The following is a 57,671-nucleotide window of genomic DNA, read 5'->3' on the forward strand; positions in this document are numbered from 1 at the left end:
ATGGAGTGACGCAGAAGGATAGTGACGCGAGCTGATGGATGCTCGTCCAAGCAGTGAGGCTGATGTGTAGGCAAATCCGCACATCGTAAGGCTGGGCTGTGATGGGGAGGGAAATTTTAAGTACCGAAGGTCATGAGTTCACACTGCCAAGAAAAGCTTCTAGCCAGGCGAAGGTGCCCGTACCGCAAACCGACACAGGTGGGTGAGAAGAGAATTCTAAGGCGCGCGGAAGAACTCTCGTTAAGGAACTCGGCAAAATGACCCCGTAACTTCGGGAGAAGGGGTGCCTCGGTAGGGTGAATAGCCCGAGGGGGCCGCAGTGAAAAGGCCCAAGCGACTGTTTAGCAAAAACACAGGTCTGTGCGAAGCCGCAAGGCGAAGTATACGGGCTGACGCCTGCCCGGTGCTGGAAGGTTAAGAGGAGTGGTTAGGGGCAACCCGAAGCTATGAATTGAAGCCCCAGTAAACGGCGGCCGTAACTATAACGGTCCTAAGGTAGCGAAATTCCTTGTCAGGTAAATTCTGACCCGCACGAATGGCGTAACGACTTGGGCGCTGTCTCAACGAGAGATCCGGTGAAATTTTAATACCTGTGAAGATGCAGGTTACCCGCGACAAGACGGAAAGACCCCATGGAGCTTTACTGCAGCTTGATATTGGACTTTGGTACGATCTGTACAGGATAGGTGGGAGCCTTTGAAGCCTGAGCGCCAGCTTGGGTGGAGGCGACGTTGGGATACCACCCTGATCGTATCGGAGTTCTAACCTGGTACCGTGATCCGGTATGGGGACAGTGTCAGGTGGGCAGTTTGACTGGGGCGGTCGCCTCCTAAAATGTAACGGAGGCGTTTAAAGGTTCCCTCAGAATGGTTGGAAATCATTCGCAGAGTGCAAAGGCATAAGGGAGCTTGACTGCGAGACCTACAAGTCGAGCAGGGACGAAAGTCGGACTTAGTGATCCGGTGGTACCGAATGGAAGGGCCATCGCTCAACGGATAAAAGCTACCCTGGGGATAACAGGCTTATCTCCCCCAAGAGTCCACATCGACGGGGAGGTTTGGCACCTCGATGTCGGCTCATCGCATCCTGGGGCTGAAGTAGGTCCCAAGGGTTGGGCTGTTCGCCCATTAAAGCGGTACGCGAGCTGGGTTCAGAACGTCGTGAGACAGTTCGGTCCCTATCTGTCGCGGGCGTAGGAAATTTGAGAGGAGCTGTCCTTAGTACGAGAGGACCGGGATGGACGTACCGCTGGTGTACCAGTTGTCTCGCCAGAGGCATAGCTGGGTAGCTATGTACGGAGGGGATAAGCGCTGAAAGCATCTAAGCGCGAAGCCCCCCTCAAGATGAGATTTCCCAGTATGTAAGACCCCTTGTAGACGACGAGGTTGATAGGTTCGAGGTGGAAGCGCGGCAACGTGTGCAGCTGACGAATACTAATCGGTCGAGGGCTTAACCAAGAATGCTTTCCTAAGAAGCAGAGCGGCTGTGGTAACAAGCAGCAAGCGATTCACGCTTTACGTAAGTTTCGTATCTAGTTTTCAGGGAACAAAACCCCTACTGTGGCGGTCGTGGCGAAGGGGTTAACGCACTGGTTTGTGGATCCAGCATTCGCGGGTTCAAGTCCCGTCGTCCGCCCTTTTTGATTTTACAATGAGTTTAGTTAGATCCTCAGTATTTTATACGCGGTCGTGGTGGAACGGCAGACACACCATCTTGAGGGGGTGGCGCTCACAAGGCGTGGGGGTTCAAATCCCCCCGACCGCATCCCAGAGAGTAGTCCTGATTAATCAGGGCTTTTTTCTATTTTATTCGTAAATTCAGTATATTGGTGGCAGGTCGAGATTGATTTACCAAATCGAAAATAGCCCGATCTAACAGAGGTTAGATTGGGCTATTTATGTTGGATTACTATTTATTTGGCAGTCATTTATTCAATATCTTTGATACTTTGATAAATGATGTTAAAGAGCTCTTCGATGTTGCTTTCTTCAATGCAAGAGAAGGCAACTCGTAGATCCGTTTCTCCAAGCGCTATAGTGCCAACTTCGTATTTGTTTAAGAGGTGGACACGCAAGGTCTCAGCACTGACAGTTTTAAGCTTCAGGCACATGAAGTAGCCAGAGTTGAAAGGGTAATAGCCCCATACATCGTCGAATTTCCCACTATCTAGGACTGACTTTGTACGGTTCGCACGGCCTTTCATGATTTCGTACTTCTCCTGCTTTTGTGCGGCGAATTCAGGTGAATTCAATGCGTGCAGGACGAACGTTTGTGAAGGGTGTGGACCGCTGGAGATTGTCGCACGAATGATACCCATCGTTTTTTGTTCAAGTGCGCTTAATAAGGCATCGCTGTTACCTGCATAGGTAATGAAACCAACCCGAAAGCCCCAAACGTACTCTTCCTTGGTAGCACCGTCGATTTTGACAGCAAGCACTCGTGGATGTAGATCTGCCAATTGACCGAACAGGGACTCATGAAGCGAACCTTCAAAAAAGAGACCAAAGTAAGCGTCGTCAGTCAGTACAACCACATTGATGCCAGCTTCAGCAGCATCTTTAATTGCTGCGGCGATTTCACGGCCTTCTTGAGCGCCAGGCGTGTAGCCGGTAGGATTGTTCGGGAAGTTTAGGACGACAATCGCTTTACCTTTGGATTTCTGTGCGAAAAGTGCTTCACGAAGACCAACAGCGTTAAATGTTTGTTGCTCATTGTATAGTGGATAGTTTACGATTTTTGCACCACGTCGAATTTCGAACGTCAGTTCGTAATTCTCCCAGTTTTTATCGGGAATTATTACTGCATCGTCCACATCTGCGAACAGATCAGCAGCTATGCTGAGGCCATGTGTCAAGGCATTAGTCACGATCGGATTACCAATCAGCTTACCTTGAATATCTGGATTTTCTTCGAGCATTTTTTTACGCCATGCCGTCCGAAGCTCTGGCTTCCCAGCAGGTGGAGCATATTCATATATATCTTTTGGCGCGTAGGTGGAGAGAGTATCTTGGATGACCTTCAGATGCATGGGCTGTCCATTTTCGATAGCAATACCGATGGTCGCATTGTATTTTTTGGCTTTGGCTTTCGCTTCAGCTGATTGGCTGAGAATGCCTTCTTTTGGGAAGTAAATCGATTTGCCTAAAGCTGAAAGCATTTCATACACGTGAGGATTTTCACGTTCCAAGGTCTCGTTTAACTGTCGTGCCAGTGGATTCATAAGAGTGGGTCATTCCTTCCAATGAACTATTCATTTTTTGGTGTTATTATATCATTTTCCTATGAGTACGTCACTGCGTTAAATAAATTTTTTCTGCTGGAGTGTAAGCTCCAATTTGATTTAGAGGTAGCCCTCAAGCTTGCTTTTTACGTTAGGCCATTCTGAATCGAGAATGCTGAAAATAACGGTGTCGCGAATATAGCCGTCATGGAGGACGCGATGTTGTCTTAGAATGCCTTCTTTATGGGCGCCAATTCGTGCAATTGCTGTTTGAGAACGAATATTGCGCAGGTCTGTTTTAATTTGTACACGGAGCAGATCTAATGACTCAAAGCAATGACGCAGCAGCAAATATTTACATTCTGTGTTAACGCGGGTTCTCCAGACACTAGGGTTATACCAAGTCTGTCCAATTTCAAGATGTCGATGCTCCAGTGAAATGTCAAAGAAACGCGTGCTTCCAACGATTTTATCGAATTGTTTGTCATATACGGTATAGGGAATTCCATGTCCTGATTGGTGCTCGGCCAATGCTTGATGGACGAAATTTTCGACATCATTTATTTGAAGAAGGGGTGTCATATACGACCAGATAAGTGGATCGGCTGCAGCTTCAGCAAGTCCAGAGAGATGGGATTTTTCCATAGGCAATAGAGCGACACGAGTACCTTCTAAAATAACGGGTTCAATGTTCATTATAAATTTACTCCTTGTCAATGTGCCATTATTGTGAGATTTTAGATAGCATATCGAATTATTGGAATGATAAAAAGATCCAATAATCGTAAATTTATTAGAACCAATTTGGTTTGAAATAAAAATAGGAGATTATAATGGATGGACTTTCATATTCCTTACCTTACTTATCAAGTTAAATATCCAAGCAAATACAGTGCTTTGTATCATGCTTTGCATGATGGAATTCTGCAAAATAAGTTGAAACTGCAATCGCGGCTTCCTTCTAGTCGTGAGCTAGCTAAAATGTATGGTTTATCGCGGGGGACTGTTAATCAAGTTTATGAAATGCTCATCGCTGAAGGTTATTTGCAGGCAGATGTGGGGAAAGGAACTTTCGTTGTTTATACAGGTGGGAGGGAGAGTCGAGAGGGTTCAGGAGGGAAAGCAATAACGCTATCCAATTGGGGAAAACGTGTATGTGAACGGGAGCTGCCAATTTGGGGAACAGGTGCAGTGCATCAGGAGAAAGGGTACGGTGAGAGGCTAGGATTAGATAAGGCGCAAGGGCAGGAGCACTATCAAGAGGAAGTGCAAGAGCAGGGGATAGAGCAAGAGCAAGAATTAGAGCAGGAACAGGAACAGGAACAGGAACAGGAACAGGAACTAGAGCAAGAGCAAGAACAGGAACTAGAGCAAGAACAGGAGCAGGAGCAGGAGCAGGAGCAGGAATTAGAGCAGAAACTAGGGCAAGAGAAAGAGCAGGAACAAGAGCAGAGGCAGCGGCATGAAAGAGAGCGTTTTTTTGAGGGAGGGCAAAAGAAACAGTTTTCTTTTACTGTGGGACATCCGCATATGGATGGCTTTCCACGAGAGATATGGAATCGTTGTATGTATGAGCAGGTGCGGCGGATGACAGAGTCGCCGCAGGAGGAGGCTTACGTCGCCGAGGGGCATTACGCGCTTCGTGAGGCGATCGCACAGCACTTGAGGCGGATGCGAGGGATCGATGCGTCACCAGAACGCATCGTTATTGTCAATGGGTCGATGCAGGCAATTGCGCTGCTGACCCATGTGCTTGTGAATGATGGCGATCCAGTCATTCTGGAATGCCCTGGCTATCAAGGAGCTAGCCGCGCTGTTCGCGCGGCTGGTGGGGTACCCGTCCCCGGACTGGTGGACGGGGGCGGGCTTGTGCCTCAGCCGTGGGACGCGCGACTGCTGTTTGTGACGCCGAGCCGCCAGTTCCCTACGGGGGCGGTTCTGGGCCTAGAGCGCCGCCGCCAACTGCTGCACTGGGCGGCAGAGCAAGGAGCTGTCATCATCGAAGATGACTATGACAGCGAGTTCAGGCACCGAGGGCGACCGATTGAGCCGCTCAAGGTGCTGGATCAAGAGGGCCGAGTCGTTTATATCGGCACGTTCTCCAAGACGATGCTGCTGGATCTGCGCATCGGGTATGTTGTGCTGCCAGAGGCGCTGCACGACGCGTTCGTGGCTGCAAAGAGGCTGTTCGAGCCGCATCCTTCGGGACTGCTCGAGCAGCGCTCGCTAGCCGCGTTCATGGCGAGCGGTGGCTATGAGCGTCACCTGCGCCGCATGCGAAGGTTGTACGCGAGCAAGTTCTTCCTCCTGCAGGCGCTGCTGCAGGAGCAGCTGTCCACCCTTTTTGAATGGGTGGACAGCGATGCCGGGCTGCATCTGTTTGGCTGGTGGCGTGGCGCTCCTAAGGCCTATACAGATTATGCAGCCGCGTGTCGGCGAGTCGGCATCGTTTGGAGCGATGCCGGGTTCTATGGCCTGCCTGATCAGCGTGAGGGGGCATGCTTTGGATTTGCACATCTGACCGAAGAGGAGATGTGCAGTGGGGTGATGCTGATGCGCAAAGTGTGGGAGGAGAGTCAAGAAAGTTAGCAGTGAAGAGTACCGTGTTTCCTTATGGAATAGAGGTGTTTTTGGCAGCATTCATTTTCTATGCTATTATCAACATGTGGTTAATTAATTTCTTCTTTAGGAGTGATCCTTTTAATGGCAGGATTGAACGGTGGAGGCACAAGTGTAATTGTGCGTTTGGAAATGCATAAAGAGCAAGTAACATTCGGGAAAATCGCAACAGCGATTGGAGATGCTGGTGGCGATATTGTTGCGATCGACGTGACACGTGCGAGTAAAACGACAACGACACGCGATATTACGGTTAAAGTTAACGATCCAGAGCATACGGAATCGATTGTTGCGGCATTAAACGGGATTCCAGGCGTACGGTTGATTAATGTTTCTGACCAAACGTTCTTGATGCATTTGGGTGGTAAGATTGAAGTGACGCCAAAGATGCCGATTAAAAACCGGGACGACCTGTCTCGTGTATATACGCCGGGAGTTGCTCGCGTTTGCATGGCTATTCATGAAGATCCTTTGAAGGCACACTCGCTGACAATCAAGCGGAATACGGTTGCTGTCGTGTCGGACGGCACAGCTGTCCTAGGGTTAGGCAACATTGGCCCTGAAGCTGCAATGCCTGTCATGGAAGGGAAAGCGATGCTGTTCAAACAGATGGCAGGTGTAGATGCCTTCCCTATTTGTTTGAATACGCAGGATACGGAAGAAATCATTCGTACGGTGAAGGCCATTGCGCCTGCATTTGGGGGCATTAATCTGGAGGATATTTCGTCTCCGCGCTGCTTTGAAATCGAGGAACGCTTAATCGAAGAACTTGATATTCCTGTATTTCATGACGATCAGCATGGTACAGCAGTCGTTATTCTTGCGGGGCTGCTCAATGCGGTTAAGTTCATTGGCAAACCGTTGGAGTCATGCAAAGTGGTCATTACGGGGATCGGCGCAGCAGGTATCGCTTGTACCAAGATGCTGTTGGCTGCTGGCGTGACGAATGTAATTGGCGTGGATCGTCAAGGTGCGATTGTGCGTGGAGAAAGCTATACGAACTCGGCATGGGATTGGTATGCAGCCAACACGAATCCTTTCTTGCAAACAGGTAAGCTATCTGATGTGATTGCGGGAGCAGACATCTTCATTGGATTATCCGGTCCTGGCGTCTTGAAAGTGGAAGACGTAAAGAGTATGGCGTCTGATCCAATCGTGTTCGCGATGGCGAATCCGACTCCAGAGATTGCGCCAGAGGAAGCAGAGCCTTATGTCAGAATAATGGCAACTGGACGTTCCGATTATCCCAATCAAATTAATAACGTACTCTGTTTTCCAGGTATCTTCCGTGGTGTTCTAGATTGCAGAGCTTCACGGATTACTCAGGAAATGAAGCTAGCAGCGGCTAAAGCTATTGCATCTGTCGTAAATGATGATGAATTGAATGAATACTATATCATTCCGAGCGTATTTAATCAGTCCGTTGTGGAGAAGGTTCGCGAAGCCGTCATGGATGCCGCTTACGAATCTGGTGTAGCTAGACGTAGAAATCCTCGTGATCTGCAGGATGGCATCCACGACTAAGCCTGAAAATAATAGATAAACAATGGCAAGCAGCTTGGTTACTACCCTTAGATGAGGGAAAGACCCCTGCTTGCTTTTTTTCGGCATTTTGAACTCAAGGACCTCATCTTGCTTTTTTTTCGGCATTTTGCAGTTAGTTGGTTTTACGGTCATGATTTAAGGAGATTACGAAGGAACCGATTGTTGTGCAAGCATCAAAAAAACCTTGAACGACAAGCTGTTTGCCCAGCTTGCAGTTTAAGGTTTTTTTGATGTTTCGCTCATTTATTAAGCGCTGCTTTCCTCTGTCCATTGTTTCAATTTGCGATCTGAAGGGAGCAGGAAAGTCAGTAGTCCAAGCAGAGGCAGAAAAGCGCATAGTTCCATCACACGAGTTGTACCGATAACATCGCATAGGTTACCTAACACGACGCTCCCGATGCCTCCCATACCAAAGGCGAGCCCGGTAATGAGGCCTGATACAGTTCCGACTTTGCCAGGGAACAGCATTTGAGCATAGACGACGGTTACCGAGAAGCTGGATAATAGAATAACTCCAATGACGACGAGCAAGATGTACGCCCAAGTAAAGTTCACATGGGGTAAGAGTAAGGCGAATGGCGCAGACCCGAACATCGAGAAGAAGATTACGTTTCTACGGCCAAAACGGTCTGCAAGCGGACCACCGAAAAATGTGCCAATCGCACCAGCGGCTAAAAAGAGAAAGATAAAATCCTGCGCGCGGTCGATTGTTAATCCATATTTATCTTGTAAAAAGAAGGCGAAATAACCGCTCATCGCTGCTCCGTACCACGAGCGGACGAAGACGAGGAAGATGAGCATGCAGATAGCGAACATGACTTGTTTGCGCCGCTGAGGGCTTACTGCACGCTGTATAGTGGCTTTAGCTTTCACAGGTGTTGTCTGTAAGACAACTTTGTACCATCGGGCGATGTACAACTGTACGGCAATGGCTACCGCGGCTACGCCTGTAAACCAAATGGAGCCGAACAGCCCAAGCGGAATGAAGATCCATTTGGTCATAATGGGGGCAAGTGATTGCCCGGCATTACCGCCGACTTGAAAAATCGATTGCGCTAATCCTTTACGACCGCCTGCGGCCATATGGGAGACGCGTGATCCTTCGGGATGAAAGGCAGCGGAGCCTAGACCAACGAAGCAAACGGAGAGTAACACAACCCAGTAGGTAGGAGCAAAGGCGAGCAAAAGCATCCCAATTAAGGTGGAAAACATGCCAATTGGCAATATGTAAGGTGAAGGCTTACGGTCTGTGTACAACCCGACTACGGGCTGCATGATTGATGCCGTGAAGTTAATGGCAAACTGCACCCAGCCAACTTGCGTATAGCTTAAGCCCATTTCACTTTTCAATATAGGGAAGATGGCTGGAATGACAGATTGAATGGAATCATTAAGTAAGTGAACAAGACTAATTGCAAAAAGAATGCGATAAACGGTAGGTTTCACATCCCCGGCACCTTGCAGCCCGTGTGAGCCAGGTTTCGGAGACGTTGTAGTTGTTGAAGCCATGGAACTCTCCCTCTGGGAGCCCGGATTTTATTTCTCTATAAAGAAGCCGAGTTCTTCTCCCATTTTTACTTTGGATCCGAGTTGCAAATCGGTGCGAGGCTTAAACATGTCATCTTCGAAAAGCAAAACTACCGTCGAGCCGAACTCGAAGTAGGCCAACTCTTGTCCCCGTTCTAGATGATTAGGCAGCGGCTTCACGTATTGGATGCTGCTTACATTCAGGGCACCTACCTTTACGACCGCAACTTCCCCTGCTTCATGCTGCATGAACGTAATCAGCCTTTCGTTTCGGCTTAGCACTCTGCGCATATGACGAAGACCAAATTCGTTCACGGGATATACTTTTCCTGGCACGTGCTCTTTCTCCAACACGTCGCCCGTAATCGGAGAATGAATGCGATGGTAGTCCGTAGGGCTTAAGTACAGAACGAAATAGAAACCGTTCTTATAGTTAACGGTGCGAGGCGAACGGTTCAGCAATTCTTCAATCGTATAGTCTTGGCCTTTGACATTTAGAATAAGTCCGTCCTTGATGTCCCCAATACCAGTAATCGCCGCATCTACGGGGCTAACTACACGAGTTGTATCCTCATGAATAGGGCGTAAACCCGGCTTTAATCGTCGTGTGAAAAAGTCATTCAAAGAGGTATATTCCTTGATATGCTTCTCAGCGTCCTCGATACGAATACCATAGGTTTGGGCAAATCGCGTAATGAAAAGACGGCTTGCTTTGGATTTAGCAAAAGCTCCAGTCAATTGCGACACCCACTTGCGTGAAGACAGCTCAGTCAGCAATCGGAAAAACGGTTTGGACATAAGTGAATAACTCCTGTTCATTCTATCATGGTTAGGTTCTTGATAATCTTGCCACAGAAAGAAAAAAGAATCAATTGTCGATTGGGGGGAAAGAGGGTCGTGTGCCTAAGAAAAAAACAGCCTAGCGGCTGTTTTCGATGGATTCTTTGGATTCTTTTAATGTGGCTTATAGTCCCCGCAGGTATGGCACGTGGCCAGATTAACGGATATCGCTACTAGGGAACCGGCATATTTGATGCATTTAATTGGAGTTCTTGAGGCATGTTCAGAAATGCTTGTGCAGGATTTGCAGTGCGCAATTTGTTCTAGAGCGGCAACCAGGGGCAGCGAATTCTGCAGAACGACATCCTTTTTCATAGACGAACCTCTTTTCCTGTTCATGAATGGGGCCGAACCTAGCAAAAAAGCCGCCCTAAACAGGCGACGAGAATCGTCTGATTAGGGTAACCCGGCTATCGTAGCGCTGTTTCAAAATCCTGCGCCGTAGACCCGTGGCTTTGCGTACCCGACTTTCGTGCGGGGCTGCCTTTATTCCAAATGTAAACGCTTTATTCATGCAATTATCATAGCATAGTGAACTGATAAATGTCATTAAGTTTGAAAAGTATTTCCATTCAGGAAACCGTCAATGCTAAGCGTAGATTGTGGATACGAGCTTTAGAGATGAACAAATCGATAGAGGTGAGTTAAGAAATGGTTGTATTTCTTGTGCTGCTAGTCCTAATCGTACCTTTGGCGATGTTGGTAGGTGCTTGGCTATTTCGTTCTTGGCAAGTTATTTATTATGGAGTGGCCGTTGTGTGTGCTTATGTATTTGGTATGATTAGTGTGGTGGCGATTTACCGAATTATACACGATGAGACAGTGTTTATGACCAATATCCACGCTGTTTTTCAAAATAACCTATTTCTGCTCAGCGGAGCATACTTGGGCAGCTACGGTATTTATATGCTGCAATACTGGACTTTGAAGCAATTGAGAAGAGACTGAGAATTCTGCAACTAAGTCTCCAAGACTTACGTCTATTGAAAGAAGATTTCCAAATAATCACATGCAAGCAGGTGAAAATGATGCGTCGTTTGGATCGCTTATTCATGAAAGGCAGCTTGGGAGGGTGTGTTTGCTTGATATTCTTAGCGGGATGTTTAGATTTAGAAGGCGGTTCAACGGGACATGCTTCTCTTCCACCTTCTCCCGTCCCATCTCAAGCTGTGCATGCTGCCTCGCCTCCTACAGTCGATGCTTTTCAAGCTAAGCTCGAACAGATGACGGTTCATGAGAAGATCGGGCAGTTGATATTCGCTGGTATCGATGGTTATGAGATGAACCAACAAACGCGCGAGCTTATTGAAATGTATTATGTTGGTGGAATCATTTTGTATAAAACGAATGTGAAGAATACGGGCCAGCTTACGGAGTTGGTGAATGGGCTGAAGCAAAAAAATACGGCGAACAGACTACCTATTTGGTTAGGGGTAGATGAAGAGGGGGGGAGAGTAACGCGTCTTCCCGATGAAATCGTCAAAACCCCACCGAACAAAGTAATTGGCAATGCGAATAGTAAGGAGTTCGCTTATAGTGTCGGTAGTTTGATTGGGAAAGAGCTAAGCGCATACGGCTTGAATGTTGATTTCGCACCTGATCTTGATATTAATAGCAATCCGAAAAATCTAATTATCGGTGATCGATCTTTCGGAGAGAATGCTGCCATTGTGAGTACGATGGGGATTCAGACGATGAAAGGGCTGCAAGCACAGCGCGTACTTCCGGTTGTGAAGCACTTTCCTGGTCATGGTGACACATCGGTCGATTCCCATGTTGGGCTTCCCATTGTACAAAATGATCTGACCCGTCTAAGGAAGCTCGAATTCATTCCCTTCGCTGAAGCATTCAAGCAGCAGGCCGATGCTGTCATGGTCGCGCATATCTTGTTGCCCAAAGTAGACGATCAATATCCCGCCACCCTATCAAAGAAGATCATGACGGACTTATTACGGAAGGAGTTAGGTTTCGAAGGAGTCATTATGACGGATGATATGACAATGGGGGCAATCATTAAAAATTACGCGCTTGGCGAAGCGGCAGTGAAATCTGTATTGGCTGGCACCAACGTAGTTTTGGTCGGACACGACTACGATAAAGTCGTTACGGTTGTTGAAGCTTTGCGCAAAGCCGTTGAAGAGAAACGAATTCCGATGGACATAGTCGATCAAAGCGTTGTTCATATTATGAAGCTGAAACAGAGATACCAATTAACAGACGAGGTTGTTCGTCCGCCTGATATTGAGTCGCTCAATACGGCCGTTCGCCGTGTGCTGGATACGTATTTGCGCAAGTGAAAAACCTTTATTCCCTGAGCCATTCTGGCGCTTGGGGAATAAAGGTTTTTTGATTTAGTAGACAGGAATTCCTCCGTCTAATAAATATTTGGCATAGGCAATCGGGTTGTAGTAGGTACATTTCCATTCTTCCAATAGGTGAGCTTCACGGAAAGCGTAGCGCTGATCTTTGCCGTTGCATTCAATGAATAAGGGGAAACCATCATGTGTAATGCCGATATCAAGGCCAATATCAGCTAAGTGCGGCAGCTCCATGCTTAAATGTTTAGCTACTCGGAGAACGAAGTCTGTCATTTGTTGATACACGCTTTCTTGATCCAGCAGTGGGTATTGGGTAGTCAAAATATCGGAAAGCGTACGTATTTCTCCCCCTTGGGCGAAATTGGTTAAGAAGAGCTTAGGTGACGCGACCTTCGCTACGATCCCCGTAATTCCCCATTCTCCACTGGCACCGCGCTGCACAGAGACTCGGAGGTCGAATGGTCTGCCGTCATAAGTAGCCAGTGGTAAGCGCTGCTGGACAATATAAGCGCGGTTCTGAATTTTACGCTGCAGTGTTAAAGGAATTTGCTTGCGGAAGCGAATTTGTCGCCAAATGCGGTTGCTGATTTTGAACGTGGCCGGATAGATCAACTTCCATTTGCTAGCTATCCGATCCATTTTCATGACGCCTCGTCCAATACTAGAGTTGGTTGGCTTAATAATAAGTGAATCATATGTGTCCATCATCATTTTCATATTACTCATGGTGGCTAGATAAGTGCAAGGCAGATGTGGCCTTATGAAAGCATCTTTCATAAGGATATGGTGAATATGAAGCTTGCTATAACGATTCCAACGGTTAAATAAGACGATGCCGCACTGCGTCCAGGTTTCCAGCACATCGTAAGCGCTTTGATCTAAATATACGGCTCGGTTATGAATGATTTTGGGCAAATCGATCCATTGTCGAACATAGGTGTTGCCCAGTTGAACATAGGCATTCGCTCTTTTCGTCTCGATTAAAACATCTTGTATACGGAAATAACAGGGTGTTACCCCATATACCTTGCCTGCTTCACTGTAATAATGAATAGCTTCGTATTTTGTGTTCCCTAGGGGAATGCCTGCGTACAAGGAATCGTTGACTAAAATACCCACGTAGGGATGTACCATCTACTTCACTCCTTCAGCATTTTTCGATAGAAATCTTTGTACGTAATCCTTAGCTTTAAGGCTCAATGCTAGGAATCGGTTCGCATACAGCTTATGGAAAAGCTGACCGGCTTGTTTGTACGGATGCTGATACTTTCCTTGAGAAGCGGGACAGAGGCCCAAACCTTGCCCTTTAATCCGCATATGTATAGAAGAAAGGAGATGAACCGAAAGGGGGATGCACGATGAGTCAAAAACCTATGAGTGTTGCTATTGTTACGCCAGGTTCCTTTCCGATACCATCAGGAGTCAGCAGTTCCGTGGAACAAGTTGTAGAAAAAATGGCAAGTCAGCTGATCAAACGAATGCCGGTTTATGTGCTTGGCCGTAAACCTTCTTATCAACCTGTTCGTGAAATTCGCAATGGCGTTTCTTATATACGGGTCCGTTATCGCGGTCCAACCATTTATAGAGATGAGGTTCGGAAACACATCGCAAAGCTGAAGCCGACTATCATACAAGTAGAAAATAGACCGCGATATGTCCGTTTTTTACGCAGGTGTTATCCGAAGGTTCGATTAAGTCTAGTGCTTCATTCCACTTCATTTATTTCCAAGTCTTCTATATCCAATAAAGATTTAAGGGCTTGTTTGCGTGCAGCTGATGTGGTGATCGTCAATAGCGACTTTTTGAAAAATATCGTGCAGGCCAAGGCTCCCGCGTATGCGCATAAAGTCGTTACTCACTATTTGGGGGTGGATGTATCGCGTTTCAAATCAAGGTGGTCGGAAGAAGGAATCCAGTCTAGGAATCAGTTTTTGCAACAGCTAGGTTATGAAAATCGTAAAATTATTTTGTTCGTGGGACGGCTCATCCCTAAGAAAGGTATCGACCACTTATTGAACGCGATGAAGCTTATTATTACTAAGGAACCTACGGCTTTGTTGATCTTGATTGGCAGTGCTTTTTATGGCTCGCATCGATTAACGAATTATGTGAAGAATCTGCATCGGGTAGGAAATACAATGCCTAATCATGTGCGTTTCATACCTTATATTTCTCATTCTGAAGTACCCAAATGGTTTCAAATTGCAGATGTAGTCGCTGTTCCTTCGGACGAGGGAGAGGCGTTTGGGTTGGTTAATGTGGAGGCCATGGCTTCGGGTATTCCCGTGGTAGCGACAAGATCAGGCGGTATTCAGGAAGTGATTACTGATGGAACGGTTGGCTATTTGGTTCATCCAAGGAATATAAAGGAGGAATTTCCTCATTATTTGCTGCTGCTCCTTGCAGATGAGGAATTGCGGCGAAGGATGGGAAAGCAGGGAATACAGAGGGTTCAGCAGCATTTTACGTGGGAAAAGGCAGCCGAGACGAGGCATGACTTGTACAGCCGTATGAGGGGGAAACGATTATTTATCTAGGTGTGCGCACATTTTCTCGGGCTAACGTACATCTCTTCCAACGTTTGAATATGTTACAAATGACTAATTCCTATAGAAATGGAGAGGAGTCTATGAGTAGACGTAAGAGCAATAGCAACAGCAGCAGGGTGAAGCCTAGATTGCATAAAGTTAGCTCCGGTATCAATGAGCTGCTTTGGCTTGATGAAGGTGAAACGCTAGATGTTCCAACAAATCAGGATAGCGTGGAGAATCGTCATACAACGGTTAGCAGTGGCACACAAGTAGAACTGAAAAGCACAGAAAATATCCCTGCAATTGATACTTCCAAACCAACGAAACAATCACAGATCAATGTATCTAATGCCTCTTTACCCGCTCCTCCATTATTACTGCTCTCTGAACGAAAAACGGGAAAGTTTGTAAACCCTGTTATCTATACCGACGATATTGTCGAAGAAGCGGTTACTTGGGAGAAGCTTGCTAGTCGTGCGGTCGACGAGAGCAAAATTAAACCACTAAGTATCGGTTCAAGGGCCATTAAGGACTTCTCAATTGAGCAATCGAAGCTTGCTGTAGGAAGCGTATCGCGAGATAAAATTGTAGATGGTGCCATTCATGATGAACATATAGCCGATAAGAGCATTTCGGGAGACAAAATTCAAGACCACTCAATCCCAGGAAGCAAACTGTTCGATAACAGCATCACTTCGGATAAACTTGCTGATCAAATGATTGATTCATCGAAATTAGCAGAGGGCTCCATTCTCTCAAAGCATCTATCCGAACTGGTCATTATAAGCGAGCTTATTGACAATCAAGCGATAACTGCCGAGAAAATTCGTAGTGGAGCGGTGCAAGCCAAACATCTTTCAAACTATAGCATTGATACTTCCAAATTGATGGATGGTGCGATTACTGCAGATAAAATAAGAGATCAGGCAGTTACACAAGAGAAAATTGCCAATGCAAGCATTACCTCAGCTCATTTCCAGCCGCGCATTGTCTTCAATGAGCATTTGGCGGAGGGGAGCGTGCAAAGCACCAACATTGCGCCGGCTCAGATTGTAGGGGGACACATTGCTGATGGTGCAGTGGAAGGCTCCCATTTGCAAAATGATACTATCACAACTGCTAAACTGGCATCACAAGCCGTAACGGAGAACGAGCTTGCGAGCTTAGCGGTTACAAGTAAAAAGATAGCTCCACAATCGATTGCATCGAAGCATTTGCAGGAAGCTTCCATTCAAGCAGAGCATGTTGCTGAAGAAGCGATTCACAGTCGCCATATTACAGCAAGTGCAGTCAATGCCGAACATATAGCAGATGGTGCTATATACACAATTTTAATTCAAGATGAAGCCATTACCTCGCAGAAATTGGCTGATGGGATTATTGCGGATAAACATATTAGCCCAAAAGCAATTCAGAGTGCTCATCTTGCTGACGGTATTATCTCGAATGAGAAACTCCAAGATGCTTCGATTACCTCAGCCAAATTGGCCGAAAAGATCATCAAAGAAAAGCATATAGCGCAGCAAGCGATTCAAAACCCACATCTGGCAGACGATATTATCTCGAGCTCGAAGCTCCAAAATGAATCGATCACCTCGGACAAATTGGCACTAGAGATTATCGAGGATAAGCATATAGCGCAGCAAGCGATTCAAAACGCGCATCTGGCAGACGATATTATCTCGAACTCGAAACTCCAGAATGAATCGATCACCTCAGACAAATTGGCACTAGAGATTATCGAGGATAAGCATATAGCGCAGCAAGCGATTCAAAACACGCATCTGGCAGACGATATTATCTCGAATTCGAAACTCCAGAATGAATCGATCACCTCGGATAAATTGGCACCAGGGATTATCGAGGATAAACATATAGCGCAACAAGCGATTCAAAACGCGCATCTTGCAGACGATATTATCTCGAATTCGAAACTCCAGAATGAATCGATCACCTCGGACAAATTGGCACCAGGGATTATCGAGGATAAGCATATAGCGCAACAAGTGATTCAAAATGAGCATCTGGCAGACGATATTATCTCGAACTCGAAACTCCAAGATGAATCGATCACCTCGGACAAATTGGCACCAGGGATTATCGAGGATAAGCATATAGCGCAACAAGCGATTCAAAACGCGCATCTGGCAGATCGTATTATTTCTAACGCTAAGCTTGAAACAGGAGCAGTTACGACAGAGAAATTAGCTGATGGCAGTGTAGATACTTCCAAGTTGAAGCAAGAGAGTGTAACGACGGACAAAATTGCACCAAATGCGATTACTACGGCTCATCTGCAAGAAGGAATTGTTGGCAGTGAATATTTGGCGGATGGATCCGTTTCGGGAGCGCACATTACTTTGCAGGCTATCGGCACGCAGCATCTTCAAAATGGTGTTGTCTCCAGTGATAAGCTTGGTATCCATGCTATCCGTACTGAGCATGTGGCAAACCGTGTTATCGGAGACGAACAAATCGCTTACTTGGCGATACATCGGGAACATCTGACGGATGAAGTGATTACGACAAAGCACATGCAGGATGAGACGATTACAACGAGTAAAATAGCCGAAGAAGCTGTGACTAGCAGTAAAATTGCCTCGATGTCGATCGACACTCGTCATCTTCAAGAAAATATCATCGATGGCATTCATATTAAGTCTGGCTCAATTACTTCCGATCACTTAGCCTATGGATCGATTACACTTGGCATTTTCGCTGATCGGAGCTTGGAAGGCAGCAAGCTCGTTGAACAGTCCATTACCGAGGAGACGCTTGCACAAGGAGCCGTAACGGAAGCGAAGCTCGCGAACGGTTCTGTAGGTACGCAGCATTTGCAAGCAGGATCCGTTTCGGCATGGATTGTTCAAGATCTAGCCGTTACGACTGGGAAATTAGATGAAAATGCGGTAACGGAAGCGAAACTGGCAGACCTTAGCGTGACTAGTCGTAAGATTTCAAGTAAAGCTGTCAATAGCGAGCACATCGTGGATGGCGCGATTACGGCAGCAAAACTCGCTAATGAAAGCATTCATGGCAGCAAGTTGGTTGCCGGCGCGCTAAGCAACCGTCATTTAGCTGATGGTGTGGTCACTAGTTCGAAGCTGGCAGCACGGACGGTAAGCAGCGAGCACCTTACAGATGGCGCCGTGACTGGTACGAAGCTGGCAAAAGAGAGCGTTGATAGTACGAAACTGACAGCGGGTGCAGTAACCAATGAACATCTGGCTGCTGGTGCTGTGAATGGGTCGAAGCTTGCACTGGGCATCGTGACAAATGAGCATCTGGCATCGAACGCCGTAGACGGCGCGAAGCTTGCTACGAATTCTGTCGATGGGAGTAAGCTCGTGCTTGGCGCGGTGAATAACTATCACCTTGCGGATCAAGCTGTATATGGGGCAAAGCTGGCGACAGGCAGCGTAGATAGCAGCAAGCTAACGGCAGGTGCAGTTAGTAATGAGCATCTGTTGGACGGTGCTGTGGATGCCGCGAAGTTAGCCCCAGGGAGTGTGGATGGCAGCAAGTTAAGATCAGGTGCAATAGCTCGTGAACATCTGATAGATAACGCTGTAGATGGATCGAAGCTAGCGGCAGGCGCTGTGAGTAGGGAGCATCTAGCTAACGGTATAGTTGACGGGTTCAAGCTAGCGTTAGGCAGTGTGGACAGCAGTAAACTGGTGCCTAGCGCAGTAGTTAATGAGCACATTATGGACGGAGCCATTAGCGGAGCGAAGCTAGCGATTGGAAGTGTGGATAGCAGCAAGCTAGTGTCTGGCGCAGTGAACAGCGATCATATCGCAGCTGGCGCTGTGGATGGTACAAAGCTCGCTCCAAGCAGTATAGATAGCAGTAAACTGACGGAAGGCGCAATCAACAGCGAGCATTTGACTGCTAGTGTCGTCACCAACACGAAGCTCGCAACAGGCAGTGTGGATGGCAGTAAGCTGGTAGCGGGTGCTGTTAGCGGCTATCATCTCGCTGATGGATCGGTAGATAGCGCTAAGCTCGCAGCGAGTAGTGTGGACGGCAGCAAGTTGACGCTGGGTTCCGTCTGCGGCGCTCACCTCGTAGACGGCGCTGTGGATCGAACGAAGCTAGCGGCAGGCAGTGTGGATGGCAGCAAGTTGACGGCAGGTGCAGTGAGCAGCGATCACTTAGCCGATGGCGCATTGTTCGGTGCGAAGTTGGCTGCTGGCAGCATTGACGGCAGCAAGCTGGCGTCAGGGGCCATCAGCAGTTACCATCTTGCGGGTAACAGCGTGGATGCCAGTAAGCTGGCATTGGGTGTGGTGAGCACAGGACATCTGGTCGATGGCGCTGTGGATAGTAAGAAGCTGGCAAACGGCAGCGTGGACGGTAATCACCTTGCGGATCAAGCTGTATATGGGGCAAAGCTGGCGACAGGCAGCGTAGATAGCAGCAAGCTAACGGCAGGTGCAGTTAGTAATGAGCATCTGTTGGACGGTGCTGTGGATGCCGCGAAGTTAGCCCCAGGGAGTGTGGATGGCAGCAAGCTAAGATCAGGTGCAATAGCTCGTGAACATCTGATAGATAACGCTGTAGATGGATCAAAGCTAGCGGTAGGCGCTGTGAGTAGGGAGCATCTAGCTAACGGTATAGTTGACGGGTTCAAGCTTGCGCCAGACAGTGTGGACAGCAGTAAACTGGTGTCTAGCGCAGTAGTTAATGAGCACATTATGGACGGAGCCATTAGCGGAGCGAAGCTAGCGATTGGAAGTGTGGATAGCAGCAAGCTAGTGTCTGGCGCAGTGAACAGCGATCATATCGCAGCTGGCGCTGTGGATGGTACAAAGCTCGCTCCAAGCAGTATAGATAGCAGTAAACTGACGGAAGGCGCAATCAACAGCGAACATTTGAATGCTGGTGTCGTCACCAACACGAAGCTCGCAACAGGCAGTGTGGATGGCAGCAAGCTGGTAGCGGGTGCTGTTAGCGGCTATCATCTCGCTGATGGATCGGTAGATAGCGCTAAGCTCGCAGCGAGTAGTGTGGATGGGAGCAAGTTGACGGCAGGTGCAGTGAGCAGCGACCACTTAGCCGATGGCGCATTGTTCGGCACGAAGTTGGCTGCTGGCAGCATTGACGGCAGCAAGCTGGCGTCAGGTGCCATCAGCAGTTACCATCTTGCGGGTAACAGCGTGGATGCCAGTAAGCTGGCATTAGGTGTGGTGAGCACAGGACATCTGGTCGATGGCGCTGTGGATAGTAAGAAGCTGGCAAACGGCAGCGTGGACGGTAATCACCTTGCGGATCAAGCCGTATATGGGGCAAAGCTAGCGACAGGCAGCGTAGATAGCAGCAAGCTAACGGCAGGTGCTGTTAGTAATGAGCATCTGTTGGACGGTGCTGTGGATGCCGCGAAGTTAGCCCCAGGGAGTGTGGATGGCAGCAAGTTAAGATCAGGTGCAATAGCTCGTGAACATCTGATAGATAATGCTGTAGATGGATCAAAGCTAGCGGCAGGCGCTGTGAGTAGGGAGCATCTAGCTAACGGTATAGTTGACGGGTTCAAGCTGGCGCCAGGCAGTGTGGACAGTAGTAAACTGGTGTCTAGCGCAGTAGTTAATGAGCACATTATGGACGGAGCCATTAGCGGAGCGAAGCTAGCGATTGGAAGTGTGGATAGCAGCAAGCTAGTGTCTGGCGCAGTGAACAGCGATCATATCGCAGCTGGCGCTGTGACAGGTGCAAAGCTCGCTCCAAGCAGTATAGATAGCAGTAAACTGATCGAAGGAGCAATCAACAGCGAGCATTTGGCTACTGGTGTCATCACCAACACGAAGCTCGCAGCAGGCAGTGTGGATGGAAGCAAGCTGGTAGCGGGTGCTGTTAGCGGCTATCATCTCGCTGATGGATCGGTAGATAGTGCTAAGCTCGCAGCGGGTAGTATGGACGGCAGCAAGTTGACGTTGGGTTCCGTCTGCGGCGCTCACCTCGTAGACGGTGCTGTGGATGCCGCGAAGCTAGCCCCAGGGAGTGTGGATAGCAGCAAGCTAGTGCCTGGCGCAGTGAACAGCGATCATATCGCAGCTGGCGCTGTGATAGGTGCAAAGCTCGCTCCAAGCAGCATAGATAGCAGTAAACTGATCGAAGGAGCAATCAACAGCGAGCATTTGGCTACTGGTGTCATCACCAACACGAAGCTCGCAACAGGCAGTGTGGATGGCAGTAAGTTGATGGCAGGTGTAGTGAGCAGCGGACACTTGGCTGATGGTGCAGTGGATGGAGCAAAACTGGCCGCAGGCTGTGTAGATGGAAGTAAGCTGACGGCAGGTGCTGTAGGCAACGATCATTTGGCTATCGGATCTGTTGATGGAACGAAGCTAGCCGCAGGATCGGTGAACAGCATGCACCTCGCTGATGGCACGTTGATCGGCGCGAAGTTGGTGAACGGCAGCATTGACAGTTCTAAGCTGGGTCTTGGGGTGGTAAAGGGTGAGCACGTAGTCGATGGAGCGATTACGGGGGAGAAGCTCACGAATGGGAGTATCGATGCTAGCAAACTTTCTTTTGGGACGGTTCAGCTGCCGTCAAATAAAAGAAATAGTATGCAGCAGTATGGGTTAGCAGCGTTTGAGTGCAAAATTCATGAGGAAATGGTTGATGTGTTGCTTATGTTCGATGAACCATTTGTCGATGAAATGTATTCACTTGTAGCTATGACCAATTCACCTGCTTACCACGCTACAGCTAAACAAAAATTCAAGGACTCAGCTATCATTTCAATAGCACGAACGAAATTCTCACCTGACTTGTTCGGTCTTATTAACTGGATTGCTATAGGTAATAAAGCATTTGAATAACACCTTCATTAACGAGTCTGGAGCACCTGATATTCTGCGATAAGCAGAGTAACGGGTGTTTTTTTTGTCTTATATATAGGTATTTGATTGTTTTCACTCGTTTAGGGTAATTGTCCAATTTTCCGTAATTGAGTCAGCATATGATTTATTCAGGGTGATTTGCCCGTCTAAAATCTAACGATTGTAACATGTTCGAAAGAAGGTGAAATCCTGATTGAACATATTGATAACAGGCGCAAATGGTCAACTGGGTTGTGATCTTTTTCGGGTCTTATCGACTAATCACAGAGTGATTGGCCTGACAAAAGGTGATTTAGATATAACCGATGAAACGAAGGTTCAGCAAATTATTCTTCAACTGAAGCCAGATGCGATTATTCATACAGCGGCTGTAACCGATATTTTGGATGCGGAACGCGATCCGGAACACGCCTATGTTGTTAATGCTATCGGAACTTGTAATGTTGCTTATGCCGTACAGCAAATAGGTGCGAAGCTGGTATATATCAGCACAAGTCTAGTTTTTGACGGTGAAAAAGAAACGCCCTACACGGAGTTTGATAGGCCTAATCCGCTAAGTGTTTATGGTAACTCTAAGCTTCATGGGGAAAAATTCATAGAAATGATTTGTGATCAATATTTCATTGTGCGTTCAGGTTGGTTGTTCGGTCGTCATGGTAGAAATTTTGCGAAAGAAGTAGTTGCTCATTTACAGGGAAATCTAACACTTTCGGTTGCGGATCCAAAATGGGGATCTCCCACATATACATTCGATCTCGCTGTCTTTATCCATGCATTGCTCCAAACCAACCATTACGGCTTGTATCATGCATCCAATAAAGGAAGCTGCTCTCATGTAGAATTCGTTGAGGAAATACAGTCCCTTCTTGGGAAATCGGAGAACAAGTTCGCGATTTCAAATTCAATTGAGGGTGAAATGCTTAGACCGAAGTATGGCGTGTTGGATGATCTCGCGATCCGGACTCATGGACTTCCTAGCTTCCAAAGCTGGCAAAGAGCACTTCGTTATTTTCTAAAGCACGACTACCCTGTAAATCGATGATTTAAGGAGGGAATGGGGATGAGGACAAATACCGTGAAGAGAGTGAAGAAAAAGCGAGTAAGTGTTCAGAGTCAGCCCCAGTTATCCGTTATCATACCCGCTCAGAATGAAGCTAAATCAATCGGCAGGGTTATATACGAGGCCAAAAAAATAGCTCGTTATACAGAGGTGATCGTGGTTTGTAACGGATGCAAAGATCAAACCGAAAGGGTAGCCAAGAAGGCTGGGGCTAGAGTTCTCTCTTTTACGGAACCGTTGGGTCATGATGTTGGAAGAGCGATTGGAGCGCAACATGCAAGAGGCCCGATCTTACTTTTTTTGGATGCGGACTTTGCAATTTCACATACAATTTTAAAAAAATTTTACCTAGCCGTTCGCTGTGGCTGTGACGTCGCGCTAAACGCTTATTCCGGTTATACAACGAAAACTACGATGCATTCCACCTCAGAGGCAAAAAGGATGCTGAACCGCCTTCTGAAACGTCCGGATTTACTAGGAAGCTCGCTGACTTCGATTCCCCACGCGATGACCAAGGAAGCGGCTTCTATAATCGGTATTGATAATTTGTGCGTTCCTCCACTGGCACAGGCTAGGGCAGTCTTATCCGGTTTGCAAATTAAAAAAGCAGTTCATATCAATGTCTCTCGTTTAAACATGCGAAGGAAACGGAAAAGTAATTATGTGGAACGAATGATTTTAGCGGATCATGCGGAGGCGATAGCTTACGTAATGAAGCATGATGATACAACTTATGATTCATCCTTTCAGATAGACGAAAAACCGCTTGCAAATAACGTAATAATCATGAGTGATATTGATCGTGAGACGCGCATTTCTCTCGTGTTCATGGTCCAAAACGAAAGTGAAATTAGTGCCATACAGAAGCAGCTTTCCAAGGTGTCGTTTGACAAAAATAAACGGATATCCTCCGCTGAGAAATTGTTTGCGTTCGTTGATGCGTCTGGCCCCTTAAATGCCCGAATTCATGCAGCGGAATTAGCAAAAGGGGAAATCATAGTCTTCGTTGACGGTGGGAAAAAGATATCCTTTAAGCTTCTGCTTGCTCTTATAGACGCATGTGAACGCGGAGCTGATGTTGCAATACCACCGATTAGACCGAAGCCCCGTAAATTGATGGATTTGGGATTAGCATGGCAAGCTTCACGATACATGAACCGTATGTTGGGAGCCTCACAACTTGGGTTTGCATCGCTGTTGACGTTGCCGCACGCTTTTAAGACTGTAGCTATTCACCGAATTGGACCATTGCACTTATCAAATCCTGCTTTAGCCCAAGTCATTGCTTTGACACAAGGATTACAACTTAAAGTTGCCAAACTCCCACATGGTTTATTCCTGAGTTCTTCCGTTATGGAGGAGGAATGGGCATTTATTGCTCAACTAAACGCTCTTGGTTATCTTCAACAGCAATATGGAACTCGTCTATTTGATCCGGACCTAACTAGGAGAAGGGAACAAATAGCGCTAAATACTTAATATATTTTTACGTACACCTTTTTTTCCGCATAGAGTTACTAGTCCATACCCAATACTCATGCATTTCATAAACTATCGGGTAGCCTGGGGGAGCGATATCATAGGTCTTAGTTTAAAAGTCTATGAAAGGAGTACTGACGATGAATCAATTTATCCATGAATCCGCTCAGATAGGTGAAAATGTAAAAGTAGGTATCTATGCTGTTATTCATGCCGATGTAACAATTGGTCATGATGCAGAAATTGGCGATCATGTGATTATTTTTCCAGGGACTGTGATCGGCTCCAAAACCAAAATTGGACCGCATAGTGTGATCGGTAAACAACCTGGAAGCAATCAACGCATTTTGCGTAAAGCTGTTGCTGTTCCTTCGCTGAGGATTGAAGAGGGAGTAACTGTCGGCGCTTGTGTTGTCCTATATGCCGGTTCTGTTATTCATGATGGTGTCTTTATCGGGGATCATGTGTCAATCCGTGAAAAAGTTTCGGTCGGTTCGGACTCTGTGGTGGGACGTTCTGTGACGATAGAGATCCAAACGATAATCGGAGAAAGGGTTCTTATTCAGACTGGAAGTTATATTACAGGCGATACGATTATTGAGAACGATGTTTTCATCGGTCCTATGGTGTCGATGTCTAATGACAAGTACATGGGTGACCGGCCCTATGAAATGAAAGGACCACATATACAGTGTGGAGCGAGAGTAGGCAACAACGCTACCTTGCTTCCCGGTGTTCGAATCGGTAAAAACGCCATCATTGGGGGTGGGACGGTTGTCACGAAGGATGTTCCGGATGATTGTGTGGTCGTAGGAAATCCACAGCGTTCGTTACCTCGAAAGAAGGGTGGGGAATAGCAGATGCAACTGTCTATCATTTTGCTAAATAAATCTACAATGACTACCAACCTACCGGAGGGGACGGAATGTATCTCCGTTAGTCAAGGAACGGTAAATTGGAATCGGAAGAGGAAGGTCGCTCCTCATCAATGGCAGATCAGCTATTCGAAGAATCAGACGATGGGAGCGGGGCTCGTAGCAGGTGGGATGCAAGCTAAAGGTGAGATTATTCTTTTTTGGAATTCAGAGTCCACACCTCGTCCGGAGTTGATCCTTCCATATACAGAAGCGATTAGAGACGGAGCTTCTGTTGTGATGACGAAGCCGGTGGGCATTTGCGAGAAAAATCTTAACGGGGCTAGGTTGTCGGCTATTACATTAAATCGCATGCTCAAGAGGCCTGATCTGGGGGCGGCCTCTTTATCGATAGGGCCTTTCGCTATTACCCGCCAAGCGCTCTCTAGCATAGGAAACAGGCTGCTAGCCGTACCTCCTAAGTTTTTGGTTGCCTGCTTACAAGGGGAACTGCCTATTAAGACCATATCTGTTCGAAGATTAGATACAAGTAAAGCTGTGCCCGACGAAACGACGGTAATTCAAGAGACCATGCAGGCAATCAGTGAATGGATTCGGTTTAAAGGAGAACGAGGGGGATTTACTGATATGAAAAGGGCGCGAGATCTTTTTAAACCTAAAGACGGGGGTGTTCGCTAATGAGTAAGACTGTCTTTCGCAAAGGGTGGATTCGAGCATTGAAGAATAGTTCGCTGCCCGCTGGTAGTAGGTTGACTGCTGTTGCAGAGGCGAAGAGACAGAAGCGTTTGAGTCCGTCCAAAAAGAGGATTTATCAAATATCCTATGCGAAAGGTATTCGAGCTTTCTGGAGGAGACAATTGATCAAACAACAGGGAAGAAGAGATGTGAGTGTCATAATTCCCGCATTGAACGAAGCACTTACGATTGATAAGGTGCTTCGTGAAATAAAACGCTTAAAGCCGTTGGAGATTATTGTAGTGTGCAATGGAACGACGGATCGCACGGCATTAATCGCTGCTTCTCACGGATGTAAAGTGATTAGCTATGAGCAACCATTAGGCCATGATATAGGACGGAGCGTCGGAGCTGCGGAAGCCAAGGGTTCAACATTACTGTTCTTAGATGGAGATATTTCAGTTTATGCAGAGGATTTGCTGCCCTTCATCCGCTCGATTGAGAAGGGGGCTGACCTAGCGCTAAATTATATTGATCCACTCTTACCTCCTTCTGCGAAACGAGATACGATAAGCACGATGAAAGAATGGCTCAATAGTAGCTTGCAGAGGCCTGAGCTTGGCACAGCTTCAATGACGGCAATTCCGCATGCGCTAAGGCGCAGCTATCTGGAGGTCATTGGTTCGGAATCGTTGTCTGTTCCTCCGAAGGCGCAAGCGATGATGATTCGCGCAGGAGCTAAAACAGTGCTTGCCAATTGTGTCGACATTATTAAAACGAATCGCCTGCGAGAACATAATGGTTCAAAGGGAATGCCCAACGTGGTAGAGGAATTGATTATCGGGGACCATATTGAAGCCGTAGCGTGGCTTCAGGCAAACTCGGGAGTAGATGACGGCAATCGATCCTCTGAACCTTATGCTTTTGATTTAAGCTCTGGGAGTTTGAATATAGAAGCATTACCTATTACCTCGCTTTCTAGATCAAGATGGGCAGAGCTCATACAGGGAGCTCATCCTCGCACTGAGGAAGAACTTGCGGCTGCTGACGGACTTTACTTGGGTGGGGAAGCTTACGTAGAATCAAGCCTGCCTCCTTTAACCGTATTGCCCATTGAACTTTCTCTCATTATTAATGCAGGTTTGGAAACAATGTCTGATCAGCTTGTACCTCTACAAACCCCAACTGTAGTCAAGGCCTCCATACTGGACAGTTTGAATAAAGGACAGGGTTTTTCACTAATTAGGCTTGGAGATGGAGAATTGCTTACTCTTGCCCAGGAGACTGTTCTAAGCACGGAAGAGGTACGTAACGCTGGAGGGCATTTTTTGGAATATGCCGGTTTGAATTTACCGGATCTTCAAGTTCGGGATGCACTTGCTACTGCGGTAATGCATGCAGATGTGATAGGGATTCCGAGTAAGAGAAGCGCAACCTTTCAAGGACTTTTTCATCGGATTGCTTATTATTACAGTTGGCCTCTGCATTCAATGAGATTTACATCCTCTATCATCAATTACCAACTGGCGGAGGTTACCGATCTTTATCCATTTCTTCTTAATAGCTATCGAACGTTACTTCTAGGAAATCGTATGCATGATTTGAATATCCTCCTAGCGGAGCAGGGGTTTTCGCAGATTCAGGGTAACATTGGAGTAAATGGAGCAGCATCCATAGATTCCGTTTGTGAAAAGACGAATTCATATAATTTTGATGTAACCCTCATCTCTGCAGGAATCGCTGCTCCACTGATTTGTAATCGTCTAAGAGAGCAAGGGAAGATTGCGATTGACTTTGGCCATATGGCTGATGAGTTAATCAGGGGTGCTATTCGATTATAGTGAGGTGAGCGTGTTGAAAATTATTGGATTATTCGGGTTAGATATCTTTCGTTATTCTCTTGGATGGGCACTGGAGAGTCTTGGACACCGTGTGTATTATCTCAATGAAGTGAGTCGCGAGCTTCTTGAGGATGCTATACAAATGTTTCAACCTGACATTTATATGGATATGGGCTGGGACTATCACCATTACCCGAGCAATAATGAATTGGTGCGAGATGTGCTGCGCGAACACGGTATTTATCACGTTTATTTTGCTGAGGAAGATTCCCTACATTTTGAGAATTGGTCCAAACATTATACGCAACTAGTATCTCCGCAATTTGTTCTCACTCGAAGCAGGCCTTGTATTCCCTTGTATGAAGAACTCGGTTTTAAAGTGAACTATTTAGATGTTGGCTGCAACCCTGAATTTCACAGAGCTGTATCGCCAGATCCTGATTTTATATGTGATGTTTCTGTTGTGGCAAACGGTCAGTTCGGTTTTGAAATTTTCCGCAGAAAAAGTATCAAGGATTTGGTGTTGCCATTGTTCAATCAATCATTTCGGACAGAACTATGGGGGAGACAGTGGGATGAAGCTTATCAACATTTTGGCGTGAGTCCACAACCCTATATGGTTCGAGGGCTTCTTCCTTTCCACAAAACGCCGAAAGTGTATAGTTCGACAAAGATTAATTTAAGCATTCAATCGATGGATGAGCAAATCAGCAACCGAACATACGATATTATGGCTAACGGAAGCTTTCTCCTAACCTCGAATACATCCGCCGTGAGGGATATCCTTCAGCCTGGTGTAAACTGCGAAGTTTCTGATTCCCCTGAGGAAACTTTGGAAAAGGTATCTTTCTATCTGGCTAATGAAGATGCGAGGCAGCGCATCGCTTCGGCAGGAAGAATCCATGCGATGGAACATTTGTCCTATCAGCGTACGTTGCCGCCACTACTTTCACAGATTGAACAGGATCTAAAAGCCACAGGGAGGTATTCGAATGTATAAAATTCCTTTGCTGGATTTACGTCCACAATGGGGGAGCCAAAAAAAAGAAATTAAAAACATCGTTAGCAACGTAATTGAAAGTGGGAATTATATACTTGGTGAACATGTTCTGTGCTTTGAGCAGGAAATCGCAAGCTACTGCGGTCAGAAATACGGGATTGGCGTAGCAAACGGGACAGATGCTCTCGTGTTAATTCTTCGCGCGCTTGGTATTGGACCGGGCGATGAGGTGATCACCTCGCCCTTCACTTTCTTTGCAACAGCCGAAGCGATTCTTCACGTTGGTGCAATCCCCGTTTTCGCCGATATAGATGAGCACACGTTCAACTTGGATCCGTCTTCGGTGGAAGAACGAATAACTTCTCGAACAAAAGCGTTGATGCCTGTCCATATTTTTGGACAAATGGCGGATATGAGCCGTTTTCGGGAACTTGCCGATCAATATGGTTTGTTTGTCGTGGAAGATGCATGTCAGGCAATAGGGGCCACATGGGCAGGGAACGGTGTTGGTCATTTTGCAGATGCAGCTGCATTTTCTTTCTTTCCAACGAAAAATTTAGGAACGTGCGGGGATGGCGGGATGATTGTCACGAATCGTGAGGATCTCAAAGAACGTCTACTTCGTCTTCGAGTTCATGGTAGCGAAAAGAAATATGAACATTTGGAGTTGGGTTGGAACAGTAGGCTGGATGAAATACATGCAGCTGTATTGCGTCTTCGCCTCCCTCATCTTGATAGCTGGAACGAACAAAGAAAATTGTTAGCGGCTCGATACCAGGATGAATTTCGGGAGACGAAATTGAAGCCCCCCTTTTCTCATCCTCAAGCTGGCCATGTCTATCATCTATTCACTGTGCTCATTGAAGAACGCGATAGACTCCAGCATGAATTGAATCGCATAGGTATCGGATGTGGAGTGTATTACCCCACTCCTTTACATTTGCAAATTGCGATGTCTTCGCTTGGTTATCAAAAAGGTGATTTGCCTGTCGTAGAATCCATTTCCTCCCGTTGTCTGTCGTTACCTTTGTACCCTGGGATGTCAATAAACGATCAAGAGATTGTAATTGCTTCAATTAAACAAATTCTGTGAAGCGTAGCTATAAGTATAGGAGGTAGATAAGATGAAGATCTTTCAGGGCCCTATCGAAATGTCAGGTCAACTTGATCACTATGTAAAAGGGTTATCTGCGTTGGGGCATACCGTAGAGGCATATGCAAGCTACCCTTGTTATATCCCTGAAGGCTCCCAGGTCGTTAGCATAGATAATGACAAGTTAATAGATGTCTTTAATAGCATCAGTAATAAAACAGACGTATTCCATTTTCAATATGGTCTTTCCTTTCATCTTCAAAAGGAATTCGCTTTTGCCCATGAGCATAATCGAGTTCGATTGATGCACTTTTGGGGGAATGAGGTAAGATCTGAAAGAGAGGCAGTTCGCCTCAATCCATATGCCCGTTTTATGAATCATTTTATGGAAGAAAATTCGATTCATGAGCGGGTAGACGCGATTTATCCGATAATCCCAGCTTGCATCGTTCCTGATTTTGAAATCGCTGCTTATACAGCTCGTATTTTTGAGCGTATCTACGTGTTGCCTTTAGCTATCGACCTTGCCAACTGGATTCCCAACTTTGAGGTGTCTAATACGCCGTTGATCGTCCATGATGGAAGAGACGGTGAATTAAAAGGAAGCGAGTATGTAGATGCAACAATAGAAAGATTACGCCAAGCAGGTATTAATTTTGAATATCTGCGCCTTGATCAAGAAAGTCCAGATGAGGCCAAGGGTATCCTAAGCAGAGCTGATATTGTTATAGATCAATTACTCTGTGGGTCATACGGTCTGGCTTCCGTTGAGGCGATGGCTCTAGGAAAGCCTGTTATTTGTCATATTCGGGAGGATGTACTTTACAGAATGCCTGGATTACCTATTACGAGTGCAAATCCGGCAACTCTTTTTACGGCGTTGCACCGTTTGATCAATGATCCGAACTTGCGTAATCAACTTGGTTCTGCTGGGCGTCAATTTGTGGAAGCTCATCACTCGGTTCCTGTTATAGCCTCGCACTTGGGCTGGATTTATTCAGAAGAACGCCGTGTGTTGGATGGAATCAAGCCGAAGGTCCCTGCGGTAATACATTTGTATGGCGATCAGCGCATTGAATATGGACTGAATACAGAAACCGCAAGGATAAGTCTAGAAGCTGTCTCCAACAAAGTTGCTATTGCAGAGAACCTGTCCAAAGGAGATAAAGTCGTTTTAAAGCCTAATCGTATATTTGTATTGAATGGTAAAAAGAGTAAAAAAAGTAAGGGGAGTAAAGAGCGTACGTATCTTTCTTTTAATTTGTCTGAAGTATCTACGGAATATCGAATCGTTAATGCCGTATTTCGTGTGGGCTCTTCAAATAAATCTCAATTAATCCCTGTTTATTCAGTCAAGAAGGGCTGGAATACGAAACAGATGATGTCCAAACAACCGAAAACTGCTACAGTACCCTATAGACGAATGAGGTCATCCCGTAAACATCGTGAACACTTTCTGCTTCGGTGTACGGCATTGGCTAAGAAATGGCGTAACGACCAAATCAGCAATCACGGCATATGCTTGGTTGGCCCGCACATCAAGAACCCTAGATTAGTTATAAAAATTGCAGCAAAATAAAAGCGGCTGATGCCCTTATTTGAATGTTATGGTCGAAATGAAGTCGTGTCTTTACGTAGCATAGATTCAAAAATAAACCTCCAATTTGAGATTGTTCCTCTTGGGTAGGCAGTAAGGAGTAAGCCCCTTATTGTAGACACGGGAGGGATTTTTCATAGGACAACACAGACGGACGTACAGTCAGGAATTTAAATTAGAAGGGTGAAGAGGTATGCGTAGTCTGAATCCTTTTTCACTCCAAATGAACGCATTCAAGTGGTCCAATCCTACTTTCTATTTTAAGGCTATTGATTTTAATAAATACTCCCACGAATTGTCATGTCCTTGCCAACGCCCGATATCTTCTGTAATTTCCACGTTAGAAATGCCGGTTAAGCCCCAGTCTTTATCCAACACGTAAGGAAGATTAGTATAGTTGACAATAAGTAGATGAAAGGGAACGAATACAATGGTTTTCAAGGCCTTTCTTATATTTATTGCCTCATGCATGTTGGCTGATAGTCTAATGAATAATACGGAATTCGTGTTTGCTAGTCTATCGTAAAAGGTATCAATACGGTGATTTAACTTGATCTTAAACTCAGAGTAGGTTATGAATGGATCCGCTTCATTATTAATAGGAAAGTCATGATATGAAACGCAGCCGCTGAAGTGATCTTCAACCGTATAGTGGTAGGGGTTTGCTCCAATTACTTTCATATGACTGAGATCCATATATCCCTCAAAGCGCGTTTCCAGCATTTTAATTATGCCAGGTACGGAGTATGAAGTGACCCAATCCAGAGGTCCCGAAAATGTACGAAGTTTGTTTTTGTCTAGTTGGTAAGCGGTTTGGCAATTACCTCCTAGGCTTATTACCATATCATATCGAGCTGATAAATCTATTAATTGCATCTTTTAACCCCCTTAAGATCTGAAAATCATTATCTATTATTAAATGCAATAGTTTACTAAGCTGCTTGGACATCTATATATGTATGACAACTATTTTGGCTTAAATAGATAGTTGTCCACGCATCTCTTCCGTTCTTGAATACGATGAGTTATGTGAAAGGGAAGTTATATATCTCTAATACTGAAGAGGAGGCGATCTATTTGAAAGTTGGAGTCATAGGAACGGGGAAAATGGGAGAAAATCACGTGCGGGTTTGCTCTTCATTAAATGACCTATGCGAATTGGTAGGAGTCTTCGATACTGATTTCATTCGCGCATCTGCTATTGCTACCAAACACAACACGAAGGCGTACAGTCGTCTGGAGGATCTATTGGAAAATGTTGATGCGGTGTCGATTGTCGTACCGACACCATTTCATTACCAAATAGGACTATCTTGTATTCAACACGGTGTTCACATGCTTATGGAAAAACCTTTTACAGCTGAGGTTGCTGAAGGTTTAGATCTTTCAGTCCGTGCACAGCAGGCAGGATTAACTCTTCAAGTGGGGCATATAGAGCTTTATAACCCGACCATTATCGAGTTAGGGAAGATTATTCAGCATCAAGAAATCATTGCGATTGATATTCATAGACTCAGTCCTTACGATCCTAGAAATGTCAACGTAGATGTAATTAACGATCTCATGATTCACGACATTTACATTCTACACGAGCTCTTGAAAGATGAAATGGTACGCTTCTATTCAGTAGGAAGAATTTTCGACCGAACAGTGAAGCATGCAATGGTACTTGCCGAATTTAGCAAAGGAGTTGTTGCTCATCTTTCTGCCAGTTTTAAGACGGAAGAGAAGATCCGCACGATTAAGGTGGTTACTCCGAAAGCTTTTATTCAAGCGGATTTGATTGATAAAAAGATTATTATTTCACGATCTACCAATTTTAATATGGAAAAAATCAGTGAAACCTACACACAGGAAAATATAATTGAGAAGGTGAATGTTCCCTCCAAGGAACCACTACGTATGGAATGGATTGATTTTCTTGATTGCATCCAAAAGAAACGCCTGCCAAAAGTGTCAGGACTGGACGGTGTTCGTGCGCTCAAAATTGTAAATGAGATAAGCCGATCGGTTCATTTGCATAATCATCAGATGGAGGAGTTGTAGATGCGAATTTTAGTGCTCGAGAGCTACCCTCTTTGGGTGAGAACGTTACCTATGGGGTTTGAGGAATTAGGGCACGATATTCAAATTTCTGGCCCTATTTCAGAAGCGCGTCTGAAGGAATGTATGGAAAGGTTCAAACCACACTTTATGCTTTCTATGGGTTGGGGACCAGAGCAAACCGTGGAAAAACAGGAGATGATGCGAAGATATTCAGAAGCCTACGGAGTACCGCATGTTTATTGGGCTGTTGATGAACCAACCCATACATTAAGCTTCACGCTACCATTGATTTTAAGAACCCGCCCGAATTATATTTTTACTATAAACAAATTGAATGCCGAATTCTACAAACAGCAAGGGTTTAATGCTGCACATCTAGACTTCGGTTATAACTCGAATATTCATAAAAAAATGAAACCTACCACTCATCTACAGACCAATTTGGCAGTGGTGGCCAACGCGTATCCTCACGTTATGCAGCAGTATCCCTACCATTATAGAAATCATTCCATGCGGATGCTTCTCGTTCCTTTACTGGCTAAGGGTGTGCGTATTGATTTTTGGGGGAATGATTGGCTTCAGATGGCTCAAATGCTGCAGGTTCCGATCCCAAATGAGTGGAATCACGGTATGATCTCCTATGAAAGCACTGCACAAGTATATAATTCTGCTGACATTGTAATCGGTTTGCAAAATAGTACGACTCAAGTGACTCAACGAACTTATGAAATTCTTGCTTCGGGTGGGATGCTGATTACTTCGGATACGCCAGCGATTCGAGAACGCTTTACGCCCAATAGAGATTTAATTGTATCAAGTTCGCAGGAAGAAACCATGGAATTGGTTAATTATTATTTAAACCATCCGAGTGCCAGAGAAGCAATTTGTAAGAGAGGTATCAATAAAGTGGGTGTTTATACGTATAAAGAAAGGGCAAAGAAAGTACTATGGCATTTGGAGAAAAGCAAGCTCATTTAGATTTGTACAAGAGGAGTTAGGCAGAAATGCTTTCACTTGAAATTCCGTTAAAAAGAAGAGTACCTTTCGTAAAGCCCCTGCATAATATAAAGTGAAAAAGCGGAATTGGAGGCGAGAGGGATTGGAACAGCGAGTGACTACGATCATTGCTCACATTGCAGCTTCTCATCGGGAGATGTCGAGAATCCTGGAGGCAAAGCGAGTTGTAACGTCACAGATGGCCTCTATAGCCAGTGATATACCGGACTCTAATCCGGATTTTGAAGGATTAGGCATGCTGCAGGAACAAGCTTTGCAGCTTACCAAAAATGTAACAGCCTATTTAAATAGCTTGGCTAATTTAGAAGAGGCTATTGCACAGCAAACCGAAATCGTTATGAAAGAAATGAACGGCTCCGATGCCGAGGAATAGAGGGATGCATCTTGAACAGATCCGATCTGTATCTGCATATGCTGGATGCTACGGCGAAGCTGCAGCATGAAATAGCTTTGATATTGGAAGCCCGGGTTGTGGAGGCAGAGAAATCACGCAACTGGATTTGTTTGCACATCAACTCTACGAACTTGGAAGGACACGAGCATCAGATGAAGCAAACAGGGGAAATCCATGAGAACGTGATTGAATTAATTGATGGTTTGACGAAAATGGAGAACTCCTTAAATCGCCATTTACAAGCGCTTTTGGGGAGTAATGAATCCAACTCAGGATCGGATAGCTCTAATGGATTAGGCAATTTATTTGGGTATGGCGGCGAGGGCGAGAAGGCATGACGTTAACAACTCGTGATTCGATTGAGCTGCATATGCTAACCTCGCTGGCAAGAAGCCAGCGAGCATTGTGTCGGATGTTGGAGAGCGTCGCTGATCAGGTTGAAGCATCGCAGCAGCTAGCTCAACATTTGTCAGAGAACATGGAAATGATCAGCAACTATCAACGAGCGTTGATTCAGAAAATTACGAAACTTACTCCTCGTAAACGCAGCACAGGAAAGCCTGCTGATCCATGGATCAATAAATTGGTTGCTGTTCGACAAATCGGTAAGGCTTCAGGTAAACGGTAAAGGCTCTGGTAAATATCGTTAGCTAATCTTTAGCCCCAGCGAACGACTAAGCCGGCATGCGTCAAGCCTCCGCCAAAGCCATAGAGCAGCAGCGTATCTCCCGCTTTCACTTTACCTTCTTTAATGCCCAAATCAAGTGCTAGAGGAATGGAAGCAGCCGACGTATTTCCGTAATAAACTAGGCTATACAGCGCTTTGTCAAATGGGATGTTGCTCTTCTCGCAGATCGATTCGATAATGCGGAGGTTCGCACTGTGGGGAATAAACCAATCAATTTCCTGTCGCTGCTTTCCGCTTTTCGCGAGCAGCTTCTCGATTCCCTGCGGCACCGTCGTCACCGCAAATTTGTAAACCTCGCGCCCATTTTGGACAAGCTTGCCATCGCCAGCCAGCTCATCTCCATGAAGCGTCGAGGCAAGACCTATGCGATAAACATGCTTGCCGCCGTTTCCATCCGACCCGAGATGGTGCGCAAGGAAGGCTGGATGCTCGTCTTCTCTCTCAACGATTACAGCTCCTGCGCCGTCGCCGAACAGGATGCAGGTGGAACGATCTGTGTAGTCCGTAATCTTGGATACGGTATCGCCGCCAACGACAAGCACTTTGCGGTGTAAACCCGCGGAGATGAGGCCGCTTGCCGTATGAAGCCCATAGGTAAATCCAGCGCAAGTGGCATTCAAATCGTAAGCGCCTGTTGCAGGAATGCCGAAATGCGCTTGAATTAAACAAGCGACAGATGGGAAGGGTAGATCGGGCGTATGCGTTGCTACAATAATGAGCTCGACATCATCGAGCGCGTTCGGATAGCGGACAACCATCTCCTCAACGGCTTGTATACAGAGATGACTTGTATATTCGTCCGATGCAGCAATGCGGCGTTCCTTGATCCCAGTACGCTGAACGATCCATTCATCATTGGTATCGACCATAGATTCAAGCTCGGCATTGGTTAAAATTTGACTCGGCACATAACTGCCGATAGCGGTAATACGAGCGAACAAGGAAGCAGAGTTATGCAGCAAGGGACTCACTCCTTTGAAATAGTATCAAGTATTAGTATCAGGTACTAAATTCACTTTAATGGATTGTAGTCACAAAGTCAATGGGCGTTTAGTTCAATGCTCGCTTGGAGGGAAATCCAAGGGTCACGCTGCTTAATCAAGTTCTATTTGAATGAAGTCGCTTGGGTTATTTCGAATACATATACCTATTAATTCATGTGTCAGTAATACAGCTTCTCGAAGGTTTTCGTACAGAGGACTTACGGAAGATTTCAATTCTGGATCATTGTTCAAATCAGCGGCTGAAACATTGAAATTGTCTAAGCTCATCGGGTGATTTCTTTTTTCAAGAATCCACTCCATATTTTCTAGGATATGAATGGTGGTATGATTACCGAAAAAACGCAACCCACTTTTTAGCCCGGTCCATCTCTCAGGTTGGGCGATAAAATAGGCACTCCACCAATAAAAGTCAGCATCAGATTTTATTGCGTGATTGTAATAGGCACGGAACACGAATAAGGCTTGTTGTCCTCTTGATAGTTCTTTAAACAACCCCGTGCTGAAATTGTCTCCTCGAGTCTGGATCTCCTTATAAGCTTTGATAATTGGCTCGACACAAGCGGCCCCTAGTGCTTCATCGTCTAATGCATTGAACTCCTCTAGCCTCATTTTAACCAACAATACAACATCACTCCTTCTACCTGATTATACAGTAAATAGTGTACAGTAAATGGATTATCGAGTTAATTTTTCCTTTGAATATTGAACGATTACTGATAGGCATAAAGTGGTATCCAATATTTCTTTGTACTGGATAATACCTAACAATTTGGTCACCCTAAGTTTATCGTCAATTATGAGACGAATGATGCTTATGACGGGGAGTGAAAGCAAACTCATGTTACAAGGCAAAAGAAAACATGTTTGGATCATGCTTATCTGTATCGCGTTGTTCATATCCTCCACAACGACCGCTTTTGCTTATGGTAAAGGAGCCAAGGGGCCTGATGTCTTTGCAGTACAGGGGATGTTGAAGTCGCTGGGCTATTATGCCGGGCCGATTACGGGGTACTATGGTAATCAAACGCAATCAGGGGTTAAAGCTTTTCAGAGTAAATATGGTCTGCCGGTTACAGGAAATGTAGACGATCAAACGCTGCAATCCATTCTATGGGCCTATGGCAATTTGAAAATCGCAAAGCAACCTACGCCCACACCACCGCCAGTTGCTCCAAAACCTACACCGCCGCCTCAAACGCCTTCAACAACGAGCTTGACGGCTGAGGAGCAGGAGATGCTGGATCTCGTCAATAAAGAGCGCTTGGCAGCAGGTCTCTCACCGTACACGGTGGACTCGGCTCTAACGAAAACGGCAAGGCTGAAGAGCCAAGACATGGTGGACAACAACTATTTCTCCCATGATTCACCAACGTACGGATCGCCGTTCGATATGATGAACAAGTTTGGCATTACTTACAATGCGGCCGGGGAGAACATTGCTTGTAACCAAAGTGTTCAGGCTGCGCATGAGGCTTTGATGAATTCACCGGGCCATAAAGCGAATATCCTCAGCAAAGATTACACACATATCGGCATTGGCATCGTAGATGGCGGCCCTTGCGGTAAAATGTTTACGCAGCAGTTCATTGGAAAGTAAAAAGTCCATAGAATATGCGACTGGGTAAAGCTTGAGCAGGGAAAAGAGAGTAAACAGATTAAGCAGAGCAACAGAATAAATGGAATAAACAGAGCAAACAGAGCAAACAGAGCAAACAGAGTGAATAAAGTGAACAAAGTAAGCAGGTAGCAATGCAAAGAACTGAACTCAAACCTCGTGGTGAACAGCCACGGGGTTCTTAGTTTTCAAATACCAAAGAGGAGGGATTGAACCCGAGAGATTAGGCAAATACAATAAAAGCCCGTTAGGAAAATCCTAAGGGATTCGCCTAACGGGCTAAATGTATGTGTTATCAAAGTAAAAATAAATAATTACGTTGCTGATACAGGCTTTATGGCTTCAGCCCATTCTGTAAATTTCCTCAGAGCGGCTCCTTGCTCAATGGCTTGTCGAGCCAACGTAATGCCTTCTTCGATTGAGCCTGCTTTCTGGGCCACCCATAGGCGAACCGCACTGTTCAGCAGCACCATGTTTAAATAAGGCAGTTCGCCTTCGCCGCGGAGTACGGATAGCGCCATTTGGCCTTGCAGCTCGGCGGTCCACTCCACTTCGGGAACCTCTACCATCAGCTCATAAACCTCTGGATCAACGGTAAACAATTCACTGCTTCCGTCTTGGATGACATAGGTTCTTGTACGTTTGTCGACGCTAAGATCCTCAGAGCCTTCCATGCCTTGTACAACGATACCGCGTGAGACACCTAGATCGATCAGCAGGTTAGTTATTTTTTCAAACACGGTGCCGTGGAACACACCGACAGCCATATAAGGAGCTTCAGTGAAACGAAGAAGCTTCTCTGCCGTGTTGAACACGGTGCGCAGCCCGAGTTCTTCGCGTAAACCGCGCAGCTCTCCAAGAGGAGCGCACCAATTCTCTGTTGGCGTGAACAGGAAGCCAGTTCGCGCGGCAGCGGAGACGAGCGCTTCACGCGACGCATGAAGCGCAGGAATGTTTAACGCTTCCAGCACGTCAGCCAACGTTATGCCCCATTTGGGGGGCATGCTCGGACTGCTGTGAAGCGTTGTAGAAAGTCCGCATGCAGCGAGTACGAAGGCGGTGGGAAGCGTTGCGATGAACGTGCGAGCACGTCCATCATAAGGGCCTGCGCAATCGATACTGTCTGCGATAGGGTAAGGGGTGATGCGTGCACGTAGCGCATCGATGAATGCTTTCAGCTCATCGGGGGACTCCATTTTAATCCGTTCAGCTACGAGAAAAGCGCCTATTTGAGCTTGAGTGGCCGCTCCAGTCAAAATCATTTCCGCACCTTGCAAGGCTTCTTCGTAGGTCAAATCTCTTGCTCCGCGTTTGCCGCGGCCTACTTCTTTTAAAAGGGATCTCATCACGTACGGCCTCCTTTTTCTCATCCTGTAGTAAGTTGGTGCACATTAACGATGGAGATGAAAACATCTACCATCTGTTCGTGTTCATTCATCATTCATCATCGTCCATTTTTTTTCATCTTGTGGTAGATTTATGTGAGGTTTTGACGAGATGTCGGAATTCATATACGGCATACTATAGCATAAGGATTTAATTGTTGTCGATACACGCCTTGTAAACTGCTACCTACAAATATGTGTTATATTTATTGACACAAAATATATTTCGGAGAGGTATCGCTCTCTTTTTTATTTCGCTACAAGCAAACATCATTTAGGGTAATGAAAAAGGCGCAGAAGCCTCGTAAAAGGGAGAGAACATATGGAGGATCGAAAAAGCTTTTTGAAAAGTGGTCATAAAGGGTCATTGTTTAGTGCTTTCTTGTATTTTGATATGAGTTTTATGATCAGCTAGGTCCTCTTTCTGTACGGATTGCCAAGGATTTTGAACTGGATGCTGCGCAAAAAGCGAATCTGGTCGCTCTTCCAGCTTTGGGAGGTTCGATTCTTCGGCTCGTGCTCGGTTATTTGACAGATCGAATTGGACCTCGGAAAACGGCCATTATCGGAATGATCGCGACCGTTGTACCCTTGATCTTCGGATGGAAAGCTGCGAACTCATTACAAGTCGAATGCCACAATTTGAAACTTATTCGGTTTAGGTGGAGTGGGTCACACGGTTGTAGGCCGGGTAGCACATGATCAGTTTCTGCTTTATTTAGTTAAGCTGGCTAGGCCAAAGTACGAAGCTGGCGCGGTCTTTTTCAGCCCCCAGCCGTTGCAAATATTGTTGTTCTGGTGCTTCTGCAATGCGTACGCCATTCCAACTGTCTATGACTATTTTTCGAAGCTGATTTTGTTTGAGAAACAGACGGAACATGTTTTTTAGCTCTTGTGCGACCTGCTCGATATCGTTTCCTTCTTGCATGGCTTCCTTATGGAGTTGGTAGATGCGTTTTCCGTTGTTTTCGATCCAATATAACCATTTCCCAGCTTTAACGGCTAAGAAATTACTGGATTTACGCGAAAATGTCATCCCAGACATCTCCGGCCAAGGTATCAGAAGCCCATAAGGATTGGCTGGATCAACAGCGCTTAACAGGATAAGCTCTTGAGGAAGCCAACTTTCGTTTGCGGACGAGTGATTGATCTGAATAGACGCTGCTTGCTGATGGAGTAAGGCGATGAATTCCTTTGTGGCGAATTGCAGGACATTCACATCGGCAATAAACAAACCACGAACAACCAGACCCCACGCCTCCAATTGTTTGAGTGCTGCTAAGATGGATTCCCATGGAAATGGGCACATAGCAGCAACTAGCTCTTTCGTGATAATCCCAAAACGCTCCATCAGATGATGCGTCCATTTCATAGCGGCGGCTTCCTTATCGAAGGCTGGGCTTAACAGGGAAGCAAGGGAGTACCAACGACCAAGTCCAGATTGAAATTTGTCTGGTTTCTTTGGAGCTCCTAGGGCATGTAAGCGAAGAGGTGCGAATTGATCATTCGCTGCTCGTCCATCCCACACCAATTGCAGCAGTTCTTCTAAGAGTACAGAAGGAACACGACCTGTTTCGATGCCAAGCTTGCTTAAAAAGCTTGCGCCTTTTTCCTCTAAGAGACTTAGCAGATGAGGGTGCGAGACGGGCTTATTTTGAACGGCGGTTAGGCAGGTTTCTAGAAGCAGATTGTTTTCTGTTAGAAAAAAAGCGATTTTCCCTTCCTTTTCTTCAGGCTCTTTGCGCCCCACCCAACTAATTTCCCCCGATGAACAAAGTAAGTCCAAATCCTGCTTGCGGTAAGCCGGCTGACGCGTCGGAAACAGGATGTTCTCCCATTGGGAGACAGGTAGAAAAAAACCTTCTAAATCGCTAATGACATCGCGAGCTTATCCATTCCTGTCCGTTCGGTCCGTTCCGAAAGCTTGCGCAATAGCGGCATGTGCTGTACATACATGGCTGGCGAAAAGGCTTGCCCGTTACGTCGGTACGACTGAAGCGAAAGACGAATGAGTCGGGAGGCTACTTTACTGCTTGTCCATAGCTCCTCCTTATCCGCATCAACGAAAGGCGCGATTGTAACCATGCCTGCAAGAGAAGCTTCTTGAATCCACGATGCTGCAAGTGTTAGGGGCAGTTCATAGCGCTCTGACAGTTCATCTGTCGTGAAAGAGAGTTTACCATCGGCAAATCGTTGGAAAACAAACGCTCTGGATACAGGCGAATGTCCAAGAGAACGATAAAACTCATGTTCTTCGCTGCAAATGAACCGAGTCACCCCTCCTAATGAGATATCCGTAACGGAACCTTGCTGCATAAGCCCACCTACCCAAGTGCTTACTTGCTGACCCTCATTTGAACTTACTTTACGAAGCTCATCTAATGAAGCGTCTCCACGTTCCTTCAAATAGTGAAGCACATCTTCCTTTGCATCCAGAGGCTCATCTAATTTAGCAAGCTTATCGGCTTCAGCAGCCATGACTTGTGGATTAACCTGATTGCGAACCGCTTCAGCGCCGAATATTTCTGCGGCCATTTGAAGACTAAAGCCAAGTAGCTCCACCTGTAAATCTTGAGAAAGTGCATCGGATTCATACATTCTTCGCTGCACATAATCCGACTGGAATTGAGCCGCTAACGGTGACGGAAAATGATTGCGATGCGCAGCGAACTGTATGTCTCCAGCGGTGATAGCTTTAAGAATGTGCTGGAGATGCTCGATGTCCACATGTTCCTCCAAACATTCTCTCATTGCTTCTTGGAAAAATGGAAAGCGTTCCTTAAAGGGAAGTGCGTCCTTTAGCAGCTCATGACCACGAAGTCTTTTCTTCCAAGCGGGCATTCTGGTGAAACTGCGGGATAGAAGCAGGGAAGTTTCAGCTAAACGCTGGAAGGCTGCTGCGAACATACCGGATTCAGCGACACTTTCAATAACGCTCTGCTCCGCCTGTGTTGGAGTTAGTGCCATGATGACCTGTAAAATGGCTTCGCTAAAGTCTGGGAAAATAAGCTCAATCCCGTTATCTTTGGCATTCGAATAAATAGCCGGGAGCCCCTTGTGCTTCAAAGCTCTGTCGATTGCCATCAACCAAGTTCGATTCAGCTTTCGTCCGAAGAGGCTGTGAAGAACATAGTGCGTTTGATTATGTTCGTCGGCAAAAGTTTCGATGACGATGGTTCGATCCGTCGGTACCGTATTGACGGCTATTTGATTACGGACTAATGCGATTAGCGAACTGCTTGCTTCGTAATCTAAATTATAGGTTTTCTCTAACCAATCTTGGACGCGTAGATCGATTTCCGTGCGCTGCTCCGCTGCGCTGGAGCCAGGGAGGAGGTTATTTTGGCGAGCGGATTGATCAGGTTGAACGGACTGAGTTAACTGAACAGATTGAGAAGACGGAACTGATTGAACTGACTCTGACTGAGAAGACTGAGAAGACGGAACAGACTGAACAGATTGAGAAGACTGGTCGTTTATGCTCCTCAGTAAAAAATTACTGGGCATTACCTGTAGACGGTCGCGAAGCTCCCGCCAGATTTGCCCGGTTTGTACCCCAAGCTCGAATGATTTACCGCCGGTTTCCCCGCGCCAAAAGGGGATCTCGCTGTAGCGATTGTCGGCTTCGCGAACATAGATCCGCTCAGGGCGGATACGCACGATGCGCCAAGAGGCCGTGCCAAGCTGGAACACGTCGCCGATGGACGACTCGTGGATGAACTCTTCATCGAGTTCTCCGAGATGAAGCCCGGTTTCATTATGGTGCACGGGATAAGCCGTGCTCTGAGGGATAGTGCCAGCGCCAGTAAGCGCAGCCATTTGCGTTGCCGCCACAGGATACAGGCGGCCGGTGTCACGATCCCATTCGATAAGGGGGCGCACGAATGGATAAAGCCCTGCGAGCACCTCAAGCATGGCGAGCCATTGTTCGCGCAGCAGTCCGCGGAAGCTGTCGCTTTGAGTGAGCAACTGTTCAAGGCGCGCTAGATCCAAATTATCGCCCATGGCCACCATGGCGACGATTTGCTGCGCTAGGACATCGAGGCTCCCCCTCGGAATGCGAATAGCTTCGATGTCGCGCGCCGCGATGAGCTGGCTGAGTACAGCCAGCTCCGGCAGCAAGCTGCGGCTTCGCGCTAGCAGAACGCCGCGACTCGCGCTGCCAACTGCGTGGCCGGAGCGGCCAATGCGCTGGATGCCAGCAGCCGCAGTGAACGGTGAGTCGATTTGGATGACCAAATCGACATGACCAACGTCGATGCCGAGCTCTAGCGACGATGTAGCGACAAGGCAGCGAAGCTCGCCTGCCTTGAGCATGCGCTCGACCTCGAGGCGCTTTTCGCGGGCGACGCTGCCGTGGTGACTCTTTGCGATCTCATACCCGACGTGGTCGTTGAGTCGCAACGTCAACCTCTCGCAAAGCCTGCGGCTGTTTGCGAATACAAGAGCGGTGCTGCAGCCTTCCATAAGCTGCAAAAGCTTCTCCACAAGCGGCGTCCATACCGCCTCTTTGTCTGCTCCCGCCCGAGCGGGTTCAGGCATCGTCACAATCAGTTCATATCGTTTCTCCGCTTTGCTTTCCACAATCGCAACTTCTCGCGGCTGTGTTCCTTCCCAGCCCCCGAGATAACGGCCGACTCGCTCGATTGGCTTCTGCGTCGCAGATACCCCGATTCGCTGCACAGATCGTTCACACCACGCAGTAAGCCTCTCAAGCGTAAGCGATAAATGCATGCCGCGCTTGTCCGCTGCCAAATCGTGGATTTCATCGACGATGATCTGTTCTACCTGCTTAAGTATCTCTCTTGCTCGCGGAGAAGTAAGAAGTAAATAGAGCGACTCGGGCGTAGTTACGAGAATATCAGGAGGGTGTTTGAGCATCGATGCTCGCGTACTTTGCTTCGTATCGCCAGTTCGCACACCGACTGTAATCGCACACCATGCCGCAGACTCCGCATCAGTTGAAACCATCTGTTCAATTTCTGCCATGAAGTGAAGCAAATGATCATGAATATCATTATTTAGTGCCTTTAGCGGAGTTACGACCAGAACTCTAACGCCAGGCGTATATACGTCCAGCGTTTGTTTCTTTTTAGCGATACCATCCATGCATGGCATTAAAGCGGCTAACGTCTTCCCGGACCCGGTAGGTGAAGAAATGAGCGTGTGCAGGCCTGAAGCGATTTGCTTCCACGCCTGCTGCTGAACATCGGTCGGTTCTCCGAATCGAGAAGCAAACCACTTCTCCAGAATGGGATGAAAATTGTGTGCATGCAACATGCAGTCCGCCATTTCATCCGCTCCTTTACAACATTTTCTTCCAACATAGCATATCGCACTTCTTACCGCCAGCCACACCCCTAGCCAGGGCAAAAAAGAGCCCCGCTTCGAAAGGAAGGGGGCCCAAAAATAAATATGTAGAGCGCTTACCTGGAGGAGGAAAGGCGCTGATTACCAAAGTCGATGTATAAACTTAGTATAGCATTTGTTACAAAGCGCCAATAGAGTCTAGAGTCAGGGGAGGAGTGGGTTTAGTGGTATATAGTTCCACAAAATACAACATAAAAAGCCCCCGCGGCACTCCTCGAAAGGGAGGCCCGAAGGCTTGCATGGATCCAAGTGCCGGCGGAATCAGATCTTTAATTCCCCAAGCTTGATCAGTTCTACAACCGCTTGTGAACGACCCTTTACGTTCAGCTTCTGCATGACATTAGAAATGTGATTTCTCACAGTTTTTTCGCTTATGAAAAGCTGCTGTGCGATATCTTTAGTCGTTTTGTCCTGCACTAATAGTTCGAATACTTCACGTTCGCGGTTCGTAAGTAGAAATTTGTTTTTGTGGTCGCTGGCCATGGATGTGTGTCACCCCTCCTTGCTCGGGTATTGGGAAATACAAGGTTAAGGGATACAGTCAAAGTTAGTTTATGAAGGGCTATTGTCAATGGTGCGGTATAGAAGGAAAAATAGGCGTCAAACGGTTTTGAGTTTCATCCTGAGGCATGTTAAGCTGAAAAGAGTCAGTTCTCATGCAGAAAGGAGGTTGCTCTTGTTCAGACGTGATTATTTTATGCGACAGATCGAACAGATGACCGTGACGCTGCATCGAATTTTATTCAACAAAGAACATATTCCGATCAGTGATGCAAGGCAAATGTTAGATGAGGCAAGCCGCCATCTCCTAGGTTTGAATGTAAAATCGCTGCAAGCTTTGTCCAGTAAAGATATTTTGGAATTATTGACGTACCAAGGAAATACGGATACTGCCAAGGCGATGGTGATCGGAGATTTGTTCATTGGTCAAGGCGACATGTATCGACAACATGAGCAGTCGGGCCCAGCTTATCACTCTTATCTCAAATCTTTAGATCTTTTATTACTTCTCGCTTCTACTCCGCCTGCGGATGATCCCGATGTAAGGGAGGAACTGCAGCCGAGAATCAATCATAGCTTAGTACGGCTGCAGCAATGGGACTTGCCAGCGGATATGAAGCTTCGGTTATTTGCTTATTATGAGCATTGGGGCGATTTCGCAAAGGCGGAGGATGTGCTTTTTCACTATATGGAGGATCATGCCGAGTATAAGACGGAGGCTAGGAATAAGGGCATTTTATTTTATGAACGGTTAATTGAAAAAAACGAAGATTTGTTGGTGGCTGGAAATTTCAGCAAAGAAGAAGCGGAAGATGGACTTCGTTTTCTGAAAGAGAAGCAGCAGTAAGATTCGAATCTCCGTACATACGTGAACTTATCGAAAATTATACTTTTAAAACAAAAGGTGAGAATACTAATGGCTTGGTATCAGGAAAGTTTCGGGAATGATTATTTGGTCGTTTATAAGCATAGGGATTTGCAAGGCGCCTACCATGAAGTGAAGAAAATGATGGATTGGCTCGATTTACCTCAAGGTGTGGAGGTATTGGATTTGTGCTGCGGTATGGGTCGACATTCCATGGCGTTAGCTGAGTTTGGGTATGAAGTAACTGGCGTCGATTTGTCAGAGGTGCTACTGGATGAAGCGGTTAAGCAGGATGTTAATAAGCAGGTGAAGTGGCTGCGTGGCGATATGCGGGATGTCCCGCTTGAGCAGCCCTATGATGCTGTTGTGAATCTGTTTACTTCGTTTGGTTATTTTGATGAGGATGAGCAAAACGAGAAGGTTTTTCATGAAATCCACCGTTTGTTAAAGGCGAATGGACGTTTCATTATCGATTTCTTGAATCCTGTTTATGTGAAAGCGAATCTCGTACCACAGTCGGAGCGCTCGGAAGAGGGACTTCTCATTCGCGAGTCCAGAAGTATTGAAGATGGGTGTGTTCGCAAAAGAATCGTGATTTCACAAGAAGATGGGCCTGATCGCCATTACTTGGAGCAGGTTAAGCTGTATGAACGGGCATCTTTTGAAACGATGTTACGGAAAGCAGGTTTACATATTGATGATGTGTTCGGGGGCTATGACGGACAATCTTACGATGCTCAAACGTCCAGCCGGATGATTTTTGTTGGACATAAGGAAGGATGAACATCACGAAATGAACACCGTAATTGAGCATAATGACTATATTATACAAGTCAAGGTTCCGCTGCCCTTCCCGCTAAGATGGGTGAATGCATACCTCATACGCGGCAGCAACGGTTATACCGTCATAGATCCGGGGCTTCGCACCCCGGATGCCGAGGCGCTCTGGCACGCGGTGCTGGATGAGCGCAAGATTGCTTTCGAGCACGTCGAGCAAATCGTGCTCACTCACCACCATCCTGATCATTACGGGATGGCGGGGTGGTTCCAGGAGCGGACTGGCGCGCCGGTTCTCCTCTCGGAGACCGGCTGGCGTCAAGTCCAGCTCCTCTGGGGCGAGGAGCAGCCGATGTCGGCGCTGCTCTTCGAGCTGTTCTTCCAGCATGGCCTCGATGCCGCCATGCTGGAAGAAATGACGAAGCATATGGCGAGCTTCGTCCCGCTTGTATCCCCGCAGCCGCAGATTACGCTGCTGGGAGAAGGGCCTGTGCGCCTCGGTGACCGCGTGTACGAAGCGATCGAGACCCCCGGCCATGCCGCGGGTCATCTCATCTTCTATGACGCCGAGGCGGAGATCATGTTTTGTGGCGACCACGTCCTGCCGCAAATATCGCCTAACGTCAGCTTCCTCCCGCAAGTGGAAGCGAACCCGCTCGGCGCGTACCTCGGCAGCCTGAGGGAGATCAGCAGGCTGTCTGTGAAGATGGCGTTCCCAGGGCATCGAGAGCCCTGGTCCGGGTTCAGCGCGCGCGCAGCTGAGCTTGTACGCCATCATGAAGAGCGATTAGTGCTCATGGAGCAGAAGCTGCACACGCCGCTCACGGCTTATGAAGTATGTCGCGCGACGTTTGGCGATCGGCTCTCCATTCATCAGATGCGATTCGCGTTATCGGAGACGATTGCTCATCTAATTTTACTTGAAGCTGAAGGCCGCATCCAGCAGTTGGAACAGGCGAGCGAAATGATTCGTTATACCGTTGTTTAGCGGAGTATTCATTAGATCAATTTAATCTCATAAGATTTCTTAAGTCACTTTGTATCATCTGTGGCTTATGAACGGAGGAATTCAGTCATGAGAACATTCTTGAAAGAAAAAGCGCTAGTTTTGAATGAAATGAGAGATGAAGTTTTTCATCATTTTCCTCAAGCCGATATTGAAGCTGCGGTTGCCCGTCTTCTGGTTGAAGTGAAAGGGATCAAAAAAATTCCCTATGATCTGATTACAGACACTTTACTGGGCGTGTTAAGCAAAACAGAAACCTACAACGTAATGACGACGCTGCTGGAGTTGGAAAAGAAAGTGAAGCACGATCCAGAGCTGTTGGCTAGTATGAAAGATTCCGGCTACAACCTGCATCGCACGATCGCGATGTCGATCTGTGGGATGTATGGGAGCGGGGCTAGCTCGTTGTTTGGCTTTTTAGACTGCAAATTTCGTTTCTTTTTTCCAAATAAAAGACCCAAATCCTTTGTTTCCAAAGGGGTTTGTGCATTAGTAGCTTCAACGGCCAGTGTGGTCATCTCGGAGAAAGTGAAAGAAGACTACACACAGCGTAATTTAACCTTGCTTGATTCACGCGGAGTGTCCCTAGACGATATTGTCGATATCGTGGATATGCTTCAGAGACCTTATAGTCCGGATCTGGAACGTAAGGTGTGTGAACAACATGTACTAGCGGTTCTTCGCAAGCAGCAAACGTATCATGCCGTCCAGCTAGCGATTAAAATCGATGCGGGCGTAGAGAATAATGAATTTAGCAAGCAGTATAACCATATCGTTGGCAGCGATGAAGGGTTGTTCGGCGTCGATGAGTCGATCGCGACAGCGATTCCTCTCATGTACGGTACGATTGCATTGACTAATTTTGGTTATTTGGACAAAGCGAAGATCGGGATTATCAAGGAACTAGATAGTGACCATACAGGCGGCAAATGCAATACCTTTGTTGACGACTTGGTTTGCGGGCTTGTGGCGGCTGCTTGTGGAAGGCTGGCGCATAACAACATTTCGACTTTCAATAAACCAACGGATTAAAAAAAGGAATAAGCATCTCCAACCACTTAGATGTGGAAGGGGATGCTATTTTTATGCTTGCTGTCAGTTTTTGAAAAGTTATCGTAACTTGACCACCTTTTTGAACAAAAAGGAGTTATAAATCGGACAAAGCCTCGTATACATAGTATTACGAAAAGTGTTTAGTACAGGCTAGCTATTGAAATAGCTGCGTAAACTTAAAGGAGGAAACAAGCTATGAAACAACAACATTGGATTCGTTCAGCCGCTATCGTGGGGGCGATCGCCTTGCTGACCACAGGCTGCTCAGTTTGGGGTTCTGGCAAAAAAAGTGACATCGACGCGCCTCCAAAAGCGGGAACGGAAGCAGAGGCTGTTACAACCTCGGGAGCGGTAACCATTGATATGGGTGCAGACAATTCGTCACAAATGACCGTGTATGTGAAGGATGCCAAAGGCTTCGTCGCTCCTGTTAGCCTAGGTCTGCCCAAGTCACCTTCTGTCGCGAAGACGACGCTGGAATACATGGTGGATGGAGGACCTGTCAACGGTCTCCTGCCAGCTGGCTTCCAAGCGCTGCTCCCGAAAGACACGAAAATAATCGGCGTTAACGTTACAACTGACAAAAGGGCTGTCGTGGATTTCTCTAAAGAGTTTTTGAATTATGACCAGCAAAATGAACGCAAAATTCTTGAGGCTGTGACCTGGACACTTACAAGTTTCCCTACCGTCGAGAAGGTACAGCTTCGTGTAGATGGCAAGGAATTGAAGGAAATGCCGAAAGGTAAAACGCCACTTGAAGGCGTCTTAGCACGCTCGATGGGCATTAACATCGAAAAAGCGGAAGATGCCGAATTCGGGCAATCAACGCCGGTCACGCTCTACTTCTTAAATCAAAATGATCAAAATTACAAATATTATGTACCCGTTACGCGTTTGGTAAAAAGAACGGATGATGTTGCGCAAGCAGTTGTGAACCAACTTATCAAGGGGCCAGATTTGAAAAAGGGCTTGAGCAGTGTGTTGAACGCGACGACGGAGGTAAAGAGTATCAAGCAAGTGGATGGAATCATTACAGTCGATTTCTCCAGCAAGCTGCTTGGTCCTGATCAGAAAGCGTCTGGCGATGCTTTGCAATCCGTCATCCTTTCCCTTACAGAGAATGCGGCAATTAAACAAGTGCAAATCAAAGTGGATGGCGCTGTGAAAATAACATCGACAGATAATCAGAATTACACGAAACCCGTTTCTAGACCTGCACATGTGAATCCAGTCAAGCTATAACATAAAAGAAAGCCAAGCTATTAGAGAAGGATCTCTTTATAGCAGGGTGTTTCAGAGAAGACCTCTTGAGATAGAGGTCTTCTGTATTAAACAAGGATCTGAAATTCGGCTTTCGTTTCCACGCGATCAGTGCGAATGTCACTTTTTAGTGAAGATAACTTATTTTTATAAAAGGGAAATGAAAATTAGGTGGATTTTTTCCTGAATTGGAAATATTAAAATGAATAAGGGGAAGAGCTGGGAGATCTAGCCTCTTTTTTTACAAAAGTCCGTTACTGCATTACAATAAGGCATAGGGAAGATATGTACAGGAGGAGAACAAACAATTTATGAGAATCAATGGAAGAACGAATCAAGAACTGCGGCCTATGAAAATAACCCCTAATTATATAAAACACGCAGAAGGCTCGGTGCTTATCGAGGTCGGGGATACTAAAGTCATATGTACAGCAACCATTGAAGAACGAGTCCCGTCTTTCATGAAAGGGCAAGGAAAAGGCTGGGTTACTGCAGAGTATTCTATGCTTCCACGAGCGACTCAAGTAAGGAATCAACGTGAAGCGGCTAAGGGCAAGCAGGGTGGCCGTACGATGGAGATTCAACGTCTTATTGGACGTGCTCTTCGCTCGGTGGTCAATTTGGAAGCACTAGGAGAACGTTCCGTAACGTTAGATTGCGATGTGATTCAAGCTGATGGAGGTACACGAACGACTTCCATAACAGGGGCTTTCGTGGCAATGGCAATTGCGATGAATAAGCTAGCGACGGATAAAAATTTAAAGCAATTTCCAATAAATGATTTTCTCGCGTCAGTCAGCGTAGGGGTCATCGGCAGCACACCTCGATTAGACCTTAATTATGAAGAGGATTCTCAAGCGAAAGTTGATATGAATGTCGTTATGACAGGATCAGGTCAATTCGTAGAAATCCAAGGAACCGGCGAGGATGCTCCCTTTTCTCGTAAGGAGCTCGATGAACTGCTAGCTCTTGCCGAAACGGGTATCCAAGCAATGATTGAAGAGCAGCGTAAGGTGCTTGGGCCAATCGGTGCCCGTATTCGAGGTGTGGAACATGCTGCTGCAGAGTAACTTTGTTGTTATTGCGACACGGAACGAAGGTAAGGTAAGAGAGTTTGCAAAGTTATTCGGACCTAAAGGCTACAAAGTTAGAAGCTTGTCCGATTATTCCGATTTGCCGGAGATCGTGGAGAGTGGGGTTACGTTTGCAGAAAATGCGCGAATCAAGGCGCAGATCATCTCCGCGCATCTGCACGTACCTGTGCTTGCGGATGATTCCGGCCTATGCGTTTCCGGGCTTGACGGCGCACCGGGCGTATATTCTGCTCGGTTCGCAGGTGAGGATGCAACCGATGCAGATAACAACGCCAAGCTGCTGCAAGCTTTGATCGATCAAGCTTCTTCTAAAGAACTGGCTGTAGATGGCAACCATCCGAAGCTCCTTAGCGAAGCCGCTTTTGTTTGCGCGCTTGCGCTAATCGATCCTGTGGCTAATGAAATCATCGAAGCAGAAGATCACTGTGATGGCTATATTATCAGCGAAGCTAGAGGGGAAAGTGGATTCGGGTACGATCCGTTTTTTTACATCCCTGAGTTAGGCAAGACGATGGCCGAAATGACCGTTGAAGAAAAAAACGAGATGAGTCATCGCGCCAAGGCGCTGCGTAAATTTTTGGACCGACTGCCTAATGAGACGGCTGAAAAATAGGAAGAAACCTGCTTTCCCATATAGGGATAGAGCAGGTTTTTGTTTTTAACGAATCGATATTTTGTAGGCGCGCAGCCAAGTATCTACTTGTGCCAAATAAGCGAACAGCTGGGGGCCAGACATGAGTTGACCGAACCACGGAATGTTGACGTCGGCACCTTCTGAGCTAGCTAACTCGCGAATCTTTTTCACATCGATGAAGGGGAGGAGGGGGGAGCTGGAATCGTCAAGTATCTCCAATACCCATTTTCTTACGGCGGTCAAATAATTTGGATTGTGCGTTTTCGGATAAGGACTCTTTTTGCGAGTCAGCACGTCGTCAGGCAGCACGCCTTTGAGTGCTTTACGCAGAATTCCTTTCTCGCGGTCTCCGGAAGTCTTGATTTCCCAGGGAATATTCCAAACGTACTCCACGAGTCGATGATCACAGAAAGGGACGCGTACTTCTAGACCAACAGCCATACTCATGCGATCTTTACGATCTAGGAGGGTCGGCATGAAGCGGGTGATGTTCAGATAGGACATTTCGCGCATCCGATTCTGCTGCTGTGTTTCTCCAGCTAGCCGCGGTACTTCGCTTAAAGCTTGCTGATATCGATTGCTGACATATTCGACAGGCTTAATCCAATCGACAAGATCGGGGGCTAGGATGTTTACCCGATTGTGCAGCTGGAGCGACCAAGGGAATGTGTTGGCCTCAAGGGCGTCTTCACGATGGAACCACGGGTATCCGCCAAAAATTTCATCGGCCGCTTCTCCTGAAATAGCAACGGTCGCTTCTTTTTTTATTTCTCGACAAAACAAATACAGAGAGCCATCGACATCAGCCATCCCTGGTGTGTCACGGGCAAAAAGGGCCGCTTTTAGCGAATCGACAAGCTCTGGTGTGTCAAATTCAATGTAGTGGTGCGCTGTGCCTAAATGCTCTGTCATTCGTTTAATCCAAGGTGCATCAGCATTAGGCTGAAAAGCGTTTGCTTTGAAATATTTATCATTGTCCACATAGTCCACGGAAAAGGTATGAAGTTGACCCTTGCCGCTATCTTTGTGATGGTACGCAGCTAAGGTGGTTAGAGCGCTTGAGTCTAAGCCTCCGGAGAGAAGCGTGCAAATCGGGACATCCGAGACCAATTGCCGCTCCGAGGTATCTCGAAGCAGCTCTTGAACGTGAAAAGCCGTCGCATCGATGTCGTCTGGATGCGGTTGGCTTTCTAATTTCCAATAAGTGCGGATGGACAAGCCATTGCGGTCGAATACAGCGCATTGTCCGGGTTTGAGTTCGGACATATTGCGATAAATCCCATGTCCTGGCGTTCGTGCCGGTCCGATTGCGAATATTTCCGCTAAGCCCTCCGCGCCTACCTCTGCCTTAAAGTCTGGATGAGCAAGTATCGCTTTTGGCTCGGATCCGAATAGAAGAACGCCATTCTGATGAGAATAAAAAAGCGGCTTAACGCCGAGTCTATCCCTGACTAAATACAGAGACTGCTCCTGGTCGTTCCAGGCCGCGAAAGCAAAAATACCGTTTAGGCGATCCACACACGCGCGTCCCCATTCGATGAAAGCGACTAACAGAACTTCTGTGTCGCACGTTGTGCGGAAGTGGTGTCCGCGTTGCTCGAGCTCTTTTTTCAGCTCAGGAGCGTTGTAAAGTTCACCATTATATACGATCGTGTACGTATAATCACCTTGTTTTCGGATCATCGGCTGAGCGCCGTTTTCCGGATCCATCACACTGAGTCGCCGATGGCCAAGCGCACAATGCTGCGAGATCCAAGTGCCGGAAGCATCGGGTCCGCGCAGATTTAACGTTTCCGTCATATTCTCTAGAATGGACGGGTACCCGGTCAAGTCTTTCCGCCAATCTATCCATCCCGTTATTCCGCACATAGATGTTCATCCCTTTCCTTAAGACAGCATGATGTTAAAGGGTATGCATTCAGAGGGGATAAAATGTCTGTCCCGAAGGACGCTGCTATGCACATTTGGGGCGGATTTTGTATTTTACAAGCAGGACTGTTACAATAAATCCAATTATTACTTATTAACTGACGAAGGTGATGACGATGAAAAAGAAACATTCTAGAGCACAAATTGATTACTTGGCATCCAGAGAGCATTTTTTACAAATTAGCAATCAAGCAGATAAGCGCATTGAGGAATTGAAAGAGCAGGGTCACGAGGTAGGGCAAGAGGAAATGGAAGAGATTGTAGAGCGCGTTGGACTCCACCGTGCTTATAACGAGTTGACTCAGGCTGAAAATGTGTTAATTAACTGGACTCAAACCGCTATCAAAACAGAGCCGGAGTTCATTCAGAAGAAAGATCACTTCGAGGCCCTTTACGAAAAAGTGAAAACAGATGCAGAGGCTCGCGGTGCCATCCTTAATTTGGCGATGCGTTTAAATTTAGATAAAGTGTGACATCCTATTGAGGTAGTGCCATTCTTTCTTCAGGAGGCGAATGCTCATGGACAGTCATTTCATTAGCAAGCTGCATGAAAAGCAGAGAAAAGCCGAGAAGAATTTCAGGACACAAGGGGATAAACGTCCGGAAAGTAATATGCCGAACAACAAGCACTAATGTCTAATGGCACCACCGAGGACCTGCAGGGGAACGATCCCTTGCAGGTTTTTGTTATTCGGTTTGATGAATTTCCTGATTTCTACAGCATATTTGAGGCTGCGTAGATTCATACTAGATAAGTACCTACTACACTTACAGGAGGATTTTGCCCCTTATGAGTAAGAAGAAAAGCTTGGACGCAAAGACGCAAAGCACAATCGACCATTCGAAACAATCTTCCAGGATTCAACAAAACTTGGATTCAACAGAGCCTGGTCACCATCCGTCGAATCGCCCTTCTGTATAGGTAAGGAACATGGAATGCAGCCCCAGCCTGCCTAGGCTGGGGCTTTTTTCCTTGTGAGAATCTAGGCAATGAGGTAAGATGAAGCTTGAGTTTGTGAAGGACAAAATAATTACATACGGAAACTAGGTGCTTGCTTGAATCGTACTTTTACAATTCAAACAAGCTTAAAAGGGAAGTTCGGTTGAAGCCGACGCGGTCCCGCCACTGTAACAGAGGAGTCAACGTCAAGATACCACTGATCTTCGGATCGGGAAGGTTGACGTATGATGATGAGCCTGAAGCCAGGAGACCTGCCTATTTCTACAGCACTGTCATGTACCTACGGGAGATAGGGAGGTGTTAGATGAGCGATCAGCGAAATAAGCGATAGGCGTCTTTCCCTTGAGTTAAGGGGGAGGGCGCCTTTTTAGTTGAGTTGACAAATCATTGCGAGTAGCAAGTAATTAATTGTAATATTTACCATTAAATAAGCGCTGAGCATTCAGCGTGTATCTTATGAGAAGGATGCTAAATTTCAAACGTTTTTCCCTATTGGGAACACAACGAATCTATGGTTGAATATCAAGAAAGTGCCGTCACTTCAAGAAGTAAAAGTGCGTGAAGCCATTAATCTTGTATAAGTCCTATCCGCATGAGTTAAGCGGCGGTATGCGTCAGAGAGTTGTTATCGCCATGGCAATGATTCATCGGCCCGATATTATTGTAGCAGATGAGCCTACGACCGCCCTTGATGTCAGCACACAAGCGAGAATCATGGAGCTTCTTACGAAGCTGAGAACACAGCATCACGTAGCTCTTATTTTTATTTCTCATGATTTACGTGTAGTGGCGCAGATGGCCGATCGTCTTTGTATTATGCGACATGGACAAATGATAGAAAGTGGAGATGCTCGTTCCATCTTTATGAACCCATCGCATACGTATACAAAGCAATTGCTTTCCGCAATCCCTAAGCTTCCAGCCACTTCGATACGAAGCAATATGAATGCTTACATAGCAGCGGGAAGCGAGGGAAGTGCTCATGCTAACCATTGAACATATGAAGAAAAGTTTTCGCAAAAAGCATGTCCTGCGGGATATATCGTTTATTGTATCATCAGGAGAAAGTGTTGGATTAATCGGCAAGTCAGGATCGGGAAAAAGCACAATAGCTCGATGTATTGTTGACTTGGAACGACCGGATGGAGGAGATATGCTCTGGAAGGGAAGCTCGCTGAGCGACAAGAAGATAAGGCGAGAATCGAGACGATCTATCCAAATCGTCTTTCAAGATCCCAGAAGCAGCCTCAATCCTGGATGGACTACACAAAAAAGTCTAAGGGAAGCTTTTAAGTGTTTTCATGCGGAAACCATTCTGAACGAAGAACGGATATTTGAAGATTTGCTTGTTTCCGTTGGTTTGGATGAAGGCTATTTGAAACGCTACCCGCATGAGATGAGTACAGGGCAATGCCAGCGAGTGTGTATAGCCCGTGCCTTGGTAGCCAATCCAGAGCTAATCATTCTCGATGAATGTCTTTCAGCCCTGGATGTCTCTGTTCAGGCACAGGTGATGGAATTGCTGCAAGAGCTACATGACACTCGGAACGTTAGCTACTTATTTATTTCGCATGATATTGCTGTAGTGGCGTCTTTATGTGATCGCATACTGGTGATTGATCAAGGGTGTCATTGTCGAAGAAGGTAAGGCGAACGAGCTTAGCCAAAATCCGCAGCATGCTTACACACGCGCTCTTTTAGCGGACTTACCGAGTTATCCAAATTTTAAGTAAGGAGGTGGCGTGATGAGCACTTGGGATTTATCTACAGTTCAGCATCATGTACTAATTTGTAATGGCGGTTCTTGCCTAAAGAAGTTAGGCGATGAAACCACATTAGCTATTCGCGATGAGATTTCGCTGCAAGGGGCCGAGCATCTTATTCATACAACGAGAACCCGATGTAACGGTCGCTGTGAGGACGCTTGCGTAGTGACCGTTTATCCAGAAGGAGTGTGGTATAAGCAAATGACGCCAGAGGCTGGGCGAAGGCTTGTGCGAGAACATTTATTAGAGGGGAAACCTTTAGAAGAGCAAATGATTTATAGCTATCAAGACCGTTTTGTACCTACAGGACAAGGAAATGTAGGCATAAGTCGTCGTAAAGTGGATAAAAAATCTTGAGATAGCTAAACAAAACCCTCATCCATCAGGTTATGGATGAGGGTTTTGTTACGTTTCAAAGCTATGACTTCACAGGCATCCAGATTGTCAGTTAGGAAACAGGCAGTTGTCTTCTTACTCTAAACAGCTTGGCGGCTTCTACCATGACACGCAACGACGCGATTGTTTCTTCTTTGCCTCTCGTTTTCAACCCGCAATCCGGATTGATCCAGAACAATTCAGGCTCAAGAACTTGAAGGGCACGCTCGATCATTTCCACCATTTCGTTGACGGAAGGTACGCGCGGGCTATGAATGTCGTATACGCCAAGCCCGATACCTTGATCATACGTATGCTCTTCAAAGCTATGAATCAGCTCGCCATGGCTGCGCGAAGTTTCGATGGAGATAACATCCGCATCGAGCGCGCGAATGGAATCAATGATATCGTGAAACTCGCAATAGCACATATGCGTGTGAATTTGGGTTGTGGCTTGCACAGTAGCTGTGGATAAACGGAAAGCGAGCACGGACCAGTCCAAGTAAGCTTGCCAGTCTTGTTTTTTCAATGGCAAGCCTTCACGCAGCGCAGGCTCATCCACTTGAATCATTTCGATGCCAGCTTGTTCCAACGCTTCTACTTCTTCACGCAGCGCGAGGGCAATTTGGTACGCAACTTGTTCACGTGTAATATCACTACGAACAAAGGACCAGTTCAAGATGGTAATTGGGCCTGTCAGCATGCCTTTTACGGGCTTCTGTGTAAGCGACTGAGCATATTCCGTCTCCTTTACGGTCATAGGCTGTACGAATTCTACATCTCCGAAAATGATCGGGGGCTTCACACAGCGCGAGCCATAAGATTGAACCCAGCCATTCGATGTAAAGGCGAAGCCATCCAACTTT

At 46.5% G+C, this 57,671-nt stretch carries 47 protein-coding genes, 2 tRNA genes, 1 rRNA gene, 2 pseudogenes and 2 riboswitches (1 of these 54 running past the window's edge); of the genes and pseudogenes, 37 read left to right on the forward strand and 15 right to left on the reverse strand.

All coding sequences use genetic code 11. The features are described 5' to 3' along the window. From GK047_RS00005 to GK047_RS00015, 3 genes are all read left to right on the forward strand, one after another. Window positions 1-1,457 (forward strand): 23S ribosomal RNA (locus tag GK047_RS00005); the annotation flags it as partial. Between the two features lie 105 nt (window positions 1,458-1,562). Continuing rightward, window positions 1,563-1,635: transfer RNA gene (locus GK047_RS00010), tRNA-His, on the forward strand. Window positions 1,636-1,682: 47 nt separating this feature from the next. Further along, window positions 1,683-1,764 (forward strand) — tRNA-Leu (locus GK047_RS00015). A gap of 163 nt (window positions 1,765-1,927) precedes the next feature. Here GK047_RS00015 and GK047_RS00020 read toward each other — a convergent pair. Next, window positions 1,928-3,220, reverse strand: a complete 1,293-nt coding sequence (locus GK047_RS00020) for an aminotransferase class I/II-fold pyridoxal phosphate-dependent enzyme (protein WP_163940017.1) — start codon at window positions 3,218-3,220, stop codon at window positions 1,928-1,930. 120 nt (window positions 3,221-3,340) lie between these two features. Next, window positions 3,341-3,919 carry a GNAT family N-acetyltransferase gene (locus GK047_RS00025; RefSeq protein ID WP_163943455.1) on the reverse strand — a complete coding sequence of 193 codons (579 nt, stop codon included), beginning with the start codon at window positions 3,917-3,919 and terminating at the stop codon, window positions 3,341-3,343. A gap of 138 nt (window positions 3,920-4,057) precedes the next feature. On the opposite strand from GK047_RS00025, the gene GK047_RS00030 reads away from it, so the two are divergent. Beyond that, window positions 4,058-5,809 carry an aminotransferase-like domain-containing protein gene (locus GK047_RS00030; RefSeq protein ID WP_163940018.1) on the forward strand — a complete coding sequence of 584 codons (1,752 nt, stop codon included), beginning with the start codon at window positions 4,058-4,060 and terminating at the stop codon, window positions 5,807-5,809. Between the two features lie 114 nt (window positions 5,810-5,923). After that, entirely contained in the window at window positions 5,924-7,363 is a 1,440-nt protein-coding gene (locus GK047_RS00035; RefSeq protein ID WP_163940019.1) for an NAD-dependent malic enzyme, read from the forward strand. A 267-nt stretch (window positions 7,364-7,630) separates the two neighbouring features. On the opposite strand, the gene GK047_RS00040 is transcribed toward GK047_RS00035, so the two are convergent. Then, window positions 7,631-8,893, reverse strand: a complete 1,263-nt coding sequence (locus tag GK047_RS00040) for an MFS transporter (protein WP_163940020.1) — start codon at window positions 8,891-8,893, stop codon at window positions 7,631-7,633. A gap of 27 nt (window positions 8,894-8,920) precedes the next feature. Next, a complete protein-coding gene (gene asd / locus GK047_RS00045; RefSeq protein WP_163940021.1) occupies window positions 8,921-9,709 on the reverse strand; it encodes an archaetidylserine decarboxylase in 789 nt (262 codons plus the stop codon). A gap of 439 nt (window positions 9,710-10,148) precedes the next feature. Further along, window positions 10,149-10,246, reverse strand: a riboswitch (cyclic di-GMP riboswitch). A 156-nt stretch (window positions 10,247-10,402) separates the two neighbouring features. Here asd and GK047_RS00050 point away from each other — a divergent pair. Beyond that, the gene (locus tag GK047_RS00050; protein ID WP_163940022.1) at window positions 10,403-10,699 is read left to right on the forward strand and encodes a transposase; all 297 of its coding nucleotides are present in this window, start codon (window positions 10,403-10,405) and stop codon (window positions 10,697-10,699) included. Window positions 10,700-10,833: 134 nt separating this feature from the next. Beyond that, on the forward strand, window positions 10,834-12,048 hold the full coding sequence (gene nagZ / locus GK047_RS00055) for a beta-N-acetylhexosaminidase (RefSeq protein ID WP_163940023.1): 1,215 nt from the start codon (window positions 10,834-10,836) through the stop codon (window positions 12,046-12,048). Window positions 12,049-12,102: 54 nt separating this feature from the next. Here the strand turns inward: nagZ and GK047_RS00060 are convergent, their stop codons facing one another. Continuing rightward, window positions 12,103-13,203, reverse strand: coding sequence for a YheC/YheD family endospore coat-associated protein (locus tag GK047_RS00060; RefSeq protein WP_163940024.1), 1,101 nt, complete (start codon window positions 13,201-13,203; stop codon window positions 12,103-12,105). 224 nt (window positions 13,204-13,427) lie between these two features. Here GK047_RS00060 and GK047_RS00065 point away from each other — a divergent pair, with 224 nt between their 5' ends. The 10 genes from GK047_RS00065 to GK047_RS00110 all read left to right on the forward strand — a co-directional run bounded on the left by GK047_RS00065 (window position 13,428) and on the right by GK047_RS00110 (window position 31,047). Next, a complete protein-coding gene (locus GK047_RS00065; RefSeq protein ID WP_163940025.1) occupies window positions 13,428-14,606 on the forward strand; it encodes a glycosyltransferase family 4 protein in 1,179 nt (392 codons plus the stop codon). A 92-nt stretch (window positions 14,607-14,698) separates the two neighbouring features. Beyond that, entirely contained in the window at window positions 14,699-21,424 is a 6,726-nt protein-coding gene (locus tag GK047_RS00070) for a WIAG-tail domain (RefSeq protein WP_163940026.1), read from the forward strand. A 214-nt stretch (window positions 21,425-21,638) separates the two neighbouring features. Further along, a complete protein-coding gene (rfbD, locus tag GK047_RS00075; RefSeq protein ID WP_163940027.1) occupies window positions 21,639-22,487 on the forward strand; it encodes a dTDP-4-dehydrorhamnose reductase in 849 nt (282 codons plus the stop codon). Between the two features lie 18 nt (window positions 22,488-22,505). Next, window positions 22,506-23,984 (forward strand): glycosyltransferase family 2 protein, encoded by a 1,479-nt coding sequence (locus GK047_RS00080; protein ID WP_163940028.1) that lies wholly within the window; start codon window positions 22,506-22,508, stop codon window positions 23,982-23,984. A 122-nt stretch (window positions 23,985-24,106) separates the two neighbouring features. Then, window positions 24,107-24,841, forward strand: coding sequence for an N-acetyltransferase (locus GK047_RS00085; protein ID WP_240343719.1), 735 nt, complete (start codon window positions 24,107-24,109; stop codon window positions 24,839-24,841). Window positions 24,842-24,844: 3 nt separating this feature from the next. Then, complete coding sequence (locus GK047_RS00090) at window positions 24,845-25,537, forward strand: hypothetical protein (protein WP_163940029.1); 693 nt, start codon at window positions 24,845-24,847, stop codon at window positions 25,535-25,537. Next, entirely contained in the window at window positions 25,537-27,375 is a 1,839-nt protein-coding gene (locus GK047_RS00095; RefSeq protein ID WP_163940030.1) for a GT-D fold domain-containing protein, read from the forward strand. Before GK047_RS00090 ends, GK047_RS00095 begins: the two co-directional genes overlap by 1 nt. Before the next feature lie 13 nt (window positions 27,376-27,388). Beyond that, a complete protein-coding gene (locus GK047_RS00100) occupies window positions 27,389-28,375 on the forward strand; it encodes a CgeB family protein (protein ID WP_163940031.1) in 987 nt (328 codons plus the stop codon). Further along, window positions 28,368-29,468 carry a DegT/DnrJ/EryC1/StrS family aminotransferase gene (locus GK047_RS00105; RefSeq protein ID WP_163940032.1) on the forward strand — a complete coding sequence of 367 codons (1,101 nt, stop codon included), beginning with the start codon at window positions 28,368-28,370 and terminating at the stop codon, window positions 29,466-29,468. The genes GK047_RS00100 and GK047_RS00105 overlap by 8 nt, the downstream gene beginning before the upstream one ends. Window positions 29,469-29,499: 31 nt before the next feature. After that, window positions 29,500-31,047, forward strand: a complete 1,548-nt coding sequence (locus tag GK047_RS00110) for a glycosyltransferase family 4 protein (protein ID WP_163940033.1) — start codon at window positions 29,500-29,502, stop codon at window positions 31,045-31,047. A gap of 273 nt (window positions 31,048-31,320) precedes the next feature. Here GK047_RS00110 and GK047_RS00115 read toward each other — a convergent pair whose 3' ends face one another. Then, complete coding sequence (locus GK047_RS00115; RefSeq protein ID WP_163940034.1) at window positions 31,321-31,941, reverse strand: DUF1796 family putative cysteine peptidase; 621 nt, start codon at window positions 31,939-31,941, stop codon at window positions 31,321-31,323. A 201-nt stretch (window positions 31,942-32,142) separates the two neighbouring features. On the opposite strand from GK047_RS00115, the gene GK047_RS00120 reads away from it, so the two are divergent. From GK047_RS00120 to GK047_RS00140, 5 genes are all read left to right on the forward strand, one after another. Beyond that, window positions 32,143-33,111, forward strand: coding sequence for a Gfo/Idh/MocA family protein (locus GK047_RS00120; protein WP_163943461.1), 969 nt, complete (start codon window positions 32,143-32,145; stop codon window positions 33,109-33,111). Next, window positions 33,112-34,089 carry a CgeB family protein gene (locus GK047_RS00125; protein WP_163940035.1) on the forward strand — a complete coding sequence of 326 codons (978 nt, stop codon included), beginning with the start codon at window positions 33,112-33,114 and terminating at the stop codon, window positions 34,087-34,089. A gap of 121 nt (window positions 34,090-34,210) precedes the next feature. Further along, window positions 34,211-34,501 (forward strand): nucleoside-diphosphate sugar epimerase, encoded by a 291-nt coding sequence (locus GK047_RS00130; protein WP_240343720.1) that lies wholly within the window; start codon window positions 34,211-34,213, stop codon window positions 34,499-34,501. An 11-nt stretch (window positions 34,502-34,512) separates the two neighbouring features. Further along, window positions 34,513-34,860 carry an alpha-helical endospore appendage domain-containing protein gene (locus GK047_RS00135; protein ID WP_205516173.1) on the forward strand — a complete coding sequence of 116 codons (348 nt, stop codon included), beginning with the start codon at window positions 34,513-34,515 and terminating at the stop codon, window positions 34,858-34,860. Then, window positions 34,857-35,150 (forward strand): hypothetical protein, encoded by a 294-nt coding sequence (locus tag GK047_RS00140; protein WP_163940036.1) that lies wholly within the window; start codon window positions 34,857-34,859, stop codon window positions 35,148-35,150. Before GK047_RS00135 ends, GK047_RS00140 begins: the two co-directional genes overlap by 4 nt. Before the next feature lie 29 nt (window positions 35,151-35,179). Here the strand turns inward: GK047_RS00140 and GK047_RS00145 are convergent, their stop codons facing one another. Further along, window positions 35,180-36,172 (reverse strand): ketoacyl-ACP synthase III, encoded by a 993-nt coding sequence (locus tag GK047_RS00145; RefSeq protein WP_163940037.1) that lies wholly within the window; start codon window positions 36,170-36,172, stop codon window positions 35,180-35,182. Window positions 36,173-36,304: 132 nt separating this feature from the next. Further along, complete coding sequence (locus GK047_RS00150) at window positions 36,305-36,835, reverse strand: hypothetical protein (protein ID WP_163940038.1); 531 nt, start codon at window positions 36,833-36,835, stop codon at window positions 36,305-36,307. Window positions 36,836-37,052: 217 nt separating this feature from the next. On the opposite strand from GK047_RS00150, the gene GK047_RS00155 reads away from it, so the two are divergent. Then, window positions 37,053-37,811, forward strand: a complete 759-nt coding sequence (locus GK047_RS00155; RefSeq protein ID WP_163940039.1) for a peptidoglycan-binding protein — start codon at window positions 37,053-37,055, stop codon at window positions 37,809-37,811. Window positions 37,812-38,143: 332 nt separating this feature from the next. Here the strand turns inward: GK047_RS00155 and GK047_RS00160 are convergent, their stop codons facing one another. Continuing rightward, window positions 38,144-39,175: an anthranilate phosphoribosyltransferase gene (locus GK047_RS00160; protein WP_240343721.1), complete on the reverse strand. Its 1,032-nt coding sequence runs from the start codon at window positions 39,173-39,175 to the stop codon at window positions 38,144-38,146. A 361-nt stretch (window positions 39,176-39,536) separates the two neighbouring features. Between GK047_RS00160 and GK047_RS30480 the strand changes: the two are divergent. Then, window positions 39,537-39,838 (forward strand): annotated as a pseudogene (locus GK047_RS30480) (MFS transporter); the annotation flags it as partial. Between the two features lie 94 nt (window positions 39,839-39,932). Here GK047_RS30480 and GK047_RS00170 read toward each other — a convergent pair. The 4 genes and pseudogenes from GK047_RS00170 to GK047_RS00180 form a co-directional block, all read right to left on the reverse strand. Continuing rightward, complete coding sequence (locus GK047_RS00170; protein ID WP_163940041.1) at window positions 39,933-40,964, reverse strand: Lhr family helicase; 1,032 nt, start codon at window positions 40,962-40,964, stop codon at window positions 39,933-39,935. 9 nt (window positions 40,965-40,973) lie between these two features. Further along, window positions 40,974-41,090: pseudogene (locus GK047_RS30485) on the reverse strand (Lhr family ATP-dependent helicase); the annotation flags it as partial. Beyond that, window positions 41,078-44,506, reverse strand: a complete 3,429-nt coding sequence (locus GK047_RS00175) for a DEAD/DEAH box helicase (protein WP_163940042.1) — start codon at window positions 44,504-44,506, stop codon at window positions 41,078-41,080. The pseudogene GK047_RS30485 and the gene GK047_RS00175, both read right to left, overlap by 13 nt. 339 nt (window positions 44,507-44,845) lie before the next feature. After that, complete coding sequence (locus GK047_RS00180; protein WP_145661635.1) at window positions 44,846-45,067, reverse strand: helix-turn-helix domain-containing protein; 222 nt, start codon at window positions 45,065-45,067, stop codon at window positions 44,846-44,848. Window positions 45,068-45,260: 193 nt separating this feature from the next. Here GK047_RS00180 and GK047_RS00185 point away from each other — a divergent pair, with 193 nt between their 5' ends. The 7 genes from GK047_RS00185 (at window position 45,261) to GK047_RS00215 (ending at window position 51,753) form a co-directional block, all read left to right on the forward strand. Continuing rightward, a complete protein-coding gene (locus GK047_RS00185; RefSeq protein WP_163940043.1) occupies window positions 45,261-45,932 on the forward strand; it encodes a DUF6483 family protein in 672 nt (223 codons plus the stop codon). 69 nt (window positions 45,933-46,001) lie between these two features. Then, a complete protein-coding gene (locus GK047_RS00190; protein WP_205516176.1) occupies window positions 46,002-46,733 on the forward strand; it encodes a class I SAM-dependent methyltransferase in 732 nt (243 codons plus the stop codon). A 10-nt stretch (window positions 46,734-46,743) separates the two neighbouring features. Further along, on the forward strand, window positions 46,744-47,715 hold the full coding sequence (locus GK047_RS00195) for an MBL fold metallo-hydrolase (RefSeq protein ID WP_163940044.1): 972 nt from the start codon (window positions 46,744-46,746) through the stop codon (window positions 47,713-47,715). A gap of 87 nt (window positions 47,716-47,802) precedes the next feature. Beyond that, a complete protein-coding gene (locus GK047_RS00200; protein ID WP_163940045.1) occupies window positions 47,803-48,765 on the forward strand; it encodes a phosphatidylglycerophosphatase A family protein in 963 nt (320 codons plus the stop codon). Window positions 48,766-48,981: 216 nt separating this feature from the next. Further along, window positions 48,982-50,028 carry a GerMN domain-containing protein gene (locus GK047_RS00205; protein WP_163940046.1) on the forward strand — a complete coding sequence of 349 codons (1,047 nt, stop codon included), beginning with the start codon at window positions 48,982-48,984 and terminating at the stop codon, window positions 50,026-50,028. 329 nt (window positions 50,029-50,357) lie between these two features. Beyond that, a complete protein-coding gene (gene rph, locus GK047_RS00210) occupies window positions 50,358-51,116 on the forward strand; it encodes a ribonuclease PH (protein WP_163940047.1) in 759 nt (252 codons plus the stop codon). After that, window positions 51,100-51,753, forward strand: coding sequence for an XTP/dITP diphosphatase (locus GK047_RS00215; protein ID WP_163943472.1), 654 nt, complete (start codon window positions 51,100-51,102; stop codon window positions 51,751-51,753). The genes rph and GK047_RS00215 overlap by 17 nt, the downstream gene beginning before the upstream one ends. A gap of 45 nt (window positions 51,754-51,798) precedes the next feature. Here the strand turns inward: GK047_RS00215 and asnB are convergent, their stop codons facing one another. Then, window positions 51,799-53,643, reverse strand: coding sequence for an asparagine synthase (glutamine-hydrolyzing) (gene asnB / locus GK047_RS00220; protein ID WP_163940048.1), 1,845 nt, complete (start codon window positions 53,641-53,643; stop codon window positions 51,799-51,801). Between the two features lie 176 nt (window positions 53,644-53,819). On the opposite strand from asnB, the gene GK047_RS00225 reads away from it, so the two are divergent. From GK047_RS00225 to GK047_RS00245, 6 genes are all read left to right on the forward strand, one after another. Beyond that, the gene (locus GK047_RS00225; protein WP_163940049.1) at window positions 53,820-54,176 is read left to right on the forward strand and encodes a hypothetical protein; all 357 of its coding nucleotides are present in this window, start codon (window positions 53,820-53,822) and stop codon (window positions 54,174-54,176) included. A 46-nt stretch (window positions 54,177-54,222) separates the two neighbouring features. After that, a complete protein-coding gene (locus GK047_RS00230) occupies window positions 54,223-54,336 on the forward strand; it encodes a DUF4023 family protein (RefSeq protein ID WP_163940050.1) in 114 nt (37 codons plus the stop codon). Window positions 54,337-54,493: 157 nt separating this feature from the next. Beyond that, a complete protein-coding gene (locus tag GK047_RS30060) occupies window positions 54,494-54,625 on the forward strand; it encodes a hypothetical protein (protein ID WP_275901610.1) in 132 nt (43 codons plus the stop codon). 107 nt (window positions 54,626-54,732) lie between these two features. Next, a riboswitch (cobalamin riboswitch) is annotated at window positions 54,733-54,937 on the forward strand. 285 nt (window positions 54,938-55,222) lie between these two features. Next, entirely contained in the window at window positions 55,223-55,660 is a 438-nt protein-coding gene (locus tag GK047_RS00235; RefSeq protein WP_163940051.1) for an ATP-binding cassette domain-containing protein, read from the forward strand. A 4-nt stretch (window positions 55,661-55,664) separates the two neighbouring features. After that, window positions 55,665-56,312, forward strand: coding sequence for an ABC transporter ATP-binding protein (locus GK047_RS00240; RefSeq protein WP_163940052.1), 648 nt, complete (start codon window positions 55,665-55,667; stop codon window positions 56,310-56,312). A 97-nt stretch (window positions 56,313-56,409) separates the two neighbouring features. Beyond that, entirely contained in the window at window positions 56,410-56,787 is a 378-nt protein-coding gene (locus GK047_RS00245) for a (2Fe-2S) ferredoxin domain-containing protein (RefSeq protein ID WP_163940053.1), read from the forward strand. A gap of 91 nt (window positions 56,788-56,878) precedes the next feature. Here the strand turns inward: GK047_RS00245 and metE are convergent, their stop codons facing one another. Further along, window positions 56,879-57,671, reverse strand: partial view of a 5-methyltetrahydropteroyltriglutamate--homocysteine S-methyltransferase gene (metE, locus tag GK047_RS00250; protein ID WP_163940054.1) — the 3' portion only. 1,511 nt of this gene lie beyond the right edge of the window; the window shows 793 of its 2,304 coding nt (coding positions 1,512-2,304); its start codon lies beyond the right edge, outside the window; it ends in the stop codon at window positions 56,879-56,881.

The sequence above is a fragment of the Paenibacillus sp. SYP-B3998 genome (genome assembly GCF_010820665.1).
In the GTDB taxonomy this organism is placed as follows: domain Bacteria; phylum Bacillota; class Bacilli; order Paenibacillales; family NBRC-103111; genus Paenibacillus_E.

What these genes read in the sequence shown, in the direction of transcription:
- GK047_RS00020 (WP_163940017.1), bottom strand. Translation starts at nt 3,220, where the DNA reads ATGAATCCACTGGCACGACAGTTAAACGAGACCTTGGAACGTGAAAAT.
- GK047_RS00030 (WP_163940018.1), top strand. Translation starts at nt 4,058, where the DNA reads ATGGACTTTCATATTCCTTACCTTACTTATCAAGTTAAATATCCAAGC.
- GK047_RS00035 (WP_163940019.1), top strand. Translation starts at nt 5,924, where the DNA reads ATGGCAGGATTGAACGGTGGAGGCACAAGTGTAATTGTGCGTTTGGAA.
- GK047_RS00040 (WP_163940020.1), bottom strand. Translation starts at nt 8,893, where the DNA reads ATGGCTTCAACAACTACAACGTCTCCGAAACCTGGCTCACACGGGCTG.
- asd (WP_163940021.1), bottom strand. Translation starts at nt 9,709, where the DNA reads ATGTCCAAACCGTTTTTCCGATTGCTGACTGAGCTGTCTTCACGCAAG.
- GK047_RS00050 (WP_163940022.1), top strand. Translation starts at nt 10,403, where the DNA reads ATGGTTGTATTTCTTGTGCTGCTAGTCCTAATCGTACCTTTGGCGATG.
- GK047_RS00060 (WP_163940024.1), bottom strand. Translation starts at nt 13,203, where the DNA reads ATGGTACATCCCTACGTGGGTATTTTAGTCAACGATTCCTTGTACGCA.
- GK047_RS00065 (WP_163940025.1), top strand. Translation starts at nt 13,428, where the DNA reads ATGAGTCAAAAACCTATGAGTGTTGCTATTGTTACGCCAGGTTCCTTT.
- GK047_RS00070 (WP_163940026.1), top strand. Translation starts at nt 14,699, where the DNA reads ATGAGTAGACGTAAGAGCAATAGCAACAGCAGCAGGGTGAAGCCTAGA.
- GK047_RS00080 (WP_163940028.1), top strand. Translation starts at nt 22,506, where the DNA reads ATGAGGACAAATACCGTGAAGAGAGTGAAGAAAAAGCGAGTAAGTGTT.
- GK047_RS00085 (WP_240343719.1), top strand. Translation starts at nt 24,107, where the DNA reads ATGAAAGGAGTACTGACGATGAATCAATTTATCCATGAATCCGCTCAG.
- GK047_RS00090 (WP_163940029.1), top strand. Translation starts at nt 24,845, where the DNA reads ATGCAACTGTCTATCATTTTGCTAAATAAATCTACAATGACTACCAAC.
- GK047_RS00095 (WP_163940030.1), top strand. Translation starts at nt 25,537, where the DNA reads ATGAGTAAGACTGTCTTTCGCAAAGGGTGGATTCGAGCATTGAAGAAT.
- GK047_RS00105 (WP_163940032.1), top strand. Translation starts at nt 28,368, where the DNA reads ATGTATAAAATTCCTTTGCTGGATTTACGTCCACAATGGGGGAGCCAA.
- GK047_RS00110 (WP_163940033.1), top strand. Translation starts at nt 29,500, where the DNA reads ATGAAGATCTTTCAGGGCCCTATCGAAATGTCAGGTCAACTTGATCAC.
- GK047_RS00115 (WP_163940034.1), bottom strand. Translation starts at nt 31,941, where the DNA reads ATGCAATTAATAGATTTATCAGCTCGATATGATATGGTAATAAGCCTA.
- GK047_RS00125 (WP_163940035.1), top strand. Translation starts at nt 33,112, where the DNA reads ATGCGAATTTTAGTGCTCGAGAGCTACCCTCTTTGGGTGAGAACGTTA.
- GK047_RS00140 (WP_163940036.1), top strand. Translation starts at nt 34,857, where the DNA reads ATGACGTTAACAACTCGTGATTCGATTGAGCTGCATATGCTAACCTCG.
- GK047_RS00155 (WP_163940039.1), top strand. Translation starts at nt 37,053, where the DNA reads ATGTTACAAGGCAAAAGAAAACATGTTTGGATCATGCTTATCTGTATC.
- GK047_RS00160 (WP_240343721.1), bottom strand. Translation starts at nt 39,175, where the DNA reads ATGAGATCCCTTTTAAAAGAAGTAGGCCGCGGCAAACGCGGAGCAAGA.
- GK047_RS00175 (WP_163940042.1), bottom strand. Translation starts at nt 44,506, where the DNA reads ATGGCGGACTGCATGTTGCATGCACACAATTTTCATCCCATTCTGGAG.
- GK047_RS00180 (WP_145661635.1), bottom strand. Translation starts at nt 45,067, where the DNA reads ATGGCCAGCGACCACAAAAACAAATTTCTACTTACGAACCGCGAACGT.
- GK047_RS00190 (WP_205516176.1), top strand. Translation starts at nt 46,002, where the DNA reads ATGGCTTGGTATCAGGAAAGTTTCGGGAATGATTATTTGGTCGTTTAT.
- GK047_RS00195 (WP_163940044.1), top strand. Translation starts at nt 46,744, where the DNA reads ATGAACACCGTAATTGAGCATAATGACTATATTATACAAGTCAAGGTT.
- GK047_RS00200 (WP_163940045.1), top strand. Translation starts at nt 47,803, where the DNA reads ATGAGAACATTCTTGAAAGAAAAAGCGCTAGTTTTGAATGAAATGAGA.
- GK047_RS00205 (WP_163940046.1), top strand. Translation starts at nt 48,982, where the DNA reads ATGAAACAACAACATTGGATTCGTTCAGCCGCTATCGTGGGGGCGATC.
- rph (WP_163940047.1), top strand. Translation starts at nt 50,358, where the DNA reads ATGAGAATCAATGGAAGAACGAATCAAGAACTGCGGCCTATGAAAATA.
- GK047_RS00215 (WP_163943472.1), top strand. Translation starts at nt 51,100, where the DNA reads ATGCTGCTGCAGAGTAACTTTGTTGTTATTGCGACACGGAACGAAGGT.
- asnB (WP_163940048.1), bottom strand. Translation starts at nt 53,643, where the DNA reads ATGTGCGGAATAACGGGATGGATAGATTGGCGGAAAGACTTGACCGGG.
- GK047_RS00225 (WP_163940049.1), top strand. Translation starts at nt 53,820, where the DNA reads ATGAAAAAGAAACATTCTAGAGCACAAATTGATTACTTGGCATCCAGA.
- GK047_RS00230 (WP_163940050.1), top strand. Translation starts at nt 54,223, where the DNA reads ATGGACAGTCATTTCATTAGCAAGCTGCATGAAAAGCAGAGAAAAGCC.
- GK047_RS30060 (WP_275901610.1), top strand. Translation starts at nt 54,494, where the DNA reads ATGAGTAAGAAGAAAAGCTTGGACGCAAAGACGCAAAGCACAATCGAC.
- GK047_RS00240 (WP_163940052.1), top strand. Translation starts at nt 55,665, where the DNA reads ATGAAGAAAAGTTTTCGCAAAAAGCATGTCCTGCGGGATATATCGTTT.
- GK047_RS00245 (WP_163940053.1), top strand. Translation starts at nt 56,410, where the DNA reads ATGAGCACTTGGGATTTATCTACAGTTCAGCATCATGTACTAATTTGT.